The organism is Schlesneria paludicola DSM 18645, assembly GCF_000255655.1.
GTDB classification, from domain to species: domain Bacteria; phylum Planctomycetota; class Planctomycetia; order Planctomycetales; family Planctomycetaceae; genus Schlesneria; species Schlesneria paludicola.
The window spans coordinates 1,503,066-1,560,736 of record NZ_JH636434.1 but is presented as its reverse complement, the minus strand read 5'-3'; the positions used below and the strand labels follow the sequence as shown (position 1 = coordinate 1,560,736).

43 protein-coding genes and 1 tRNA gene (1 of these 44 only partly in view) are annotated in these 57,671 nt (G+C 54.8%); 24 read left to right on the top strand and 20 right to left on the bottom strand.

From position 1 onward, the window contains the following. From OSO_RS49390 to OSO_RS0107600, 8 genes are all read right to left on the bottom strand, one after another. Positions 1-1,517: the 5' portion of a methyl-accepting chemotaxis protein gene (locus OSO_RS49390; RefSeq protein WP_010582849.1), read on the bottom strand. It extends 931 nt beyond the left edge of the window; only the first 1,517 of its 2,448 coding nucleotides appear in the window; it begins with the start codon at positions 1,515-1,517; its stop codon lies off the left edge, out of view. 608 nt (positions 1,518-2,125) lie between these two features. Further along, complete coding sequence (locus OSO_RS0107650; protein WP_010582848.1) at positions 2,126-2,641, bottom strand: hypothetical protein; 516 nt, start codon at positions 2,639-2,641, stop codon at positions 2,126-2,128. A 48-nt stretch (positions 2,642-2,689) separates the two neighbouring features. Next, positions 2,690-3,052, bottom strand: coding sequence for a response regulator (locus OSO_RS0107645; protein ID WP_010582847.1), 363 nt, complete (start codon positions 3,050-3,052; stop codon positions 2,690-2,692). Positions 3,053-3,173: 121 nt separating this feature from the next. Then, entirely contained in the window at positions 3,174-3,644 is a 471-nt protein-coding gene (locus tag OSO_RS47610) for a chemotaxis protein CheX (RefSeq protein ID WP_010582846.1), read from the bottom strand. Between the two features lie 186 nt (positions 3,645-3,830). Continuing rightward, positions 3,831-4,211 (bottom strand): response regulator, encoded by a 381-nt coding sequence (locus OSO_RS0107635; protein ID WP_010582845.1) that lies wholly within the window; start codon positions 4,209-4,211, stop codon positions 3,831-3,833. A gap of 865 nt (positions 4,212-5,076) precedes the next feature. After that, positions 5,077-6,171, bottom strand: coding sequence for a protein-glutamate methylesterase/protein-glutamine glutaminase (locus tag OSO_RS0107615; protein ID WP_010582842.1), 1,095 nt, complete (start codon positions 6,169-6,171; stop codon positions 5,077-5,079). A 393-nt stretch (positions 6,172-6,564) separates the two neighbouring features. Further along, on the bottom strand, positions 6,565-7,008 hold the full coding sequence (locus tag OSO_RS0107605; RefSeq protein WP_010582840.1) for a chemotaxis protein CheW: 444 nt from the start codon (positions 7,006-7,008) through the stop codon (positions 6,565-6,567). A 34-nt stretch (positions 7,009-7,042) separates the two neighbouring features. Further along, complete coding sequence (locus OSO_RS0107600) at positions 7,043-9,565, bottom strand: chemotaxis protein CheA (protein ID WP_010582839.1); 2,523 nt, start codon at positions 9,563-9,565, stop codon at positions 7,043-7,045. A gap of 369 nt (positions 9,566-9,934) precedes the next feature. Between OSO_RS0107600 and OSO_RS0107595 the strand changes: the two genes are divergently transcribed. Then, positions 9,935-10,309 (top strand): Hpt domain-containing protein, encoded by a 375-nt coding sequence (locus tag OSO_RS0107595; protein WP_010582838.1) that lies wholly within the window; start codon positions 9,935-9,937, stop codon positions 10,307-10,309. An 88-nt stretch (positions 10,310-10,397) separates the two neighbouring features. Here OSO_RS0107595 and OSO_RS0107590 read toward each other — a convergent pair whose 3' ends face one another. From OSO_RS0107590 to OSO_RS51710, 4 genes are all read right to left on the bottom strand, one after another. After that, the gene (locus tag OSO_RS0107590) at positions 10,398-10,778 is read right to left on the bottom strand and encodes a response regulator (RefSeq protein ID WP_010582837.1); all 381 of its coding nucleotides are present in this window, start codon (positions 10,776-10,778) and stop codon (positions 10,398-10,400) included. A gap of 38 nt (positions 10,779-10,816) precedes the next feature. Beyond that, positions 10,817-13,252, bottom strand: a complete 2,436-nt coding sequence (locus tag OSO_RS47605; protein WP_029246757.1) for an ATP-binding protein — start codon at positions 13,250-13,252, stop codon at positions 10,817-10,819. 184 nt (positions 13,253-13,436) lie between these two features. Continuing rightward, complete coding sequence (locus OSO_RS50690) at positions 13,437-13,871, bottom strand: response regulator (RefSeq protein WP_010582835.1); 435 nt, start codon at positions 13,869-13,871, stop codon at positions 13,437-13,439. A 633-nt stretch (positions 13,872-14,504) separates the two neighbouring features. Continuing rightward, the gene (locus tag OSO_RS51710; RefSeq protein ID WP_010582834.1) at positions 14,505-18,287 is read right to left on the bottom strand and encodes a PAS domain S-box protein; all 3,783 of its coding nucleotides are present in this window, start codon (positions 18,285-18,287) and stop codon (positions 14,505-14,507) included. Positions 18,288-18,708: 421 nt separating this feature from the next. On the opposite strand from OSO_RS51710, the gene OSO_RS0107560 reads away from it, so the two are divergent. The 3 genes from OSO_RS0107560 to OSO_RS42580 all read left to right on the top strand — a co-directional run bounded on the left by OSO_RS0107560 (position 18,709) and on the right by OSO_RS42580 (position 24,056). Further along, the gene (locus OSO_RS0107560; RefSeq protein ID WP_010582832.1) at positions 18,709-20,121 is read left to right on the top strand and encodes a DUF1501 domain-containing protein; all 1,413 of its coding nucleotides are present in this window, start codon (positions 18,709-18,711) and stop codon (positions 20,119-20,121) included. A gap of 172 nt (positions 20,122-20,293) precedes the next feature. After that, the gene (locus OSO_RS47590) at positions 20,294-21,499 is read left to right on the top strand and encodes a TlpA family protein disulfide reductase (RefSeq protein WP_010582831.1); all 1,206 of its coding nucleotides are present in this window, start codon (positions 20,294-20,296) and stop codon (positions 21,497-21,499) included. Between the two features lie 130 nt (positions 21,500-21,629). Next, the gene (locus OSO_RS42580) at positions 21,630-24,056 is read left to right on the top strand and encodes a peroxiredoxin family protein (RefSeq protein ID WP_010582830.1); all 2,427 of its coding nucleotides are present in this window, start codon (positions 21,630-21,632) and stop codon (positions 24,054-24,056) included. Between the two features lie 192 nt (positions 24,057-24,248). Here the strand turns inward: OSO_RS42580 and OSO_RS0107545 are convergent, their stop codons facing one another. Then, a complete protein-coding gene (locus tag OSO_RS0107545) occupies positions 24,249-24,992 on the bottom strand; it encodes a sugar phosphate isomerase/epimerase family protein (protein ID WP_010582829.1) in 744 nt (247 codons plus the stop codon). A gap of 268 nt (positions 24,993-25,260) precedes the next feature. Between OSO_RS0107545 and OSO_RS0107540 the strand changes: the two genes are divergently transcribed. Beyond that, entirely contained in the window at positions 25,261-25,788 is a 528-nt protein-coding gene (locus tag OSO_RS0107540; RefSeq protein WP_010582828.1) for a hypothetical protein, read from the top strand. Between the two features lie 131 nt (positions 25,789-25,919). Here OSO_RS0107540 and OSO_RS0107535 read toward each other — a convergent pair whose 3' ends face one another. From OSO_RS0107535 to OSO_RS0107525, 3 genes are read right to left on the bottom strand one after another with little or no spacing between them, the layout of a single operon-like run. Continuing rightward, positions 25,920-27,431: a TolC family protein gene (locus OSO_RS0107535; protein WP_010582827.1), complete on the bottom strand. Its 1,512-nt coding sequence runs from the start codon at positions 27,429-27,431 to the stop codon at positions 25,920-25,922. A gap of 36 nt (positions 27,432-27,467) precedes the next feature. Next, positions 27,468-29,222, bottom strand: coding sequence for a TolC family protein (locus tag OSO_RS42575; protein ID WP_010582826.1), 1,755 nt, complete (start codon positions 29,220-29,222; stop codon positions 27,468-27,470). Further along, positions 29,223-31,004, bottom strand: a complete 1,782-nt coding sequence (locus OSO_RS0107525; protein ID WP_010582825.1) for a TolC family protein — start codon at positions 31,002-31,004, stop codon at positions 29,223-29,225. It abuts the gene before it with no gap. Between the two features lie 1,153 nt (positions 31,005-32,157). Between OSO_RS0107525 and OSO_RS42570 the strand changes: the two genes are divergently transcribed. From OSO_RS42570 to OSO_RS0107495, 3 genes are all read left to right on the top strand, one after another. Then, positions 32,158-33,555 carry an efflux RND transporter periplasmic adaptor subunit gene (locus OSO_RS42570; RefSeq protein ID WP_010582822.1) on the top strand — a complete coding sequence of 466 codons (1,398 nt, stop codon included), beginning with the start codon at positions 32,158-32,160 and terminating at the stop codon, positions 33,553-33,555. Positions 33,556-33,617: 62 nt separating this feature from the next. Next, positions 33,618-36,896, top strand: coding sequence for an efflux RND transporter permease subunit (locus OSO_RS0107500; protein WP_010582821.1), 3,279 nt, complete (start codon positions 33,618-33,620; stop codon positions 36,894-36,896). Between the two features lie 47 nt (positions 36,897-36,943). Further along, entirely contained in the window at positions 36,944-37,921 is a 978-nt protein-coding gene (locus OSO_RS0107495; protein ID WP_010582820.1) for a malate dehydrogenase, read from the top strand. Positions 37,922-38,065: 144 nt separating this feature from the next. On the opposite strand, the gene OSO_RS0107490 is transcribed toward OSO_RS0107495, so the two are convergent. Continuing rightward, on the bottom strand, positions 38,066-39,028 hold the full coding sequence (locus OSO_RS0107490; RefSeq protein ID WP_010582819.1) for a hypothetical protein: 963 nt from the start codon (positions 39,026-39,028) through the stop codon (positions 38,066-38,068). Positions 39,029-39,341: 313 nt separating this feature from the next. On the opposite strand from OSO_RS0107490, the gene glgB reads away from it, so the two are divergent. The 4 genes from glgB (at position 39,342) to OSO_RS0107470 (ending at position 43,872) form a co-directional block, all read left to right on the top strand. Next, entirely contained in the window at positions 39,342-41,192 is a 1,851-nt protein-coding gene (gene glgB, locus OSO_RS0107485; protein WP_010582818.1) for a 1,4-alpha-glucan branching protein GlgB, read from the top strand. A gap of 36 nt (positions 41,193-41,228) precedes the next feature. Then, on the top strand, positions 41,229-42,614 hold the full coding sequence (locus OSO_RS0107480) for a sensor histidine kinase (protein WP_010582817.1): 1,386 nt from the start codon (positions 41,229-41,231) through the stop codon (positions 42,612-42,614). Between the two features lie 172 nt (positions 42,615-42,786). Next, a complete protein-coding gene (locus OSO_RS0107475; RefSeq protein ID WP_010582816.1) occupies positions 42,787-43,662 on the top strand; it encodes a DUF6263 family protein in 876 nt (291 codons plus the stop codon). A gap of 137 nt (positions 43,663-43,799) precedes the next feature. Further along, a tRNA-Thr gene (locus OSO_RS0107470) sits at positions 43,800-43,872 on the top strand. Positions 43,873-44,134: 262 nt separating this feature from the next. Here the strand turns inward: OSO_RS0107470 and OSO_RS0107460 are convergent. Beyond that, the gene (locus tag OSO_RS0107460) at positions 44,135-45,286 is read right to left on the bottom strand and encodes a hypothetical protein (RefSeq protein WP_010582815.1); all 1,152 of its coding nucleotides are present in this window, start codon (positions 45,284-45,286) and stop codon (positions 44,135-44,137) included. Then, positions 45,283-45,780 (bottom strand): DUF4365 domain-containing protein, encoded by a 498-nt coding sequence (locus tag OSO_RS0107455; protein WP_010582814.1) that lies wholly within the window; start codon positions 45,778-45,780, stop codon positions 45,283-45,285. The genes OSO_RS0107460 and OSO_RS0107455 overlap by 4 nt, the downstream gene beginning before the upstream one ends. Before the next feature lie 65 nt (positions 45,781-45,845). On the opposite strand from OSO_RS0107455, the gene OSO_RS50660 reads away from it, so the two are divergent. The 12 genes from OSO_RS50660 (at position 45,846) to OSO_RS0107370 (ending at position 55,290) form a co-directional block, all read left to right on the top strand. Continuing rightward, entirely contained in the window at positions 45,846-46,076 is a 231-nt protein-coding gene (locus OSO_RS50660) for a hypothetical protein (protein WP_157605085.1), read from the top strand. A 263-nt stretch (positions 46,077-46,339) separates the two neighbouring features. Beyond that, positions 46,340-46,654, top strand: coding sequence for a hypothetical protein (locus OSO_RS0107440; protein WP_010582812.1), 315 nt, complete (start codon positions 46,340-46,342; stop codon positions 46,652-46,654). Positions 46,655-46,800: 146 nt separating this feature from the next. Then, on the top strand, positions 46,801-47,370 hold the full coding sequence (locus OSO_RS0107435; protein WP_029246751.1) for a hypothetical protein: 570 nt from the start codon (positions 46,801-46,803) through the stop codon (positions 47,368-47,370). A gap of 372 nt (positions 47,371-47,742) precedes the next feature. After that, entirely contained in the window at positions 47,743-48,000 is a 258-nt protein-coding gene (locus tag OSO_RS0107430) for a hypothetical protein (protein WP_157605084.1), read from the top strand. A gap of 314 nt (positions 48,001-48,314) precedes the next feature. Next, a complete protein-coding gene (locus OSO_RS49750) occupies positions 48,315-48,524 on the top strand; it encodes a hypothetical protein (RefSeq protein WP_010582809.1) in 210 nt (69 codons plus the stop codon). 112 nt (positions 48,525-48,636) lie between these two features. Then, positions 48,637-49,143: a hypothetical protein gene (locus OSO_RS50655; protein WP_157605083.1), complete on the top strand. Its 507-nt coding sequence runs from the start codon at positions 48,637-48,639 to the stop codon at positions 49,141-49,143. Positions 49,144-49,496: 353 nt separating this feature from the next. Continuing rightward, positions 49,497-50,240: a hypothetical protein gene (locus OSO_RS0107410; protein WP_010582806.1), complete on the top strand. Its 744-nt coding sequence runs from the start codon at positions 49,497-49,499 to the stop codon at positions 50,238-50,240. Positions 50,241-50,742: 502 nt separating this feature from the next. Continuing rightward, positions 50,743-51,192, top strand: a complete 450-nt coding sequence (locus tag OSO_RS0107400; RefSeq protein ID WP_010582804.1) for a hypothetical protein — start codon at positions 50,743-50,745, stop codon at positions 51,190-51,192. Positions 51,193-52,076: 884 nt separating this feature from the next. Then, positions 52,077-52,529 (top strand): hypothetical protein, encoded by a 453-nt coding sequence (locus OSO_RS0107390; protein ID WP_157605082.1) that lies wholly within the window; start codon positions 52,077-52,079, stop codon positions 52,527-52,529. Between the two features lie 929 nt (positions 52,530-53,458). Beyond that, on the top strand, positions 53,459-54,001 hold the full coding sequence (locus OSO_RS42565; RefSeq protein WP_010582800.1) for a hypothetical protein: 543 nt from the start codon (positions 53,459-53,461) through the stop codon (positions 53,999-54,001). A 564-nt stretch (positions 54,002-54,565) separates the two neighbouring features. Further along, complete coding sequence (locus OSO_RS0107375; protein ID WP_010582798.1) at positions 54,566-55,039, top strand: hypothetical protein; 474 nt, start codon at positions 54,566-54,568, stop codon at positions 55,037-55,039. Then, a complete protein-coding gene (locus OSO_RS0107370) occupies positions 55,036-55,290 on the top strand; it encodes a hypothetical protein (protein WP_010582797.1) in 255 nt (84 codons plus the stop codon). The genes OSO_RS0107375 and OSO_RS0107370 overlap by 4 nt, the downstream gene beginning before the upstream one ends. Before the next feature lie 670 nt (positions 55,291-55,960). On the opposite strand, the gene OSO_RS42560 is transcribed toward OSO_RS0107370, so the two are convergent. Next, complete coding sequence (locus OSO_RS42560) at positions 55,961-57,475, bottom strand: glycosyltransferase family 39 protein (protein ID WP_157605081.1); 1,515 nt, start codon at positions 57,473-57,475, stop codon at positions 55,961-55,963. Positions 57,476-57,671: the final 196 nt, after the last annotated feature.

The following is a 57,671-nucleotide window of genomic DNA, read 5'->3' as shown; positions in this document are numbered from 1 at the left end:
GCCCCCAGGTACGTGTTTTTGGAGTCGCGTACCGGGCTGATTTTCAGATCGAGAATCTCATTCCCGACGGTGATTTGGGCTTCACGGGGCAGCTTCTTGGGATCACTCAGGATGCCACGCTGATAGGCGGGATTCTTGTGGACAACGTCCACACTTTGGCCAATCAACTTGTCAGCGGGAACTGGCAGGAACTGCTGCAGCTTTCTCAATGCTTGAAGCGCCGCGTCGTTCATGTATTGGATGATCAAGTCGGTATCGGCAAACACGGCTGCCGGCATTTGATCCATCATGCCGTTGGAACGGGTCATGATGGCTTCGGAGCGAAGTTTTTCCGTGACAAGCGACCACGTCACCATGGCCCCAAGGTAGTTGCGATTCTCGTCGTGAATCGGGCTGACGAGTAGATCCAGCTTTTCCGGTCCCACATCGATGATTGCTTGACGCGGTAAGTTCCGGGCGTCCGCCAGCAAGTTCCGTTGATAGCTCGGCTTGGCATGGAAGATATCGATGTTCTGGCCGATCATCTTCTCGACCGGCATCGGTAGATGCTTCTCAAGCTTTTTCAGTGTATTTACGGAGGCGGGATTCAAATACTGAATCTTCAAGTCGCGATCCGCGAACATGATGTTGATGGGAGAGTTCTCGGCCATCCCCGCAAATCGTGTGTTGATGATCCGCTGTTGGACTGAGTCCGTAATATCCGTCGCGAATTTGACAACCTTGACAGGCTTGCCATTCAGATCACAGATGGGATTGTACGTGGCCTGAATCCAAATTTCCTTGCCGCCCTTTCCAAACCGTTTGAACTCGCCGGATTGGAACTTTCCGTCGTTCAGATCGCGCCAGAACTGTTTGTATTCCGCGCTGTTGCCGTAGGCCTGATCGAGGAAAAGACTGTGATGTTTCCCTTTGATCTCGTCGAATTGATAGCCCAACGCCTTCAGAAAGTTTTCGTTCGCCGTGAGGATCGTTCCATCGAGATTGAACTCGATCACGGCTTGAGCCTTACTGATGGCCGCGATCTGCCCTTGAAAGTTGGCATTCATCAATTTCGATGCCGTGACATCCGATGCGAATTTGACAACCTTGAACGGTTTCCCCTTGGCGTCACAGATGGGATTGTAGGTGGCCTGAATCCAGACCTCCTTGCCACCTTTGCCAAAGCGTTTGAACTCGCCATGCTGGAATTTTCCATCATTCAGTTCACGCCAGAATTGTTTGTATTCAGCACTGTTGCCATAGACCGGCTCGACAAACAGACTGTGGTGCTTGCCGATAATCTCGTCCAGTGAGTATCCCAGCGCGCTCAGGAAGTTGGCATTTGCGGTGAGGATCGTTCCATCGAGATTGAACTCGATCACGGCTTGGGATTTGTTGATTGCTGCAACTTGTCCTGAGTAGTCCTGCAATTGCTGATCACGCAGCGCGGCGCTCAACTTTGGTTCCTTGAATGCAACCTGTCCAGTCTGGCGGCCCGCGGTCGACTTTGCACGCTGCGAAGATTGTTGAGCTGACATAAGCGATCAGGCCCTTCATTGACTGGATGTAAGATTTGCAGGGGGAGAGTGTGGTGAGAGAGGTACGAAGTGTGTACGCAATGTGGATCTTGCGGCGATGCCTTCACCATCAAGCAATCGTCAATCCGGCGGATTTCACCGTTGTACATTCGTTATCGACAACTGTGCGGTTTTGAACGATGTGGCAAATCTAAGGAAATTCGGAAGTCACCCTGGGGGTGCTCGGGGGTTTCCTGGGGCATCAACCAGGAGCGCGATAAGGGCCCGTGGTTCTACGCATCTAATCTGCCTGCCATTGATGTATGCCACGCGGTGATCATGCAGCTTCAGATTACCATAGAGGATTACCAGTTATGGCAATGCGGTCGCCCGACCCATTATGAAGGCGGCCAAAGAGCGCGCACGATGAGATTGCCGTTATGTGCAATGACGGGTGACTTATGCGCAACGTCCGCAGCACGTGGAAATGCGTGTGCATTTTTCGCCAGTCGCACAACCTGGGTTGAGGTCCCTTCTCGTCGTGCGGCGAGAGAAAAGAAAAAACGCCCGCGCCGCGACGACCCATTCAGAGTCTCGTCGCTGGCGCGAGCGTATGATTCGTACGAAGATTACTTCGTTGCAGATTCGACGGAGATCAGATCCAGTCGCCCTGCTTCATATTTTGGAATGGCAACGTCGATCTTGGCGCGCTGCGTGGCGTTCAATGCGGCGAGTGTTTCCGGTGCAAGGTCGGACAATTTTGAAACCGAGGACAGTTCCAGGCGAGCACCGAAGCTCTCGTTCAATAGGTTGACGGCGATGTTCATCACCTCAATCAGGTTCTCGAACACATTCTCGGCCATGCGGCCCGCCTTCGTGGCGGCATTGGCCGTGGCGGCAGGAATGGCCGACAACGCGGCACCCGCACTATTCGCGAAGGCCAGGTCACAGGTCACCAGACGCTGCAGGTTGCCGGCATTGTCGTGGTACGAAGCGACCACGACACATTCCTCGGCGGGAATCCCGGCTTTTCTGAGCGTACAGACGGTGTCTGTGCCGAATAGCATCGTCAGCAGTCGTTTTGAATCGATCAATCCTGGAAGTCGCTTGGCTGCCACGGGAGCAATTGGCGAGGTATTCAACATAGATAAAATCTCCTTATTCGGAACTCGCGACATTCGCCTGGTATGCCGTTATGCCATCAGTGGTTTTAGTGCGAGTTCGATCGCGGCAAATGTAAAGGGCTTGACGATGACAAATGAGGCGCCCGAGTCGAGGGCTTCCTGATGGGTTTCGGGGCTGCTCTCTGACGTGATGAAGCCCAGGGGCACATTGCGACCTCGGCCTCGCAGGGTCTTCAGAAGTTCGATCCCTTTCATGTTGGGCATGTTCCAGTCGGACAGGACGATGTCGGGCGATTGCTGCTCGATGATCTCCAGTGCCTCGACTCCATTGGTGGCTTCAATCGCTTCAATGTTCGTAAAGCCCGCCTGGACAAGTGAACGACGAACAATCATTCGCATCGCCTTACTATCATCGACAATCAGAATCTTCATGGGTGGTCCTCATCTCACATGTGTCGCCGGATGACCGGGCGAATAAATTGACAAGCAGCGATCGCACTCGTGGTTGAAAACAGTGACCACTTCTTGCAATCGGCGATCCGTGATCGACTGACTAAACCGTGGCGGACTGTTCCACGTCTTGTGATGTCGTGGCGACTTCGCGAAGGACGATCGACAGGGGGTATCCGCAGCATTCAAACGTGGTACGAAGGCTTCCTTGCGGCAGCTTTTCAGGCCAGCCATCCGCCGAGCCAAAACTTGGCAGCGACAACGATGCTTCCTCGCCGATGCAGCCTTTCACGTTCCCGCCGATCATATTGGCGATCTCACAGAACGCGTCGCGGACATCGTCTTCAGAAAGACTTCCGCGTTCGGAATCGAACATGACTTCCGCGATGCGGGCCATCAAGTGGTCGTGTGCAAAGACTTCGACAATCGTGTGCTGGTCACCGAGAATCTCGACCGAAGCGACCAGTTGCCGAGCCGAATCGATGTCTGGACTAATGGGAAACAGGTCGAGTCCCAGCATTGATTGGCAAACGTCGACGGTGATCTGCTGCAGGTTCTGTTCGTCAAAAAGCATTGCGGGTTCCTTTGGAAGCCAACCGATCGCTGGTCACAAACAAGTGTCGTGACCCGTTTCTGGGATCCATCTGATCACGGCACAATTCGTCGAACTGACAAGCGAACGGTGCGCACCGAGATCGAAGCAAGAGACCGAAACGGATCGGTCTTGTGTCTCAAAAGGCGATTTGATCTGTGGAAGAACTTACGTGGAAAGCGGTGCAGAGACGCCGATCAACTGCAGTTTTTCAAGCAACATTTCGGGAGTGAATGGTTTCATCAGGAACTCGTCAACACCCGCAATCAAGGCGCGAGCCATCTTCGAGGGTTCCGTCTCGGTCGTCACCATGACCAGCTTAATTCGTTCGTAGGCCGGATTGGCGCGGACCGCTTTGACGAATTCGAATCCATTCATCTCCGGCATATTCCAGTCAACCAGAACCAGTTCGGTATCAGGTCGATCGGTCAGGCTTTTCAAGCCTTCGATGCCGTTTCCCGACTCGCTGATCTGAAAGCCGAGCGGCTCGACAATCTGACGCAGAATTCGTCGCATTGCACGCGAGTCATCCACAATCAGTGCGTTCATGGTTCACCTTTCTTTGACGATTGACCGGGGCGGCCGTCGGACAGGGGAGTTGTCTTCTCGAAGTCATCGACTGAAGCTGCTGACGATGAGAGTCGCCGTCGAGCGAAGGCTTCGATCAAATATCAGTCATGATGTGCGACTTGTCGAATTTTTTTGTTTCAATTTTGTCGGTTTATGAGAACGAGACAGTTGCGCTGAAGTGTCGCGGCACTCGTGCTTTTGCCAATGATGAAAGAGTCTGCGCGAATCGGACAGGATTTCACTTCTCGGGCTTATTTCGAGGGGGCAAAATGCATTAAATGGTTCGAGAAAAGTCGTGATGACTTTCATCCAACCGAGGGATCGGCATCGAATTGAATATCAGGAAAGCGCAATCAGGTCGCTGGTACGAAGGGGCGGTCTGGGGATGGGGTCTGGTTTCGTTGCCGTCGACCGAGTTCGACGAATGACCTGCCGACAACACGGCGAAACCTCTCATCCTTACAATCGAAGTTTCTCTGAATTTCGTGCGAAAAACGTTGAAGAAGTGATCGGTTTGTGCAAATAGAGCAAACGGCCGGAGGAGTTTTCCGACTCCTTTGATGACGTGCGACAAACATTCGCTCACGCAACGTGAAATCGCAATCCTGCTGTATCATTCACGGCCCGCCGTTGTACATCGCAATCGCCTGCATGCCTGCAGGTCAATATCTGGCGCGAATGGATTGCAGCAACGGACGATCTTGGATGTGCGTTGTCGCACGCGACGATTTATTGGTGACGTAGTCGGAGGTCGCAATTCATCAGTGAACGAGTCGGACCGATGTTTGCGTGGAAAACCACGGTGCTCGCGTGGTTGACTGACGCATCGCTTTAAGTTGGCGATTTAATTGGCGGTGAGCAATTCATTCGATGTGGCTCCCATGCGGCCTTTCATGACTCGAGATGTGATTCCAGCGGTAATCTCGCCCAGTGGCAGAATGTTGTCGGCCAGCCCGGCGCGTGCAACGAAACCAGGCATGCCCCATACGACGCTGGTCTCTTCGTCCTGGGCCAGAATCTGTCCATTTGCGGCGCGAATTGCCTCGCATCCGTGAAGTCCATCCTGACCCATGCCGGTCATTATCACGCCGAGAGTGGATGCCTTGTAAACCTCGACAACGGATCGAAATAAGACATCCACCGCGGGGCGGCAGGAATTCTCTGGGGGACCCTGGTGGAGTGCCAGAACGACGTCGGTTCCATCACGCTTGACGATCATGTGAAAGTCACCCGGGGCGAGATAGGCATGGCCAGCTTGAAGTCGAGTGCCAATCTCGGCCTCATGAACGCCGATGAGCGATTGCTTGTCCAGCCGTTCGGCAAGCAGTCGCGTAAACATGGGCGGCATGTGCTGCACAATGACGATGGGAACCGGAAAATTGGCGGGAATCTTTAGCAATACCTCACACAGGGCATTCGGACCTCCGGTGGAGACACCGATGGCGACGATTTCGACCTTGCTGAGTGGCCGCATGACCAAGGGGGCGTGGGGTTTGACAGGCAGCTTCGCGGCGAGAGGACCAGGTCTGAATCTGTTGACCAAGGCTTTAATCTTCGGGACCAGTTGATCCCGCAATGACTGTTGCGCAGCGGCCACACTGCCGACATTTGCCGGTTTGGTCACATAGTCGTTTGCGCCAAGTGTCAGAGCCTCCAGGGTCGTCGCAGCTCCGCGCTGCGTCAGCGTACTGAACATGATGACCGGGAGGCGTCGGTTGATTTTGCGAAGTGCGGCGAGTGTTTCCAGCCCGTCCATTTCGGGCATTTCAATATCCATTGTGACGAGATCGGGCTTTAGCAACTCGATTTTCGCGAGACCGAGTTTGCCATTGGCTGCGGTCCCGACAACTTCAATTTCAGGATCGGCAGACAAAACGTCCGAGACAATCCGGCGGACGACAACGGCGTCGTCGACGATCAGGACACGAATCTTACTCATGGTATTCCAATCTTCCCTGCATATGGCGTTGATTCAGTGCAACTGGTCGAACGCACAGGGACGTCTGTTTCGGTCCATTTCTCGTTCAGTGTGAAACGAGAGAACTCTGATGTGATATCCTGCCCATATGCGGGACAGTGCGGTCGTGCGACCGGATATGCTGATTGCGAATCGATCATTGATCCGATGTCGGCTAGGCTCCTCTGGCGATTCCTGGCCGAATCGGGGCGAAAACTCGATGATTCTCAGACGCTGGGGAAGTCAAAAGCCGATCGGCCCGACATCAAGGCACGTTTTCGTCGTCCCTTAATGGCAGGCCGGGTTTTCGAGACGACGACTGCACCATTATCGGATCGCAGACTCGTTCGGCTGCGATGCGTTTTGAGGAAATCGTCAGTTGTTCTCGTTAGCAGTCAGATTGACCGCGCGGTCACAGTCGAGATTCAACAGCAAACGCCCTTTCAACTTGTAGGTGCCGCGGATTAATTCCCGAACGACACCGCGCAAATTCTCGGGGGGTTGTTCAAATTCGTCGCTATTCACTTCCAGAACGTCACCGATCTCGTCAACCAACAGGCTCAGCGGCCCACTGTCAGTGCGGATGACGACATTCATCGGCAACCGATCTGCGGGCAGAAGTGGCAGATCCAACCGTCGACGCATATCAATCGCTGTGACGATTTGTCCCCGCAGATTGATCAAACCGCGAACGACGGGAGGGGCCAGTGGAACACGCGTCATTTCCTGATAGCGAATGACTTCCTGAACCTTTTGGACGTCGACGCCAAAATACAGGTCGTCTAAATAGAATGTACAAAGCTGACAGTCTGTGGACATATTACCGTTCCTGCCGAGTGTGTTCTGTATCAAGTTAAATGGCCAACGTCGTCGGAGGCGGTGTGAAGAAGTCTTGATCGGATGCGAGGATGAGATTGTGAATATCTAACACATCTGTCACTCGGTTCTGGATGACGGATGACCCCAGAACTCCCGGTCGCTTTCCTGTTTGTTGGATTGTGAGCGTTGTTTCGACGATATCGAGAATCCGGTCGACAACAAGACCGACGCTTCGGCCATTTTCGGAATAGACCACGACCTGCAGGTTCTCGAGCGTCGGATCGCTCGTGTGGCCGATCATGAGCGATTCGCCCAGATGGATCAGCGGCATGATCTGACCGCTGTACTGTACCACCTGCTTTCCGTCGGCCCATTCGATCGAACGAGTCGGAAGTTCTTCCAGACGCGACACCAGCGACAAGGGAATCGCCATGCGTTGTGTCTCTCCGAGTCCCAGCAACAGCAACGTGTGTTTCAGGCTGTCTGCTGTCGGTTCTTTTGCAGTTGCCTGGCTCTTATGGCGATCACGTGACGCGGTGACGATATTGGCGCGTTTGGCAATCCCCAGGACATCCAGAATCAACGAGACTGTTCCATCTCCCATGATCGTGACGCCAGCATAAGACGTGATCTCTTTCAAGTGGGGGCCAAGTGGTTTGACGACGATTTCCTCGGTGTCATTGATCTCGTCGACAACCAGGCCGAACTGACGATCTTCTGCATTCAGCACGACGATGTTGACCACCGATTCCTGGCTCAATTCAACACCGGATCGCGCTGGCCGCAATTGCAGTTGTTCGTCTAAATACAGCAGTGGAAGAAGATTGCCGCGTAACCGATAAACCGGTGCGTCGTGGATATGTTCGATATCTTTGCGGGCACGATCGCCCTCAAGGCGAACTAGCTCCACCAGACTGTTTTGCGGAATTGCGTAACGCTCTTTGTCGGCTGTGACCATCAGTGCCGGGACGATCGCCAGTGTCAGTGGAATCTTGATTCGCAGCGTTGTTCCCTCGCCGAAGTCGCTGTGGATGTCCAACGTACCACCGATTTTTTCGACGTTGGTTTTGACGACGTCCATTCCAACCCCGCGGCCTGACACGTTCGTGACCGCGGCGGCCGTCGAAAAGCCCGGTAGCAGAATCAGATTCATCAATTCTCGATCGGACATCGCCGCCGCCTGTTCGGCGGTAATCAGGCCTTGGCCGATTCCCTTCTCTTTCACGCGAGCGAGATTGATCCCGCCGCCGTCGTCACTGATTTCGATGTTCACCTGGCCGCCTTCATGGAACGCCCGTAACAACAGAGTTCCTTCTGCCGGTTTCCCTTTCGCTTCGCGAACTTCAGGTGACTCGATTCCATGATCGACAGAATTGCGAACGATGTGGGTCAGTGGATCGCGGATCGCCTCCAAAATCGTCTTATCGAGTTCGGTGTCCGCACCTTCCATCTTGACCTGGACTTTTTTCTTGCAGGTCATCGAGAGATCGCGGACAACGCGCGGCAGCTTGGCCCACACGTTCTGGATCGGTTGCATCCGCGTCTTCATAACGCCTTCTTGTAGCTCTGTCGTGATCAGGTTCAACCGCTGAGAAGCGGCAATCAGCGATGCATCCTCCGTCGATCGGCTGTATTGCAGGATCTGATTGCGTGCCAGGACCAGTTCACCGACCAGATTCATCAGGCGATCCAGCAACGTCACGTCGATGCGAATTGTGGAGTCACTCACCGACGACGGTTGGCCTTTTTCAAGTCCATCTCCCTCATTTGAAGGGATGCTTCTCGCGACAGTGTCGTGGTTTAAATCGTGATGAACTCCCTCGTTCGTCACATGGACATCGGCCTCGGAAAGGATCGAGGGACGTTGTGTCGTTGCACTGGAGCCATGGGTTTCGTGCAGTGCCGGAATTGCTTCGAAGGCGCGGGCGGAAGTTGCGGGCATTTCCATGACAGCTGTATTGGTCGCAACGTCATCCTGTTTGGCGGATTTCTTCCGGCGGCGCGTTGTGGCTCGAGCTTTCTTTGCGGGGGTCGCGTCCTGCTTCGACGCCGCGGGGGCCAACTCCGCGTCTGACATTGTCTCGACTTGCTGCGCGATCATCTCCAGGACCTGCGTGGCACGCTGGATTTCCATTGGCGTCTCCGCTTCGGCGGGGGGGGCCTCAAGGCCACCCGTCACCTGCAGATGCTCAAGAGTTGCGACCAACTCCGTATAGTCTGTGTCACCCTCACCCTGACCCGACTCGATGCTCGCCATGATCTTTCGCACTGCGTCGACCATCGCCAGCAGACCATTGGCAATCACATTATTCAGCCGTATTTTCCCGTCGCGCAGCATCACGAGCAGGCTTTCACCCACATGCGTGACATGCTCAAGCTTGTTAAATGCCAGGAATCCGGACGTCCCTTTAATCGTGTGGATCGCCCGAAAAACACTGCTCAAGCGGTTGCGATCGTCGGGCACTTCTTCCAATGCCATGAGATCTTGATCGAGACGATCGAGGTTCTCGTAGCTCTCGATGAGAAACTCTTTGACAATGTCATCAAGCAGATCCATTGGAGGAATCCTCGGGTGGTTCACATCAAGTTGTGATAGTGGAATCGGGTGCGCGATCGACGCAGGGGGGAAGACAGAGATGTCTCGTTCTATTGAGGATCGACACCTGAAGACTTTCCCCAGCTGGAAAAGTCTCCCCAGTCATTACGTTTTTACATCGAAGAGTCGCGTCTATCGGATGTTCTGGTCGTAAGGACCCAGGTTTCGATCTGCGCAGATGAATGCGGATTGACACCGAGGAAGGGGCTTTTTGGGGATGGCCCGTTGTACGAAATCCCTTCGGACGTGGTCCTCCACATCGTGGCGTGCGATACTCGATTTGTGAGCTACCTTGTTCATGAACACATCACTTCAAATTGAGTACTCGCCATGCCGCTGCAAGTCATCGACAACAATGTCTGGAACGTTGGCGTCGCACTCGCTGGGGTCGATGGTGAAGTCGCCGACTTGCGCGATCTCGCCGAGATTTGGCTGCGTCAAGCTCCGCGGCTTGTTGCGGACATCAAGGAAGGGCTGAAGCGACGCGACCTGCAGGGGGTTCACATCTCGGCACATACTTTGAAAGGATCGTTGCAGATCCTTTGTGCTGAAGAACTCGGTGCGGCAGCACGCGAGCTTGAATTGGCCGCGTTTGGTGGCAACGTTCCTGACGAAGACGAGCTGCTCATCCGTTTGGAATCGCAGCTTGCGGCTCTCTCATGCCAGGTCTCGAGATTTCTGAGCGATTCAACGGTTTCTCGTTGAAGGGCGATCTGCATCGTGCCGCGGCGTGGGATCGCGTGACGCTTGTGACAAAGTGCGAGGTGCCTGTCCCCGTTCGTTCCACAGGATGCTAGGCCGACTGTGGAATCAGACCGAGCAACGCGTTCATTTTGGTGAGCAAGCGATCGAGGTCGACCGGCTTGGTTTCGTAGTCATCGCAACCGGCCGCCAGAGCCTTGTCACGCTGTCCATCGAACGCATGAGCCGTTAGCGCGATCACCGGGATCTGGCGTGTGGCACGATCGGATTTCAAATGACGTGTGGCGTCCCAGCCATCGAGAATGGGAAGGCTCATGTCCATCAGGATCAGGTCAGGCAGTTGCGATCGGGCGGTTACGACACCCGCTTCTCCGTCATACGCGAACAGGACTTCAAAACCGCGACGCTGAAGGCGGCGGGACAGCATGTCGCGATTCATCTCATTGTCCTCAACGATCAAGATTCGGCTCATGTCAATTGTTCCTGCTTGATGGAGCGTTCGTGATACGGTCAGCAAACGGATGCGAGCGTTTTCCGTGCGAGCGGCGGCTCGATTGGTCGATGGTCGTCAGTCAGGAATTCATCTGCCGTGTCTGAATCGACATTTGAGTTGATTCCAGAACCGAACGAATGCGATTCCCCCTTCGTGCTGACGAAGTGGGCAGGAATGCAAACTGTGAAGGTGCTGCCGCGGCCGGGCACACTTCGAATGGATAACTCGCCGCCCAGCATGTTGCAGAAGCGTTTTGTGATCGCGAGTCCGAGGCCCGTTCCACCGAAGCGCCGGGTCGTAGTCGATTCTGCTTGCATGAATGGTTCGCAAATCCGCGAAAGCTGTTCCTCAGTCATTCCTATTCCAGAATCACCCACTTCCAGCACAAGATGTCGCCGATCGTCCGACTCGGTGAAGTTCGTGTTCAGTGTCACGATTCCCTCTTTCGTGAACTTGGCGGCGTTGCTGAGCAGGTTGAACAGGATTTGACGAATTTTGGTCGAGTCGGAAACGATCGTCGCGCCGCAGCAATTCGATTCCAGTATGAATCGGTTTCCGTTCTGTTCGATGGTCGGTCGAAGCGTTTCCGAGACTTCGTGAAGGAATGGTACGACTTCGAACGCCTCTGCAGTGACGTCCATCTTCCCCGATTCGATCTTCGACATGTCAAGTATGTCGTTGATCAACTGCAGTAGATGAGTCCCTGCAGAGCGAATCTTCATGATATCGGGCAGGAATTCGGTCTGACCCAAGTCTTGATACTCTTCGACCAACATCTCGCTATAGCCAATGATGGCATTCATGGGTGTTCGTAGTTCGTGGCTCATGTTGGCCAGGAACTGGCTCTTCGCGTCACTCGCCTGGGCTGCGGCGGTCATGGCTTGCTTGAGCCTGATCTCGCCGTTCGCTCGTTGAATCGCGAGCGCGATGCAGTTCGCGACCTGTCCGAGTTTTCGGAAGGCCCCGCTTGTCAGCGGACTTCTTGAGTAAATGGCGATGACGCCGACAACGCGATTTTCCACGACCAGCGGATAGCCCGCGAATTCGGTGATTCGTTCACGTTTGATCCAAGCGGCATTCTCAATACGTGGATCGGCGGTCACATCGTCGGAGTGATAGTTCGCTCGCTGTCGGGCGACGGCTTCGATTTCGACGCGGATCGTGTCGGTCCGGTGATGATCGGGGGCTGATGTCGTGAACTTGTCCGTTTGGGCCGCGAGCTCCAGTGACTGCGCTGTGTCGCTCATCGTCCAGATCTCGGCCAAGGCGATTTCGAGATGGCTGACGATCGCATCGGTGCAACTCCGCAGGATCGTCGTCAAACCTCCGGCGCTGACGAGGACTTGTCCGATTTTCGCCGCGAATTCGGCGAGTCTGGCCTGTTCTGCAAGATTTGTTTCAGCCAGCTTATGAAGGGTGATATCGCGAATCATCCCTGTGAATCGCGTTACGCCGTCGGCATGGACTTCGCTGATCGTCACATCGATCGGGAACGTCGTTCCGCCGCGTCGACAACCGACGACTTGCCGATCAAAACTCGCAAAGTGTGGTATGCCATGACTTGGACCGGGGCCGTCACAACTCTCCGAGTCTTTGACGCTCGAGTGTTCGACAATCAAGCTGACGTGTTGACCAATCAATTCGTCTTTGTGGTATCCAAACAACCTCTCGACCGCGTTGTTGACCGATTCAATTCGTCCCGTGCCGTTCATCGTCAGGATGCCGTCAGGGGCCGTATCCAGGATGGCACGAATCGCATTTTGACTGCGAGTCAATTCACGCTCGCTGGCGGCAAGCTCTTCCGTCCGGCTCTGGACTTCCGCTTCGATGACGTCGTTAGTCGATTCGAGCAGCGCCTGCTGCTGCGCCATGTTTTTCCATTCTTGTCTTGCCTGGTGACAAGACCAGATCAGAAACAAATCGGCGAAGATCACCCAACTGATTTGTTCGGTGAGTAGCCAGTCGTTGTTCGAATCGATCATCAGAAGTGACGTGGGGGCGTAGATCGCGGCCGCAATCGCCGTCGCCGTGACCAGGATATGCCAGTCACGATAAAAGGTGAGCAGCGTGAGTGACACTAAGATTTGAAGCGGAATTCCAATTTGTCCGGTCGAAGCGTGGAATAAGAACGCAGCGAAAAGCATTTGCGTGATCGCAATGGTATGCCGCGTCAAAGGGCGCGCCGGCCAGTACCATGCTGAGTAGAGCGGGGGACTGAGGAAGAACGCACCGATGATCGTTGCGGCAAAGCATCGGCCATGGAACTCGACTGATTCGCTCCAGCACGCCTTTCCAATCATGGCGGTGATGCCAAGCAGATATTCCAGAATCAGCAGCGCGGTGAAGAAACGATCCGCGCGTGTACGGATCGCGTCCTGGTATTGTTGGAGAATTTCGTCGCATCGGTCTTGTCGATTGCGCGTGGGATGGACCGAGAATCCGGAAGTCTTCATAAACGGCAACCGTTCACGGTTTGGGACTGACGCAATTTCATCGCAGAACGCGCGCGACGCCGCGTGGGACCTTTGCAACCAAGCCACCCTTCGCTGGCGAATCTGGGGTTGTTTCCCTCGTCGACAGGTGAAGGGTGACTCATCAATGTGTTCCGCCGACGAACCATTCACTGTGATCCAATGATTAACCAACGCCCCAGGTGGGCTCGGCGATCGCACGTTGCGAACGGGATGTTCCCTCAACGGGAATCGACCAGTTCATTTTCTCGATCATGACGGGAAGTTCGCGGTCCAGTTTCCGTTTCATGACATAGTTCGCGGCACCACCCCGAAGCGAATCGAGAACCAGCTCTTCACTTCCATTGGCCGTCATGATGATCACCGGCGTATCAATGCCCAGTTGCTGCACTTGTTGAAGTAATTCCAGGCCGTTCATGTTCGGCATGTAATAGTCGGTCAGTACCAGATCGAAACGTCGCTCTTGCAGCCGGATCAAGGCCTGTTCTCCGCTGGAGACATACTCGGCGTTCCATTCGCGAATCCGCTGAAGTCCTCGAAACATGCGTTTGACGTAGGCGTGATCCAGCTCGGAATCATCGACGACTAGGATTTCGGTCATGACGGATAGATCCTCTCTAAATGACTGGCGGTGAGCGCACCCCAATCGGTTGGCCCAAGAGCGACGAACGAACACTGCAAGTGCAGATACGTGACGAGAATTGACTTGGATATGAACGGGGCTGACGTTTCGACCACCGTTGCTGAACGCGAGGTGAGACTGAAGGACCGGAAATGACCGGTTCGAGATGCAGAACGATAGGACGTTGATTTGAAGGTGCTGCGTCGGGATTCGACGTTCCCTCGGCAATGCGCGGGAATGGGTTCCGCTCAAAGTCGAAAATGCCAAGGCTTTGAAAATGCCATGGTGCGTACTCTTCCTGTGAACAGGCAATTCGGATCGTTTCGAGACGGATGACGTTTGAACGGCTGCGAACGGTGAAGAATTCACCCTAGGTGCGGGTGGCGACTTCCAGAACGTCGAAAGAAATGGACTCGAAGGTGCGTTCCAACTTTTGAGCTGACGAGGACAACGGGGCGAACGACTCAACTCTAGGTCACATAAAGCTCAATGTGTTGTGAGTCTACGTCACTCAGGAAATTCCTGATGGCACATTTGCGCATTCGCCAACTGCCAATCGAAGTCGAGCTGTCAGTTCAATTCAGCAAGTTTTTGGCGATCTTCTGCCAATGCTTACGCGGGACTAGGCTGGATGCGCTTGAATTCGTCCAACATTTGAGTCAGATCGGCAATATTGACGGGCTTTACGAAATGGGCGTTGCATCCAGCGTCACGGGATCGATCTCGATCACCTTCCTGACCCCATCCCGTCAGAGCGATGACAACCATCTGCCGACCCCATTCTGCGGCACGGATCAGTCGTGTTGCGTCGAGACCGTTAAGTTGTGGCATTCCAACATCAATCAAAACGATCTCCGGCCGCCAGGTTTCGGCGAGTTGCACCGCTTCAAGTCCGTCGTAGCCAGTCCTGACGTCGTTTCCCATCAATCGAAGTACCATCGCCAAACTGTCGGCGCCGTCACGATTGTCGTCGACGACGAGAATGCGTCGAATGGACACAGAAGAAGTTGGATTGCTGTCTGCCTCAGGCGAGACATCCACGTTTTCATCGGCGAGTGCCGTCAGCGTGACCGAGAATGTGCTTCCGAGTCCTGGGCCTCCACTCATCGCGGTGACTTGACCACCATGCATTTCGACGAGCCCTTTGACGAGAGCCAATCCGATTCCCAAGCCTCCTGTGGAACGTTCGATGCTGCGGTCGACTTGTGAGAACATGTCGAAAATGTTGACGAGCGATCCGCTAGGAATTCCAATGCCCGTATCGCGCACCGAGATTTTCACGCGCGAATCATTCCGTTCCACAGTGATCCAGATTTTTCCTTTCGTCGCCGTATACTTGGCACTGTTCGTCAGTAAATTCCCGAAGACTTGTGCCAGTCGCGTCATATCAGCGTCCAGGAATACAGGCCGCTGTGGCACCGAAACCGTCAATTCGTGCTGTCCGGCATCAATGAGCGGACGGGCTGTCTCGATTGCCGCATCGACGACGTCAGCCAAATTGATCCTCTCACGTCGCAAATCCATCTTGTTACGGCTGATTCGTGAGACATCCAGCAGATCGTCGATCAGCCTGACCATGTGCGACAGCTGTCGATCCATCATCTCTCGCGCTTTCGCGACGGCCTTCGCGTCCGCAAATTTCATGACTTGAAGGCCATTTCGAATCGGGGCAAGTGGATTTCGCAATTCGTGAGCGAGCAGTGCGATAAAGTCGTCCTTCTTTCGATCGGCTTCGCGCAACTCCTTGATCAAGCGCATCCGCTCGTAGGCCACCGTGACGTAACGGCAGATCGTTCGCAGGAATTCCAGTTCATCCGTTTCAAACTCGTCGCGCGTCCGGCTGGCAAATGACAGCGTTCCGAGTAGTTGGTCCCCGGCGATCAATGGGTTGCAGGTATAGACGCGAACACCAAAGCCCTTGACGAGCTGAACTCGCGGGTCATCTGAGTCTTGAATGAGGGTCGCCGTAATTGGTTGGCGTTGCGCGGCCACATTTCCGCAGATCGCCTGACCAAATTCGAGACGCTGGATCGCTCGGGCCGACTCTTCAGAAATTCCGACACACGATTCAAGCCGCAGGGCATCCCCTGTCTCGTTGACCATGAAATTGAAATAGGTGTCGAGCCCGAAATGCGGACGCAACTTGTCGAACAGCCCATGCAGCATGACATCGGGATCTTCCGTGGTGAGCAGAAGCGACGCGGCTTCCCAGAGCAGCCATAAACGTTGTGTTTGTTTTCGCAAATCGTCTTCGATTTTCGTGCGTTCCGTGATATCACGAGTTGTGCCGGCCACCGCTTCTACATCTCCATTCGCACCCAGAACCGGCACAAATATATAGTCGTATGTTCTTCGACCTTCCGTGCCGTTGAATGGCACTTCACCGCGAATGGCCTTCTGAGAGGCAACGACCTGTTCGATTTCCCGATCGTGCATTTCCGCATGCCAATCGGGATAGCCCAGCTCAAGGCAGTTCTTGCCAATCGCTTCGTCCCATGTTCGCCCCCACATTCGCAGTAACGAATCGTTTGCATAGACAAAGCGATGCTGCAGATCGAATACGTAGGCCAGGTCGGGCGTGGTCGACAGAACAGCATCGTAAAATCGTCGTTTGCGATCAAACTCTTCTGTCGCCAGTAGCAAATCCTCTTCAGCGCGCTTTCGCGCCGTAATATCGATCACCACTCCCGGAAATCGTCGGGGGGCCAGATCCTTGTCACATTCCACTTGCCCCCGCGCTGTGACCCACTTCCAAGTTCCATCGGGTTGAGAGACACGGTAGTCGGCTTCGTAGCTGGTGCCCGTTTCGACTGCACGATTCACAAGATTGCTCACCCGTGCCCGATCATCGGGATGAATGGAAAGTACGATGTTTGAAAGCGGTCCACCGTTCACCTCGTCCGCCGATACCGAAAAGATCGATGCCAAACTGGCGTCAGCATAAAATTGATCCGTGGGGATGTTCCAGGTGAACGTCCCGATGGCGCTCGCCTTAAGAGCCGCTTCCATGCGTGAACGAACGTCGCGCAGGTCATCTTCGATCGATTTGCGTTCCGTAATATCGGTGCCCGTCGCAGCGAGAAACAGGATCTGCCCACAATCGTCAGTGATGGGGGAAATTCTTAGGTCCAAATTGCGCGACGTACCGTTCGTCACGCAATACGTCGTTTCAGATCGAAACACCTTGCCATTCGCGGCCTGTTCGCATCCCGTTCGAATCTGTCTCACGAGTGAATCCGAACTGTTCCACCAGCCGCACTCCCAAAACGGACGATCAACGGTTTCCTGCCGGGTCAATCCGCAGGCATCCAGACATTCACGGTTCGCGTCGATCGTGGTGCCATCGAGTGCCAGAACCCATGCGAAATTGGTTCCTTGTTCGAAGAACGCGCGAAATTTGGCGTTGGCCGCGGCCGCTTGTTCCGAAGTGGTCGCATGCTGCAGGAGTGCCGCCTCTGTCAGTTTGTGTTCGGTAATATCCCGCGCCGATCCCGCTATGGCTTCGAGATTCCCCACGTTTCCCATGACGGGGACGAAAATATACTCATACGATCGCGAGGTAGTGTGATCGACTGTCTCTCCACGCACGCTGCGACGCGTCTCAATCACTTCGCGAATCTCGTCCTGAAGTCGCGTCGCTGTTTCATTCGCATCGTTAAGCTCAACAAACGTCTTGCCCAACGCTTCGGCGTTTGTCTTCTGCCACAACGCCAAGAGCGATGCGTTGACGAACCTGAAACGCCCTTCGAGATCGAGAACGAAATTGAAATCGGGAGTATTGGAGAGCACCGTTTCATAGGTGCGGCGCTGCCGGTCCGTTGCCTCATAGACTGACTGCATTTCGAATGCAGTGGCGCAGAACTGTGTCAGACTGGTCAGGATGCGCGCGTCTTCGGAATCGAACGAGCGTCGGGACTCGTGAATCGCAGCCCAGACTGTGCCAATTAACTGCCCGCGTCGTGAAAAAGGCACCAATAACAGCTCACGAATCGGAGATCCCATTTCAGAAATGTAGGGAAAGTAACGTGCGGGGTCCCTCATCAATTGAGGATCACCACGCTCAAGCACGATACCGCAGGGACTGAAGTGTCTGGGCATCGTGCCATTGACGAATTGGGCGAATGCGCCGGCTGTAGCATGCCAGCGAAAAACCTCTTCGGCGCCATCGGTATCGAGCAAACTCACTCCGGCCGATTCGGCATGGCACAGATCCAGCGCTGTTTCTGTGAGTAGATTCAGCAGCGAATTCGGGGCTGCAATCATCGCCTCGCTGAAACGAAGCAGTGCCCGATTCTCAGCGGCAAAATCCGGAGGCCGTGATGGGCGCGATGCGAACTCGTGAGTTATCAAAATATCATCAATGCTGCCTACGGGCGGCACGGGAGTTTTGATCATTCGCCAAAGCCTTAGACGATCTCAGAGTGTAATTTCCGATTTTGCGAATTATAGAAATCCTCTGAAAATCCAAAAGGATGATCAAGTATTCAGATTGCCTAAGCTCAAGGCGTCATGCCTTTAGTCGGTCCGTGTTTGCGATTCCTCATTTTTTTGAACAATGCGAATCACACGCCGGAAGCTGTCATTCGAAGCTGGCGAAGATGCTTTTCGACGATGGAAACGTGTCGTGATGAGGCGAGCTCTGCATTGACCTTCGGGACGATTGCCCCAAGGTGTCTACTGATGAAGCCTGACGTGATCGAGACGATCCGTTCGGGAGTTCGCCTTGACGTCACCTCGATCAGTGACCATCGTAAACTGGATTCTGTGCCACGTTCTGCGTTCGGCAAAATCCTTTTGATTTTCAAGGTCGTGCCCCGTGACGAATCTGATCAATCCGTGGGGAATGGTATCTCGTCGTCGCGCTCTGCAAATCGGTACCTCCGGAATTCTTGGCCTGTCATTGCCCACCTGGAATGCCCTTCAGGCACAGGCCGCCCGTGTTGCCCAACGAGGTGCCGCGAAAAATGTCCTCGTCGTGCTTGAGCAAGGTGGGCTCTCACACATGGATACGTGGGATCCCAAGCCCGAGGCACCCGTCGACCATCGCAGTCCGTATCGACCAATTTCGACTAGTGTCAGCGGAATTCAGTTCACCGAACTTTTGTCGCAGACATCTCGTGTGGCGGACAAACTGGCGATCATTCGTTCGATGCGACACCCCAAAGCCGGGGCGAACGAACACCCTGGGGGAACGCAGTACATGCTATCGGGAACTCATCCGAGCAATCCACTTGAGATGCCTGATATCGGATGCGTTGTTTCCAAGATTGCGGGATCAGAGTGCCGCAACTTGCCTGCTTATATCATGGTGCCTGGAAACGACGAACAGAATGCCGCGGCGCGAAACGGGTTCCTGCCTGCCGCGTCGCGCGTGTTCAAGACCGGCGGAAGCGACCTTTCGCATCCACAGTGGAAAGTCGCCGATTTGTTGCCCTGTGGCGAGAATTCGGGGCGACGATTCAATCATCGTCGGGAAATTCTTTCGTCGCTTGATCGAGACTTTGCGAAACAGCGTGATTTCGAAGGAATGGACCGCTTCTATTCTCAGGCCTTTGAAACCCTGACAAGCGACGGTGTCGAAAACGCATTCAAGTTGTCGAACGAATCACCGCAAACGCGCGAACGGTATGGCCGAGGACACCGTGGTGCCTGCTATCTGGTTGGTCGCAAGCTGATCGAAGCCGGAGTTCGTTTCGTCACGGTCGATGTTCGCTGGCCACTGACCGAAGAAACCCCCGGCGGATTCAATCTGAACTGGGATCATCATGACGCCATCTACGCCAGCGGTTCGTGCGGGACGATTCGTGACAAAGCGGGGGGAGAAGGTCGGTACGGGATCGGACACTGGGTCATGATGGGCAGTACCGATCAAGCTTTCGCCGCGCTGATTGAAGATCTTGATCAGCGCGGGTTGCTTGCCGAGACGCTCGTTTGCTTCATTACGGAATTTGGACGGACGCCCCGAGTCAATTCGTTCGGCGGTCGCGATCATTGGACAGAAGCCTATTCGATCGTGATGGCCGGTGCCGGTGTGCCTGGGGGGCGAATCATCGGGCGAACCGACAGTGACGGTGGCTACGTTCTGGATGACCCGCATACACCCGAGGACTATGCGTCCACAATTTACGAAAAACTGGGAATCAATCGATCCATGCCGCTCTACACCTCCGCCAATCGACCGGTGTTTTTTGGTCATGCGGGCGAACCGATCGCAGGTGTGATGACGTAACGCTCCAACCGATGGACGTCCTACGCTCGTCAGCGCCGTCTGTGATCACAATTGCGCTGTTTGTCGGGCTCAATTGAGGCGTTTCGGCGTTTCACTTTCGGTGCGGTGCTGGCGAAGTGGATGATACGCCAGCTATCCTGTCACCAGATCATTTTTTCTCTGGAGTCAGGTAATGACATTTCGGCCCTCGTGGTTTCCCGGTCTCTCGTGTTCGTTTCTTCTGTTGGCCAGCGCGGCAATGCTTCTGCCTGGGTGCGGCAAGGGAGCCGCTACGAAACCAGGAGGCACCACGAACGCGACGACCGATGTGACGTCAGACGACGGAAGTTTTTCCATTCCGGATGGAACCCCGCGTGAGATCCTGGAATTCGCTAGCGAGCTTCAGCAAAAACGACCTCAGTTCAAGCAGCAAAGCGAAATGCTTGAATACGTGGTGAAGACACAGCGGACACTGATGAAGGCCTCGGACAAGGTGTTGAAGATCTCGAAGGATGATGGAGAACTCGCCGACGCTGTTCGTTTGAAATTCTTCACCTTGATCGGTGTCGCTGCAGGGCAAGATCCTGCCGCGCCTGCGACCAAAACGGTGGCCAAACAAGCTTTAGAATCCGTCAATCAGTTCCGCGAAGATCCGCGAAAAGCGGTCGCCGACGCGGCGAACGAGTTTTGGATTGCCGCGCGTGCGCTCAACCTCGTGTCGATGACGCCGGACGAGCGGACTATGCTTATCGATGACGCGGTCAAACTGGTGACAGACTCAAATTTCTCGATGGCCGCCGTGCGCGATGCCAGTTTTCTGACGGATCAGTTGTCGGCCAGTAGTGACGTCGAAGCCTCGGCCGCACTTTGCGAGCGATTGGGGAATCTGCTGGTCGACGCATCCGAACCGAGAATGAAAAGTCTTGCCTCAATTTTCCGCGGAAAGGCCGCGCGCCTGCGACTGCCCGGCGGAACGCTGGAACTGTCGGGCAAGTTGATCGATGGTGGTGATCTCGATTGGGCCTCGTATCGTGGGAAAGTCGTTCTGATCGATTTCTGGGCCACTTGGTGCCGACCGTGCCTGGCGGAATTGCCCAATGTCGAAGCCAGCTTCGCGATGCATCACAAACGCGGATTCGAAATCATCGGGATCAGTCTCGACTCCGACCGCAAAGCATTGCAGAAATTCCTGGACAAGAAGCCGCTGCCTTGGGTGCAGATGTTCGAAGAGCCCCCTGCGGGAGCGGATGGTTGGCAGCATCCGATGGCGGAAAAATATGGGATCTCGCAGATTCCGGCCACGATTCTGGTTGATCAACAAGGTAAAGTGGCTGCATTGGATTTGCGTGGCGAAGCACTCGACAAGCAGATTGCGCGGTTATTGGATGCCGCCAAATGAATTCGTAAGTGAGTGCGGGCGCGCCTCGCAGCTCTGATGCGAAAGAGGCGCCGCCGCCCGTATTGAATGTCCCACGGCAACGACAGTCAGGATGACGCGCTTTGACCGTTCGACTTGAGGAACGAGATCGATGTTACGTTCAGTTTTCCTGATGTCATGTGTGTTGCCGCTCGTTTCGCTTGCTGCCGATTCGGACCAGGTTCCCAGCGCCCTGCAGCCCGAGAATCTGTTGCAGCCAGGGCATTCGCTGCATGGTGAGGCCTTCGATGAAGGACCACGACGTGCTGCAACGCTACTTGGAAACACCGGCCGCGTCGTGTTCCCCATTACAACGACCAATCCTCTGGTTCAGCAATACTTCAATCAGGGGATTGGCCAACTGCATGGATTCTGGTATTTCGAAGCCGAACGATCGTTTCGTCAGGCGGCGAAACTCGAGCCGGCCTGCGCCATGAACTATTTCGGAATGGCGCTGGCGAACACGAACAATGACAAACGTGCCAAGGGGTTCATCGCCGAAGCCGTCAAACGAAAAAGTTCGGCATCGGAACGCGAAAAGAAGTACATCGAAGCCCTCGACGCCTGGTACGGTGCCGATGCGGGCGACGAAAAAAAGAAAAAGAAGCGAGCTAAAGATTTCGTCCATGCGATAGAGGAAATTCTCTATCAGTATCCTGATGATCTCGAAGCCAAGGCGATGCTCTGCTTGACGCTCTGGCAAAAGCGGTCCGATCTGGATGCCGGAAGCGACTTCGCGCTCGATGCCTTGATGAATGCCGTGCTCGCCGTCAATCCCTATCATCCGGTGCATCATTTTCGCGTGCACCTCTGGGATAACGACAAAGCGAAGCTCGCCGTGAACTCCGCCGAACGTTGCGGACTGTCGGCTCCGGGCATCGCCCACATGTGGCATATGTCGGGCCACACCTATTCGGAACTGCATCAGTATTTTGATGCGGCCTGGCATCAGGAAGCGTCAGCCAGAACCGACCATGCCTATATGATGCGAGACGGAATCTTTCCCGATTGGATTCACAATTTTGCGCACAACAACGAGTGGCTGGTCAGGAATCTTCAATATCTGGGACGCATCCACGATGCCATTCAACTGGCGAGGAACACCACCGAATTGCCTCGACATCCGACGCTGAATGCGTTTCCGGGGTCGAAAAGTGCCCACTTCGGTCGATTGCGACTCTTCCAGATCTACACGCAATTTGAACTGTGGGATCAACTGATTGCCGATGCACAAACCAGTGTGCTGGAACCGACCGCTGATGAGACTGAGCAGATCAAACATTTCCGCCATCTTGGTCGCGCCTATTTTCGTCGCCACAACCTCGAGCAGGGACGAGTTCAACTGACTCTGCTCGAGAACAGGTTGCAGCGCATTCAACAGGATACAGATGCCGCGATCGATACGGCCGAAGCGAAATCCCGGTTTGAGGGAGGCGATGCCAAAGCGGTTGAGAACAGTCGAAATCAGGCAAAACGAGCCACCGCCGAAAAACTGAAGAACCTTGAACGGGCCACAGACGAACTACGTGGCTATCTGCTACTCGAAGACGGCAAGATCGCCGAGGCCCTGACACGATTCGAGAAGGCGAGCGATGTCGACGAGGCGTACCTGGCGGATGTTGAATTCCGCGCGGGGAAAACCGAGGAATCTCTGAAGCGATTGCGGGAATGGGTGGACCGATCCAAAAATCAGGTGCGCCCGTTGGCCGCTTTGGTCGAAATGCAGTGGCGCCAGGGAAAGAAAGAGGAGGCGAAGAAATCACTGCAGACATTGCGCGAGATTTCGGGGGTGATCGACCTCGATATTCCGCCGTTTGCGCGACTGACGCCGATTGCCAGTGAATTGGGATTCGCCACAGATTGGCGATTGCCCAAGCCGGTGGCGCGCAACGCCGCCGAACTGCCAGACCTTTCGACCTTGGGACCGATCCTGTGGCAGCCGTCCGCAGCCCCAGATTGGTCTCTAGACGATGGCACGGGACAATTGCATGCGATGTCCGGGTATCGCGGCAGGCCGATCGTCGTGATCTTCTATCTCGGATCGGGCTGCCTGCACTGCGCCGAGCAACTTCAGGCGTTTGCCCCGAAACACAAGTTGTTCACAGATCAAGGGATCTCGCTGGTCGCGATCAGTACCGATGACGTTAAGAATCTCAAAAAATCGCGAGATCGTTACGACTCGAACGAGAAATTCCCGTTCCAACTGCTTTCGGATGCCTCGTTGGAAACGTTCAAACGGTACCAGGCCTACGATGATTTTGAAAACGTTCCACTACATGCCACTTATTTAATCGACGGAGAAGGTCGCATCCGCTGGCACGACATCGGTGCAGAACCATTCATGAATGTCGAGTTTCTGCTGGGAGAATCGAAGCGCCTCTTGAATCCGAATCACGTCGAACGTCCTGTCGAACCGACATTGCGCGACGTCAACGGACCTGCCGACGCAGCGAGCCCACGAAATCTGTTCCCGCCGGCCAGCACACCGCCTCAGAAGCCACCCGCACCCGCACGAGCCGAAGTCGCCGTCGGGGCATGACGCTCTCTTCGTCAAACCGCCGCCTCGCTCAACCCCTCGTGGCTCAATCCCTCGTCGTTTCACTGCGACGCGAAGAGGAGGGCATACTTCCACACACACGCCACCCGAACCCACCACAAAAAACAAACGCGTCGCAACCAAGGTCACGACGCGTTCGAAATCGATTTCAAATTCAGGCTGCGAAGACGACGGTCAGAGCAGCGTTTCCAGCAGCATGCGAATTTTTCGGAGCTCCAACGCACGTTCCTGGCCTTGCAGCCATTCGGGCAGGATCTCGACCGACAAGGCGCGATTGTAGTTGAACCGTCGCAACTGGCTGACAATCCGGCTGTAGTCTACGTCACCCAGACCCACGGGGACCTGTACCTGACTTGGCGTCGTATCACGCAGGTGGACGTGATAGACGTATGGGAACACTTGATCGTAGCTCTGGCCAGCGAAGCGGCCGCAGATGTAGTAGCTGACGTCCAGTGTCAAACCGAGACCGGGGACTGCCTGACAAAGTTCCACGGCGGTTTGTGGATCTTCTGTCAAATGGCCGGTCTTGGTCTTGAGTGACAAACGAATGCCCGCCGAATTCGACGCGGCCAGTCGGCTGCGCAGGCGGTCGATCTCTTCGTTGAACGGAGTTCCCAGCGTTGCCGCTGGAATCGTGATCTGCGTGATCTTGAGCATCTTCGAAACCTTGCACAGGTTCTCGAAGACATCCAGTTGCACATCTTCTTGCAGATTAATCGCAATCGGTGTCAGGCGTGTCGTTTCACGATACACCTGAAAGAATTTGGTTGGCGACGCCGCAATCTGGGATGGTTTGAGATGATCACTCGACTCGTTGAGCCAAAGTTCGATCTTGTCATACCCCAGATCCGCAGCCTGCTGGCAGGCTGCAGGGAAGCTGCTGTCTGAAAAACATTGTGATGATACTGCAACGAACACTCACCTACACTCCTTTGAACAGGGCGATCGCAAATCACCGCGACCCGAGCCGGCTGCAATCCACACGGCAATAACCCTTGAGACCTCTGTCAAAATACTCCGATTAGGGGATTTCTGCAAGAACGGCTGGTCGTTCATGTCGTCCGGTTTGAATGTTCTTTGAGGAATGTTCGTACTTTGACGACGAAAATGCCGATAGAAGCGTTAAGGAATATGCTTCGCTCGTGGGCGAAGTAGCGTCAACAGCCATCACGGTTGGAGAGACAACATGCGATTTCGGGCGAGTTTGTGCTTGTCGGCGCTCTTTGCCGTCAGCCTGTCGGTTGGCTGTTCAATGACAAATCCAACGATTCGAGGCCAGGGCCCGGAATCGAACGGCCCAATCATCGGGACGGCACCGGGATACGGAGATCATAAACGAGCGCCGTATAACGGTCGTCACGGGCATGATTTCAATGTGCTCACGGGAGCCCGGGACAACAACTTCGGTTACGAAGGCGGTTTCTACGCCGGACCAAACGGGACATACACCGATCGGAATCTTCCGTATTCCGTCAACGGTCCCAATGGGGCGACGGCGTGTCCCGATTGCAACAATGGCCAGGCTTGTCCGCAGAATGGATGCCGCAAATGTGGACGCGGCTGTGGCTATCACCACGGCATGCCACATCACTATCAAACCTACCAATACGACTGGCCACAGAACATGGTCTACCCACAACAGGGTGTGCCATCCGGCATGGTCCAGTATCCGTACTACACGCTTCGTGGCCCCACGGACTTCTTTATGAAGTAAGTAGGTCGGGTTTCGCCTTCATGGCGGATCAAGCAATCAGCGGAATCGGAACCCAGCTCGTGCATCGGTGCGAGCTGGGTTTGATTCGTTCTTAGCGGTCGCTATCGATCCGTGATCTGATTGATTCAAGTCTATTGGTTGACGGACATCGCGACGTCTTGAGGATTCGTTCCCAAGGCGACAAGCAGCCTCAATTCGGCACGGTTGTAGTCAATGACCGACGCGAGAAGTCGCTGGCGTGCGTCGCTCAGACGCGTAATGTTATTCAGCGCTTCGATGGGTAGTGCTTCACCCGCTCGCGTTCGTCGAAGTTCCTGCTGCGCCCCTTTTTCCGCCGCAGTCAGTTGTGTCCACGCCACGTCAACGGCCCGACGGCGAGCCCGTGCCTGAGCCTGTTGCTCGGTCACTTCCCGGCGAATTTGGGCGAGTGCCAACGCGCGAGAGAAGATCAGTTGATCGCGCTCGGACCGGCGAATGTTCTGCCAGGCATGGTTGCCGGCTCCCAAATTCTGCACGGTCCAGAATGCCCAAACGTCGAAGTCGGTGCGCCCGGCGGTGGTCTGGTAGATGCTGGACACACCCAGATCCTGCCGATTGCTGCCGCCTCCGAATGCCCCACCGCTGAACCCGGCGGAAATTTGAGGTAGCCAAGGCCGCATTTGTTCGTTCCGAAGTCGAGAGTCCGCAGCACCAATTTCGGCATTTCTTGCCGCAACTTCGGGACGAAGGTGCTGTGCCTGGCCGACCAGATCATCAATGTGAGCATGCTTGTCGACAAGATCCAGCAGCTCGATCGGCCCGGATGACGTTACCAATCGGCACGATGGATCAAGATGCAGCACGCGACTTAGTTCGGCGGCGGCGACGGCAATATCTTCTTGGGCCTGCTGTTCCGCCACCTCCAGCAGAAGCCGTTCGGTTTTCGCGCGGTGGTAATCGGCTTCGCGCTCTTGCCCCACTCGTGCGAAGACGGCCTGCGCACGCTCCACAATCGAAACTTCCTGCAACGTGGCAATCAGCGCCTCGCGACGTGCTTCGGACGCGACCAGGGTCAAGTACCGATCACAGACTTCCAAAAGCGTCACATTGTCGGTCGTGCGGGATTCGAACGAACGAACTGTGACCATCTGACGCGCCGCCAGCGGCAGATAGTAAGCGTCGCCAACATGGGCAAAGATTCGTACGGCCGGTACGGCGACCGTCTGCGTTCCGACTGTATTGCTTCCACCGCCAACGTATAACGATTGTGAATTCAGGCGTCGAATCTCACCAAACGAGGTCTGAACCACGCCACCATGCAGGTGATAGTTGCCGCCGGCATTCAAGGTTGGCAGCCAGAGTGCTCGCGCTTCGCGATGTTGTGCGACCGATTCCGTCACCATTTCCCGGGCAAGAGCTATTCGTGGATTCTGTGATTCGGCCAGATGTAGGGCCGTACCCAGATCGATCATCAATTGATCGTCGGTATGCGGAATGATTTCCGCCGGCGGCTTGAATCCGGTCATCGTCTCGACGGGTGTGTCGAAGACCTCCTGTGCCCGCAGGCCAGTCAGGTTCGACAGGCACACCCCGATGAACATGATGACGATCGTCAGGCACGTGCGTGACGGATGGCGAGATTTCGTTACAACAACACATTCCATGCGTTTCTCCAATTGTTGCAGATCCCTCCGCATGACTCACTGACCTTTCTGTTCGGGCGTGACGGCTTCCACCTCGGGAAGCAGATCCGCCGATCGGATCAGCATTTCGGCCTGTGGTTGTCCCAGGGCCTGATACAGCTCGAACTGCGCGATGTTGTATTGAATGATCGAGTTCAGCAGCGCCAGCCGCGATCGAAGCAGCAATCGCTGGCTATCCAGCACTTCAATGGGCAGACCTTCGTTTGCCCACATCCGTTGCCGATCCTGTCGCCAGCCACGGTCCGACTCGTGCACCGCTTCCTCGGCAGTCTTCAATTGCTGGAATCGAACGCGAACTCGGACCGAGGCCGATGCCACTTCGGCGCGAACGCGATCAAAAATCATCAATTGCTGAAGTTCCGCCTGACGAACTCGGCTGGCCGATGCGTCAATCTGAGCGCGATTGCCGACACCCAGATTCCTGAGCGTCCAGAACATCACGACATCGAAGTCTGATCGCGAGGCAAAGTTTCCGTATCGGTCTTGTCCGGTCGCGTATTGACTGCTGCCGACCGGCTGCGACGACAGATCGCTACCGCCGCCCATGACCCCGGAACTAATTCCCACCAGGACTGTTGGCGAAAAGGGCAGGATCTGTGCCGAATCGAGAGCGAGCAGTGTGCGGCAGATTTCCGCACGCTGCTCGGCCAGTTCTGGGCGTTGCAAGGCTGCGATCGTCAAGAGTTCGGGAAGGGGAATCGGTTCGGGCACAATCGTATGGGGAACGGCCCAGCGATCGGTCGGTGTCAGGCGAATCGCCGAATCCAATCCAATTAAAGCGGCCAGCCGAGCGGACGCGCGCACCATCTGGCTTTCGGCCTCAATCACATCGGCATCACGCTGGCTAAGTTCGCTTGCGGCGCGATTCGCGTCAGAAAGGCGCCCCTGACCGACTCGTGCAAAGGCGGCGGTGCTCCGGGCGACTTCCGCGACGTTTTCTCGTGCTTGCCATTGAATGCTGTGAAGTTCAGCGGCACGAACCAGATTCAAATAGGCTGTCGCGACCTGAAGCTGGACGTCGTTGCTGACCGTGGTGACGTTCGCCGCACGTCGTTCCTGAACCTGTCGACTGATCAGATAATTGTAAATCGAATCCGAGACATTCAGGTTCCACACGACACCCGGGACATTGACCGTTCCTGCCCCGACCGCATTTGCACCCGCACCAATGTACAGCGAATCCTTGCGGACATTCAGGATGTTTCCGTCCGACTGCTGCACAGGTCCCTGATGGGAATCGATATTCATCCCCAGGTTGATCGTCGGAAGAAGTTGCACGGCAGCGAGCTGTCGGGCGGCGTCAGCTTCAAGGACACGCTGCTGTGCGGCAAGAAACTGGGGGTTCTGAATGCCAATCAGGGCAAAGGCACCGGCGAGATCGATCTGGCTAGTTTCCAGCGATTTCAACACAGCCAGTTCGGGGCGAGCTCGAAATTCGGTGGCAATGGACTCTTGGGTCTGCCCCCTCGGCGCACTTTCAGCCCTTTCGCCAACAGCACCATCCGATGCGCGGGGCGGCATCGCAGTTGGCGCAGGTGGCACCGACTGTTCGTCCCGTTGCTTGTCCTGGCGGGCAGAAACCGTCACGACCTTTCGTTGACCGGGCCGTGAGGTGATTGGTTCGCCCGCCGTTGCCGCGTCATGCACCATGGCGGAAAGAGTCAAGGCACACGCGACCAAACGAAGTCGCCGCTGGCCCTTTGGGGCATTCAAACGAGTTTTGGCAGGCTCGGTGATTGCAGCACGCGTCATCTATTCAGGCTCCGGAAGATTCTCTGATGATTCATTCTCGATTGCAGGGCGTGCCAGCAGGTCTGCTGGCGGCTGGCCAATGGCGACATACAAGGCGTAGTGTGCCTGGTTATAGCCAGTGATGGTGTCGAGATAGTCACGCTGCGACATCGCGAGCAGCCTGAGGCTGTCGAGGACTTCGATCGGACGACCTTCTCCCGCCCGTGCCCGTTCGAGGTCCGCGCGATAGCCTTGTTGGCTGGAGAGCACCGCCTGTTGGCGAATGTCGAGTTGGGCCGCCGATGCCTGTGTCCGGGCGAAGGCATCCGCCACTTCGGCGCGAATATCGTTCAATTGCTGCGTCTGTTCCCAGCTTGTCGCGGCCAGTCGTGCGGTTGCGGCTTTCACCAGTGCTCGATTCGCGCAACCCATGTTGCGAACCGACCAGTACATGATCAGGTCTGCGTCGACGCGATTCGCGAAATTGCCGAATTGTGACTTGCCCGTTAAGGCCGCGTTCACGTCGCTTCCTCCACCGAACGCGCCGTCGCTTAGGCCCGCAATGACCTGTGGTGAAAACAACAGCATCTTGGCACTCTGCAACTGCAGCATGGCGGCATGAACTTGGGCGCGTCGGTCGGACAGTTCCGGACGTTGATAGAGTGAAATGGCGATCAGTTCGGGCAGCGGAATCAGGTCCGGCACAATCGCGCGAGGCACGGCCCAGTTTTCGTTGGATTGAAGTTGAACCGACGATTCCAGGTTCAAAAGCTGGCCAATCCGCGCCGACGCTTCGACGACCGCGACTTGTGTTGCCAGAATATCGGCCTCGCGCCGTGCCAGTTCCGCCGCGGCACGTTCGGCATCGGCGGGACGGCCCTGACCAACTTTCGCAAAGCTTGCCGTGATCCTCGCGATCTCCGCCGCGTCGTCACGGATTTGGATCGCGATGGCCCGAGCCCCTTGTGCCTGGACGAGCTGACAATAGGCCGTCGCCAGTTGCAGGAGGGTATTATTCTGTGTCGCTTGAGTTCCAAACTGTGAACTGGCCGCGAGCTGGCGGCTCACAAGGTAGCCGAAATACGCCTCGCCGACGTTCAAGTTGTATTGAAGTCCGGGAATGTTGACGGTCCCCGCGCCGATGGCATTCGTCCCGCCACCGATGTACAAGCTGCTACGCTGAACATCCAGAATGGACCCGCTGCCTCGCTGAAGAGCCCCCGTGTGCTCGTTGTAGTTCATACCAATGTTTAGGTTGGGAAGGATCTGAGCGGCGGCCAATTGCTGCCGCGCGGCGGCCGCCAGCATCCGCTGCTGTGCGACCAGAACTTGAGGAGAATTGTATCCCGCCAATCGCAGCGCTGCCGGTAGATCGATGGGTGTGACGTCTTCTTCCAGATTGATCGGACGGTCCGTGGCTGATTCACTGGATGCTGCGATTTGCTGCTGAGGAAATCGCTTGAGCGTCGACGAAGGAACCAGCCCCGTCTGATCTTTGTCCGCGATCCCTTTCGCGGGAGACGGCGGCAATGCACTGGTGGAATCGATGGCCGCGGTCGGAAGAACCTCAGAACGGGTCGACTCTGTGCGTGAAGGATTCGAGGTGCGGTCGGCAGGGCGTGTCGCAGAGTTCTGCCGACGGAACAGACTGAACCGATCTGCGGCGTCGCTCTGGTTTTCTGCAATCCCGCCGACGCACAACATCAGCGGTGCGGCACGCAGCAGAACGCGATGTCGACAAACGAAACTGCGAAACCAGCTTGGACCGCTCGTATGGTCGATTCGAGGGAGCCGCCCATCCATGGGTTTGCATCCTTGTGAAGTCGGAGTCCATCCTGGACCCATCAATCGGCATTGTCGGAAAACTCTGCATGATCGGACTGAACGATTCGATCCCCAAATCCATTCAATCCGTCCGAATCCCTTCGTCATGTCTGAGACCTGGTCGCGTTGCCGCGTCCTGCTCGAACATGTCCTGTGGAGGCCGTACTTGCCAATCGACCCGACGACACAAAGCCCACAAATAAAAACGACGGCTCGACCGAGTATTGCGGGGACGTCGTTGCCGAAGCCCTATGAATGCGAACTAACCAGCACAGCTTCACAAGACGTCTTCGGAACTCGAGCAGGCACGGTGGGTAATAACTTTCCAAACACGGAGCTGATGGCAAATCTCTTGCATGTTGATCGGTGTCTGGCAACTCACTTGCCTTGGCCCGGTCACTCGTCGCCAACGCTGGATTGAGAATGACGCCGACGCCCTTTTTTCGCCGTTGCTCACCTCAAGTTCGCGATATTCTTGTGATCAGCATGTCTACCTAACGCCTTCAAGACGAACGGCGCACGCACGATCCGTTGCACGCTTGGTTGAACGCATCCATGCAACGAGTCTGTCTGCATCCTTCTTTAAGGTTGTCAGCGCGCTTCTCAGGTGGCTTCGGTGCGGCAATCGATCACGATCGTGTGGCATCGCAGCGCGGAGAGATCGTGTTCGACGATTGCACGAAACTGTTTCCCGACCCTGCTGCAGGCATGATCTCTCGTAAAGCGTTTGATCATGTTGGAAACAAAGTTTCCATGATGGTGGGAGTAATGTTTCCATTCGGCGTTGTGGATGTTCTGAAGAGTCGAGGAATGCGATTTCACACGTGGATAAACCGTAATCTGACTCGCTTCTCGCGCCATTGGCATTTAGGCTGCTGTAAGGCATTGGGCGGCGAAATGACATTAAGGGAACGTAATTTTAGGCATGTTTGACCTACGCAAAGAATGCGCCGAGGTTCGAGCATTCTGTTGGTTCTCGACGATGAACGACACATACTGAATTGATGGGGCGGACACGTTTGGCCTTGGCGTCGTTTGTCACGATGACGTCCTGGCCTGCGATGGTCATGACGGCCCGCCCGATTGATCTTGAACGCGCTTTGGATGCGATGCCACTTCGACAGGTAGACACATGACAAGACTTCGGGCTCGACGTTTTACGATACTGGGATTCGCTGTTGCCGTGATCGCTGTCACCTGGTCAGGCTGGTACTTTCGGACACACGAAAATCGGGCGATTGATGTCGTCGAGGCCGCGAATCATGCCTCAAGTTCAGCATCCGCGAAATCGTCCGGCGTCAAAGTGGATGTCGTCAAACCACATCAAGGCGGACTTGAACGGACCAGCATCCAGCCCGGTTCGATTCACGCTTACGAGGCGGCTGAACTCTATGCCAAAGTGTCTGGCTACCTGGCCAAACTTCACGTCGATATCGGTGACCGGGTGAAAGCGGGCCAGATCCTGGTCGAACTCGATTCGCCTGAGCTTCATCGAGATGTCGACCGGGGTAAAGCGGCTGTCGATCGTGCACTTGCACAAGTCGGTCAGATGAAAGCACGCGTCACCGCGGCCGAGGCCGACAGGTATGCGACCGAGGCCGGTATCGCCCGGGCCGAAGCGGGAGTAAAACGCGACGTTGCGGCATTCGAATTCCGCGACAAGCAGTTCCACCGTTTTAAAGAACTTGTGTCATCGAAATCGATCGATGAACGACTGGTCGACGAAAAAGAGGATCAGCGATTGGGGGCTCAGGCCGCGGTGGATGCGTCACGGGCCGTGCTCGTCGAAGTGAAGGCCATGGTCGCGTCCGCGATTGCCAAGGTCGAACAGGCGAAAGCCGACCAGCGTGATGCCGAAGCAGAAGTCGAAGTCGCCAATGCGTCGCTAGCTCGCGCCAGCGTCTTGGCGGAATACACACGCGTCGTGGCCCCGTATGACGGCGTTGTCACATTTCGTGGATCGCATCGCGGAGACTTCATTCGAAGCGCCGACCAGGGGCCGGTGCATCCGTTGCTCGTGGTCGAACGAACCGACGTTGTCCGATTGGTCATCGCCGTTCCCGACAGCGAAGTTCCCTTCACCGATCCCGGTGACGAAACCGAAACCGAGATTGAAGCCCTGGCAGGGCATAAGTTCTTTGGCAAGATCACACGCGTCGCATTTTCGGAAGACCCCAAGACCCGCACCATGCGGACGGAAGTTGACCTTCCGAATGAAAATGGACTGTTGCGCAACGGAATGTATGGACGAACCAAGCTGCGCCTGCAGGCTGGAAATCCGGCCGCCGTGCGGGTTCCTTCCAGTGCACTCGTCGGTGGAACAAAGGACGGAAAAGGGACGGTCTTTGTCGTCCGTGATGGTGTTGCTCGCAAGGTGCCGGTGGTCATCAGTGGCGACAATGCGGTGAATGCCGAAATCACAAGCGGGATTACGGCAAGCGACCAGGTCATCGTTGGGAACAATAACTCCATCATTGATGGAACCCAGGTCGAAGTGCATGAATTGTCGAACGAGCTTCTCAAGAAGTAACGTCATTTGTTCGAATCCCACCTCAGCGACTCCCTCCCTTTTTGTAGACGGCGCCTGACACCATGAATGGGTTAATTCGAGCCTCACTTCGCAATCCCTACGCTGTGACGGTCGGTTGTTTGACAGTGCTCGTGATTGGCGTTTTGACGCTCAATCGAATTCCCATCGACATTTTGCCGGTCTTTCGATCGCCGGCCGTTCAAACGCTGACCTTCTACGGCGGGATGCCCGCGGAAGGGATTGAAAAAGACATCACGAATCGTATGGAACGCTGGACGGGCCAAGCCAGCGGTGTGGCGCGGCAGGAATCGCGATCGATGACCGGCGCGAGTATCGTCCGCAACTTCTTCCAGGGCGATGCCGATCCCAACGGCGCGTTGACCCAGGTGAATTCGCTGGCACTGGCTGCGGTTCCCACCATGCCGCCGGGAACGCTGCCTCCCGTCGTGCTGCCCTACGATCCGACCAGCACCACCCCCGTATCGATCGTGGCCTTGAACAGTAAGACCGAAAGCGAAGCCACGCTGTATGACGTCGGGCGATACGAAGTCCGCAGTATGATCATGAGTAACCCCGGGGCCATTTCCCCTGTGGTCTACGGCGGACGTGTCCGCGCGGTCATGCTGTACCTCGACCGTATTCGGATGGCGGCACGCGGGTTGGCCCCGGTCGACGTCATGAACGCGACGGACAAGTTCAACATCTTCCTGCCGACCGGTACCGTGAAGATGGGCGATTCCGACTATGCCGTCGATTCGAACTCGATGATCGACTTCGTCGAACGCATGGGCCAGATGCCGCTGAAGGCCGAATCCGGCAATGTCAGCTATATCCGAGACGTCGCCACCCCGACTGATTCGTCGTTCGTACAGACGAACATCGTGCGTGTTGATGGCCGCCGACAGGTCTACATTCCCGTATTTCGGCAGACGGGGGCCAGTACCCTGACGATCGTGGATACGCTCAAGAAGTCCCTGGATTCGATGCAGTCCCGATTGACCCGTTCGGGGATTGAACTGGCGCTGGTGATGGATCAGTCGGTGTATGTCCGCAGCTCGATTAGCGCCCTTGTTCAGGAAGGCCTGTTGGGAGCCGTCCTTTGCTCGCTGGTCATTCTGCTCTTCCTGGGCCAGTGGCGGATGACGCTGATTGCGATCCTGACACTGCCGCTGTCCGTTCTGGGCGCGGTCATTTGCCTCTACGCGACTGGAAATACGATCAACGTGATGACCCTCGCTGGCCTCGCGCTCGCGATCGGCCCGATGGTCGATAGCGCCATCATCTGTCTGGAAAATACGCACCGACATCTGGGACAGGGGGTGAATTCCGAAGAGGCCGCGTTCCTGGGCGCCAGCGAAGTGGCGCTGCCGGAACTGGTCTCGACGCTTTGCACATTCCTCGTATTGGCACCGCTGGCACTTATGCCCGGCATGGGACAGTTTCTCTTCCGGCCGATGGCCATGGCGGTCGCATTCGCCATGATCAGTGCCTACATTCTCTCGCGAACACTCGTGCCGGCGTTTAGCTCATTGCTGCTCAAGCCACATGCCCACCATGACGAGACGCACCAGCCCAAAGGGTGGTTGAATCGAGCGTTTCATCGCTGGGAACAGATGATCGACGGAGCGATCGCGTTTTACGTTCGCTGCCTGGATGTCGTGCTGCGACATCGGTTGCTGACCGTCGGAACGGCCGTTGCACTCCTCGTGGGGGTGCTCCTGTGCTACGGAAGCATCCTGCGACGGGAGTTCTTTCCCGAAGTCGATTCGGGCGCTTTCGAAATGATCATGCGCGGCCCCAGCGGACTGCGAATCGAACGAACCGAAGAAGCCGTGGCCAAGGCCGAAGCACTCTTGCGAGAATCGATTGATGAACATGATCTGCAGTTGATCATTTCCGAAATTGGCGTGGTTGCAGACTGGTCTGCGGCTTACACCCCCAATGCGGGACCGATGGACGCAGTGCTCAAAGTGCAACTCAGTCCACACCGGCATCGCACGGCGCAGCACTATGTCTCGTTGATTCGCGATCGCGTCAGCAAGGAAGAGCAGTTCTCGCAATTTGAGTTCGGGTTCGATTCCGGGGGGATGATCCGCAGCGCGCTTAACGAAGGGAAATCGAATCCGATCCGGATTCGAATCACCGGCAAGCAGCAGAAAGTGGCTCACCAGATTGCGTCAGCGATCAAAGAGGAAGTCTCGAAGATTGACGGTGTCGTCGATGCGCGCATTCTGCAGCGGCTCAATTATCCGCAGTTCACGATTAACGTCGATCGCGTCAAGACGGCCGACCTGGGGCTCAGCCAGGAAGACGTGATGCGGAACGTGGTGGCGGCGGCCAACAGCAGTATTTCATTCAATAAGAAGAATTTCTGGATCGATCCCGTCAGCTACAACCAGTATTTCGTGGGCGTGATCTATCCCGAGCAGGAATTCAAAACGATTGAAGATCTCTTGGATATTCCCATCACGGGCGTGGGACAAAAGACACCCGTTTCGCTCCGGTCTCTCGCGACGATCTCGCGGACAAGCGTGCCGACAGAAATCTCGCACACGAATTTGCAGGCCTCGATCGATCTCGTGATGTCGGTCTCGGGTCGTGACCTGGGACACGTCTCGCAAGATGTCTACGCACAGATCCAGAAATTCGGTGTGCCGGACGGCAACGGCGCGTGGAATCCGTACGACCCTCGCGCGGAAGACAAGTCGTTGCTCAAGGGATCAAAGATCGTTCTCAGCGGTGAATATTCTCGGATGCAAGACACCTTCTCGAATCTGGGTGTCGGGCTGATCCTGGCCTCACTGCTGATGTATTTCTTGATGGTGGCACTGGTCAAATCCTGGGTGGTGCCGCTGACTGTCATGCTGGTTGTGCCGCTATCGCTCGTCGGGATTCTTCCCTTCTTGTATCACACGGGAACGGCACTGAGTGTGCAAAGTCTGCTGGGAATCATCTTCATCGTGGGGATCAAGGTCGCAAACACCGTGTTGCTGACCGACTATGCCCAAGAACTTCGTCGGCATGAAGGACTCAGTCCCACGGCAGCCATTCGAAAATCGGCATCGGTGCGGGTGCGACCGGTGACAATGACGGCCCTCGCGGCCTTCTTCGCCATGATCCCTGCAGCACTCGCGATCGAACATGGCAGTGAAGCCAACGCGCCGCTTGCGCGGGCCATCCTGGGGGGACTGCTGGCCGGTGAGCCCTCTGACTTGTTTGTTCTTCCCGCCTTGTATTCATTGCTTGTCCGCGATCGACGAACTCCATCTGATCCGCGAGAAATGCCTCCAGCCGAAACGGCTCCCGAGCCGACACCCTCTGCAGGACAGGCACATGCTTGAACTGACTGATTGACCTCGCCGATCAAACCGCTTCAAGAGTTCAGACAATGAAACAAGCACTGAAGATTGCGATTTCTGGCGCGGCCGGACGAGTCGGATATGGGCTGGCATTTCGGATCGCGGCGGGGGCGATGTTTGGTGATCAGCAACCAGTCATCCTGTCGCTCTTAGAGACACCGGTGCGGTTGCGGACGCTGCAGGGGATTCAGCTTGAGTTGACCGACTGTGCGTTCCCATTACTCAAAGACTCGCTGATTTCGGACTCGGAGGATGAGGCGTTTGCGGACGCCGATTGGATCATCATGCTGGCCGCGACAGAGAAGACTCTCAGCGATTATTCTCGCCTTGATCTTCTGCGAGCGAATGGACCGATCTATGAAAGCCATGGCCAGGCGATCGAGCGTGTGGCGCCCCGAGCCCGTGTGCTCGTCGTCACCGAGCCGTGCAACACGCTCTGTTTGGTTGTTCAACATTTTGCGCGGTCGGTTCCGGCCGAGCACTTCTTCAGCTTGAATCGCATCGACCGCATGCGGGCCACGGCGATCATCGCGGCCACGGCGGGTGTCCCGGTCAGTCGCGTCAATCGCGTCAATGTGTGGGGCAATCGCAGTGACAAACTGTTTGTCGATTTTCACAACTCGTACATTGATGACCAACCCGCAGAACAAATCATTACCGAACCCAACTGGCATCGCGACATTCTCGAGCCATTGATTGCGCGTCGGACGCAAGAGGTGATGTCGTTGCTGGACGCACCACCTGCCGCCACGGCAACACAAGCGATTGTTGCCACCGTGAACTCCATTTCGACACCTACGCCATTCCAGCGGCGTTTTGGAGCCGGTGTGGTTTCGGACGGAAGCTACGGCGTCCCGTCGAACATGGTCTTCGGGTTTCCGCTCAGAACCGAAGATGGCGTCAATTGGTCCATCGTTCAAGGACTCTATCTCGACGAGTACGCGCTCGCGCGAGTGCAGGAAAACATCGCCGAACTGCATCACGAAGCCACGGTCGCAGGGCTGTAGCAGCCTGTTGAAGTAACGGGACTGGCTCCGGCCAGTTCAAGAAACGCCATGACATTGTGAACGCGAAGGTGCCAGTCCCTCCGACTTCAACAGGCGATCACCAAGATCCGACGACTTAGACTCTGATCGTGCCCGTTCGGCCGGCTACTGAGCGGCGGGGCCCGACGGACTTCCAGTGTGATCGCGCTGCAGCAACCAGGCATGGAAGGCATCGTCCAGCGCTCTGGGGTCGGCGGTCGCCGTGACCTGACACAGCGACCGAAGGCCGGTGGGATCGCCCACGGCATTCTCGCGGCAGGTGCGATAGAACGGCTCCAGCCAGCCATGTTCCTGCAGGAACAGGCAAAGTGCGCGGACCTGAGCATAGTCCAGGTTCGCGCGTCCCGCGGACCCGAACCGCTTTGAAGCGACGTCTTCGAGAAGCCGCAGTTCGCCTTGATTCAACGCGTTCAGCGCCACCGCGTCACGCCAATTGGGCATTCCCTTCAGTCGCAACCCGTCGGAAGATGGCTCGCACTCTTCATGGAGCGCCGCCAATCCCTCATCAAACCATTCGGGCATCCGAGGAAAGTCCGCATGAGCCAACGCGTGTGTCAGTTCATGAGCGAGCGTTCCGTCGCCCGAGGCGATATTGACGACGACCCGCCGCTGGCGGCGAACATAAAGTCCCGAATACTGACTGCGATCAGGTTCGCCGAGCCGACTGTGGCATTCTCGAAACTTCGCCTCTGTTGAACACAGCATGATGACAATCGGATGCCGTGGAGTCTGATGAAAATAACTGGCGGCCAGGGCGCGCACTGTGGGGACGATCGACCGTTCGTAGCACTTCTCGAGTTCGACCCGGCTGAGGTCACCGCCCAGGATGAACGGTTCACGAACCAGCACGCGCCAATCGGAAAAGAGCTTGGCTCGAAGCTCTTCAGCAATCGCCTCACATCGCAGACCTAATGGTGCGTCATTCACCGTGTTGTCGTCTGGCTCGATCCCAGCGGCAGAGGCGACCTGGTCGGTGACACGATCGTTCGAAGGCGCTGTCAGCAGGTAGCAGACGGCCACCAGGACAATCGGTCCAATCGTTAGAATGTGCTTATGTGTTAAAATCACGCCATTTATCCAGTCAGACCGCCATCGACGCCATCGCCCTATTCTGCGTGGAGTCCCGAAGAATAGTGCACTCCCCGCGCGTCATTCCTTTACCAGACTGTACTATGCGTAAGCTGGGTGGGCGCCATTCTGTTTCATGTCCAAGGTGTAGATTCAATTGATTGTCTGCGTTGCTACCAGTTGATACGATCCGTCCGACTTCACCGACAACGTCGGGATAACGCAGATTCGCCGACAATGTCGGCAAAATGGATCTGTGCGCTCGCGGTGTACCCCACCTGACGAATCAACATCTCAAACAGGTTCTCAACGGATGGATTCCACTCTCTACCAGCATCTGGGCGCACATCTCGAGACACAAAACGGGGTGGAAGGGGTCCGCTTCGCCGTCTGGGCTCCCAATGCCACCGAAGTCTCGGTTCTGTGCGATCTGAATATGTGGATGCACGGTCAGAACTGGCTGAACTCCAGCAGTAACGGAGTCTGGTGGGGATTCGTCCCGGGAATGAAAAGCGGCGATCCGTACAAATTTGGCATCCGCAGCAGTCACGGAGCACTTCTGCAGAAGTCGGACCCGTACGCCTTCTATGCCGAATTGCCGCCCAAGAGCGCATCGGTTGTCTACGATCTGACAGGTCATACCTGGCGCGATCAAGAATGGCTGTCGCGCCGCGAATACTCGAACTGGTATGAAAAGCCTGTTTCGGTCTACGAAGTTCATCTGGGGTCTTGGAGACGCCCGACCGACGGTCGACAGTATTTCACCTATCGTGAACTCGGCAAGATGCTTGTCGACTACGTCAAAGACCTGGGCTATACGCACATTGAATTGATGCCCATCAACGAATTCCCCTTTGATGGCTCGTGGGGTTACCAGGCGACCGGATATTTCGCCCCGACCAGCCGCTTTGGGACGCCGCATGACTTCATGGAATTCGTCGAGATGTTCCATGAAGCCGAAATCGGCGTCATCATCGACTGGGTGCCCGCCCACTTCCCCACCGATGGACATTCGCTGGGTTCATTTGACGGCACCGCCTGCTTCGAGCACGAAGACCCCAAGAAAGGATTTCATCCAGATTGGGGAACGTTGATCTTCAACTACGGACGAAACGAAGTCCGTGATTTCCTGCTGTCGAGCGCCCGGTTCTGGCTCGAGACGTTCCATGTCGACGGCTTGCGTGTCGATGCGGTGGCCTCGATGCTGTACCTCGACTATTCGCGCCGGCCCGGTGAATGGGTGCCGAATATGTTCGGCGGGCGCGAAAACCTCGAGGCGATCGATTTCCTCAAGGAAATGAACACGCTGCTGTATCGCGAATTTCCGGGCATTCTCACGATCGCCGAAGAATCGACCGCCTGGGGTGGTGTCTCACGTCCTGTCTATACCGGCGGACTTGGTTTCGGCATGAAGTGGGACATGGGTTGGATGAACGATACGCTGCGCTACATGCGGCGCGAGCCCGTTTATCGGAAGCACCATCAGAATGAACTGTCGTTCCGGATGGTGTACGCCTTCACCGAAAACTTCATGCTGCCGCTGTCGCATGATGAGGTCGTTCACGGCAAGTGCTCGCTACTTTCGCAAATGCCCGGCGATCACTGGCAGAAGTTCGCGAACTTGCGATTGCTGTACGGGTATCAATTCACACAGCCCGGCAAAAAGTTGCTATTCATGGGCGGCGAGATCGGGCAGTGGCTCGAATGGAACCACAATACCCAGCTCGACTGGCCGCTCGTCGGGCAGCCGATGCACGACGGCGTCACAAAATTGGTCCGCGATCTGAATACGCTGTATCGGGGCGAACCCGCCTTGCACCAGCTCGACATGTCGGGTGAAGGCTTCCGCTGGATTTCGTGCGATGACTGGCAGAACAGCGTCTACGCCTATTCGCGTCAGGGTAAATCGGAACAAGATCGCCTGATCGTGGTGATTAACTTCACCCCTGTCCCACGGCATCAGTATCGCGTGGGGGTTCCGGCTCCGGGTTACTATATCGAACGGCTCAATACCGATTCGACGTTGTACGGTGGCTCGAACGTGGGTAACGTCGGCGGTGTTTACTCGCAGCCGGGGACCTGTCACGGAGAAAGCCAGTTCATTTCTCTGACGCTGCCCCCACTGGGAATGCTGGTGCTGAAACCGGTGACGTCGGGAAAATGAATCGGCACAGCATGATTGTTGCCTGCGGGACATGGCATGTCGGACGCCGTACGACCTTCTGATGATTTCGACTGGGGACTGGCCACCCAGGCCATCACCGTACGGATTCGCTGGTTCGGAATCTGCGTCGGGTATGTGCTGGTCAATCTGATTGGTGACGGTCAGAACCGCAGCATCCTGAACGCGATTCTGGTCCTGGGGGCGTTTTACGCTCTGTTCGATACGGTCTGGTCGGTCCGCGGACGCGTCTTCCTTAGCGAATGGCCCATGTTCATTTCGTTCATGGAATCGCTGTTCATCGGACTGCTGTGCCATTTCGACGACGGATTGCTCAGTGCGTTCCGGTTCTACTACTTCCTGTCTTTGCTGGTCTGCGCCATCCGCTATACGCCGCTGGTGACGTGGATGACGTTCCTGTTTCACACACTGAGCTACGTGACGTTGGCGCTCACCAGACACGCCGAAAGCCGCGATGAACTCTCGGCTTTGATCCTGATGCCGATCTTTCTGGGATGGGTGACCTGGGCCTGTGTTTCGCTCTCGGAACTTCTCAAGTGGGCCAGTTTTCGCCTGCGGGAACTCAATATCAAGCTTCAGCAGAACCAGTCACTGCTCGAACATCGAATTGCCGACAGAACACGACAACTGCAAGAATCGCAGGCGATGCTGGTCCAGCAGGAAAAACAGGCCGCGTTTGGATTGCTGGCGGCCGGGATTGCGCATGAAGTCGGCAATCCCCTTGCAGCCATCAGTTCGCTCGTCCAACTGTTGAACCGACGCAACATCGAAGGGGAAACCCGCGAAAAGCTGTCGCTCGTAGATGATCAGCTGCGGCGGATCCAGCGGACGCTGCGAGAACTTGTCGATTTCAGCCGTCCGGCCGTTCATGTGAAGACGCGTTGCGACATCCATTCGATTATCGATGCGGCACTGAATATTGCGAAGTATTACAAGCGGAAAAAAGGAAAACAGATCCGCACCCGTTATCTCGAAAACGTGCCGCGGATGATGCTCGTGCATGACCAGCTGGTCCAGGTCTTCCTGAACCTGATCCTGAACGCCATGGATGCGACGGAAGAGGGCGGTACGATCGAGATTCAGACGACCCGCGAGGATCACTGGTTGCGGATCGATGTCCATGATGATGGGGCAGGAATTCCCGATGAACTGCGGATGCGAATGTTCCAGCCATACGTGACGACGAAGGAAACTGGGACGGGACTGGGACTCTTCGTCAGCCGCAATATCGTCGAGCAAAACGGTGGGCACATCGACCTGACCTCGACTTCAATGCAGGGAACCACGTTCACCGTACGGCTCGAATACCCGGACGACGAACGATCGGACAGTGGCCTCAGCAACAGTGCGATTGTGCCAGTGATCGCGAAGACGCCGGACGCCACTGAACCGCCAACGGAATGAAACTGCGGTGACTGGGTGATTTGCGGAAAATCGTGTTCCCAAATTGATCTCCGCGCGGTTTCGCCCCTTTGTTACCATCCGCGCAACTTAACGTCCTGAAGCGACTTTGGGTCAATCGTCTCGGATGCCACTCGTCGTTTCATCACGCGGATTCAGCCAGGAGGGCTTTTCGATGTGGGTCAAGAATTCATGGTGGAAACTCGGTCTGATTGTCATCACCCTGGGATTCGGCCAGTGGACGCATGCCGACCCACCAACGTATCAACTGGTCTACCGCTTCCAGCCCGGCCAGTTCACGCACTATGAGATCGATGACCGTGCCGAGATGATCGTCCAGCACGGGAACAACTTCTCAAAAATCATCCAGCAAACACAGTGGCTGAAGTCGTATCGCGTCGTCACCGTCGACGAAAACGGCGGTGCAACGCTCGAACCGATCACGGAAGCGGTTCGCATGTCGTCTCAGGCGGGCGAAAAGCCGGTGCTGAGCTATGACAGTGAAAAAGATTCCTCCCCTCCCAAAGAATTCGAGAACGTGGCAGGCACGATCGGCCGTCCGCTGGCCCGATTCCAGGTCGCTCCGAGCGGTCGCTTGCTGAAGGTCTCGATGATCGCGACGGATGTTCCGAAAAGCTTTTCCGACGCTGCCGAGAAGGCCGATCCCGCGATCAATTTTCTGATCGTGCTGCCTGAGAAGCCGGTCAAAATCGGTGAGCAGTGGACGGAAAAATATGAAACGCCGGTTCCCGTCGGCAACGGTTTGACCCGAGCCGTCACGATGATTCGGACCTACGAACTGACAAAGGTCAACGAAAACATCGCGACGATCAGCATGCGTACGTCCCTTCTGACGCCGCTGACCGAGCCTGAAATTCTCCGCAATCTGGTGCAGCAAACCCCGTCAGGAACGATTGAATTTGACCTCGCAAAAGGCCGAATTTCCAACCGTTCGCTCCAGATCAACGAGAAAGTAGTCGGGGCCTACGGCAGCCAGACACTGCTGGAAGCACGCGGCGAATCTGTGGAAAAAATGGTCCAACACCGCTGAGTCGAGCCCGCTGCCTGTCCGATTCTGGTCCGCCGGCGGGCCGTTTTGGTCCGCCCCCGGAATTTCGCGTTAAAATGGAGGTGGCGTTTGTCTTGCCGCGGAATCGTATTCTGATATTATCTCGCCCTCCACGATCGGCCGCCGTAGCTCAGCTGGCAGAGCGATGCTTTCGTAAAGCATAGGTCAACAGTTCGAATCTGTTCGGCGGCTCTCTGTAACGTCTTTATAGAGCACAATTTACAGCTCATCGGAATTGCTCCGGTGGGCTGTTTTCGTTGGTATGACAGGCGAATTACAGCCCATCACGGTGTTTTCGCTTTTAGTGCCGCTTCCATGTCGTCCGCTGCCATGTCCTGCATCCCCGCCATCAAGTGGGGATAGGTGTTCATCGTGAGTTCGATCTTCGAGTGACCAAATCAGAAAAACCAGACCTCGACAATGTTATGGAATTCCATTGCATGACGATCATATTTCAGGAAGTGAAATCAGCGGTGAGAGGAGAGCACTTCGCGTCCTTGAGAACGTAGCTTCGCCCCTCTCTTACAAGTGTTCCAACGGCCCGCACAATCACTCCGTTGCGATGGTATTCGATTGCGAGTTCGTATTCTGACTCGATTAGCTCCATTGTTACGCTCTTCGGGGTTCCATCTATTTGACCGAACACCGTGATTCTGCCGTCGTTTTCTCCTGCTTTTCGGTTGAGTTTGATTACAGGGCCAATAATCTCAAAGTCCGTGATTGGCGCACGTTCTCGCATCAATCGTCCCGCTTCACGAATGATTGGAATGCGATCAGCAGCAAACTTCACCCACGATGGCGTTGCACCCTCAACTGGCCTGACTGGTGACCAGGAAAATGTGAATTCGAGGTTTCTTTGTGAATTGTCCGTGCCCCACAGACCTGCAACGGCATCACATAGATTCGCACTGACGCCCATTTCTACGGCGCTCTCAAATTCGCTGAACTGTCCTGTTGACGCCGCTCTAGCAGCGGCCTTATCCAAATATACGAGTGATGACGCGAGCGTTTGAATCACGCGGCGCTCGAATGGGATTTCCCTCTCAAAGAGCTCGCCATTTGATGGGGCATCAAGTGCTGGCGGGACACGTGAAATTATTGTGATGATGTAGCTTCCCCGTTCTGTCTGGCCAGATCGAAGGTTCTGAATATACTCTGTGGCAGGCGCAGGCTTTCTGGAGTGCCACACTGATTTCTTTTCCGTTGCGGCGCATGCGGCAGCCATCACCAAGTCTTTCGCTTTTTGTGCAACTTGGGCGTGCGCTTCGATGGGAAGAGTGCCATCTGACATGTCAGGATCATCAATTCGAATTCGAATAACATCTGCGAATGTCGTGAGTAAATCTGCGAATATTTGCGACTGCGATCGCTTTTCAAATGAAGACAACGCCTGCAGGACCTCGCTCATCCTGAGCGCATAATCTCCGATCGCGTTATCTGTTGGCACAACCGCTTCGTAAACATCTCCATTCAAATCAGCGGTCCATACTGATATTGCGTCGCTCTTTGTCCGTTGCGAAGTCCATCCCCGAGCCCGGAGATACGCGACTACTTCCAGAGGGCGAAGCGTTCGAATCGATTCTGAATCACGAATATCCGTCTTCATGGTAATTCTCCTGCGCCAATCCGATTCATAATTGCTCTTAGACCTTCGGGATGGAATGGCTGGGAGCGAGGAATGTGCACTGTAACTGAATCGGCATTTGGCGAGTCTGGAAAACCTCGAATACTTACCCAATAGCCTGATCTTCGAATCGAAAGTTGCGATTCCTCATGTTCAAGCCATTCCTGTTCGAGGCTTGGCACAAGAACCACGACAAGAATTCTAGGAACTTGAAACGAATTTGGGCGCAAATCGTCGTAATTCTTTTTCTTTAATGGAAATGAGAAATGATCATCAACAGGTGATTCTGCTGCATGGCACTTCAATTGAAGGTCCAATTTCGGGGAACGAACGGTTCCGCCGCCACCTTTTTGAGCCAAAGTTAAGTCAACACTGTCGTCATCGACTTCTGGTTTCGAATAACAGTAGCCAGCAACCGCCGCGACTGCTTGAACGTAGGCCTGACTGAATTGTTCTTTCCTCGCATTGATATCCATTGCGACGTAGCCCTTCTTCGGAACCCCTTTCGCTTGCTGTATTATCGGCATGTTGCGACGCGATCGTGACGCCTGTCAACTCTGCCGCAGGTCCGGATAGCCTTTGCTCGATCATTCTCGATTCGCTCTTTCTGGATCGCATCCAACTTCTGCTTGGTCTCAACGTCGATTTGTCGCAACTTCTCATCGTGGAGGCGTCCGGCGAACTCTTTGTCCATTGCTGCCATCTCAGCCCTAATGACCGGATTCGACACTTCGCCGAATGCGGTCATGGCAGTCTTGCCAAGGTCGGCTAGATTCGTGTCGGCCTCGTTTACCACAATCGTCTGTTCGGTGAACGACTGGTTCAGCACGCCTACAGACTAAGCTGGCTGCTTACTTTCAACTGTCATCTGTTCAAGATGCTGATCAGTGGCGTCCAATCCATCCGCAACATGATCATCACAATTTAAAAAAAGCGTTGGCATGGCGAGAATTGAGAAGACGGATTGACTCATTCCGAGAAACCGGCGAAACATCCACCGCTTGGGTTTCAGATTCCGCCGACGAGGGAGTGGTCATGTACAAGACGTTGGCAGTTTGGACTGCAGCAGCTGTGGCGGGATTGATAGTTAACCCGCAGTTGATGGCTGGCGACTGGTCATCTGATCGAGACTTGGTGATTGGCGGAGCAATCATCATGCATCCGAATCTGATGCGTCCTGACGGCATTCGGCGGGGGACGTCATCTTTCGCAGCGTCTACCCCAAAAAGCGAAGGAGTATTCGCAGATGTGGGGCTGGAAATGTGGAACATGGAAAACCGCCTTTTCGCCGCACTTCGAGGAGTTGAGCATGTCGCTCAATCGATCGTGAAGCCAATTTCGGTTGAGTGATCGCCGTTCGGTTCCTCCTGAAGAGTGGATTCGCGCCTACTTACGTGGTGGGTGCGCGATCCAGTACGCTTGCTTGGCTTTTTTGACGTCGACCTTCACTGCCTGAAGTGGCGCGAAAAAAAGCGTGATTCATGGCGCAGCCCATCATGACCGCTCGATGTGGGCGGCTTCTTACGTTTCGTGGCCCCCACTTGCTCGCCACCGTTCGTGATGCCAAACTACAGACAAAACGTCACGTATTGTCCGCGAGCCAGATCATGCGAGAGTTCTTCAGGGGTTGGAAACGAAAACTGGGTGTCGTCACGCTGGTGATGGCGTGCATGCTCGCGATCCTGTGGGTTAGAAGCCTCTGCGTGTGGGATGGATTGCAGTTTTGTAGCGGCAAGGACTCGATGGAGAATTTCGTTTCGGTGGATCAATCACTGATTTGGGGACGATTGCACATCGAGAATCACGAATTGGCATCGATGACGATGTTTCATGTGATGAAATCGGACTACATGCCACTTGATGCATGCCTAAAGCGGATGGCACTCAACTGTACTTGGTACGGTCCCGGATTTGGCGTCGGCGCACCGCCTTTGGAGTTGCGGTTAGATTGGGGATTTCGATCCACGTATTGGATCATCCCCTATTGGTCGCTCGTCATTCCTCTGACCCTTCTCTCCGCCTGTCTGCTGTTCAGCAAGCCACGGGCGACAGTTCAACCTGATTGAACTTCTGTACGGATCGCGGTGCGTGACCAGGCCCTTCGGTCACTTTTTTGACAAGCCGGACAGGCGGAGTCGCCTTTCGCGCAGGTGCGCCAAGATTCGATGCGCGAGACCAGAATGCCACATGCGTTGATCCATGCCTCGGCACATAAAATAGGATCAGTCCGCCATCTTGGATTCGATCGAGCAGGCGAGCTACGATGTGAAACTGGAGAGTCGGGTCTAGATCGTCGGCGTCCAGTCGCAGGACAGCAATCTCCGCCTACCTGCTGCTCAGCAGACCACGTCGATTGACGCAAAATCAATTTGACGAACTCGTTTCCCCCAAAGCCGCTTGAATCGAAGATGCATTCTTTGTTTGACAGAAAGTATGAAATGAATCAACGAGAAGCGATCGTAATGCCCGCTCTCTTTAGTGTGGGGCCACTGGGGTTGGTTGCAGGGATATACTCGCTGACAATTATGTCTGGAAGTAACCGAAGCAACCAGTTTTACGATGTCGGATGGATCGTTGTATGGGGGCTCTTAATTGGTAGCGCAATGATGTTGCGAACGGCCCTTGGAATCATCTTCAAAGAACTGGTCAGCCTTCGTCAAATGCTCGAAGCGAAAACCAATGGGCATCAAGAGTGAATTGGCAGTCAACCTCTGCGCTGTGAATCTGAATAAGCGCAGGTTCATGCCCCACGGGCCGCAAACCAGTCGGTACGCGACGTTCATGGCTTTTCAGCCTGTTGAAGTAAAGGGGACTGGCTCCGGCTAGCTTCAAAACCATCATGACATCGTGGACGCCAAGGTGACTGTCCCCCTTACATCGACAGGTTGCTAGACTTGGCGACCGGAAGGGTGGCGAATCGGGGCTCGACACCCGCCACAGATTGCAAATATCAGTTCCAGAAAACCGGTTCGCCCGATGAAAACCACGAAAAAATGAAAAGGGGAGCAGGATGTCAGACGTCGGCCCAGGTTCTAGCGGAAACGTCCTTGCCGCGTTGTGTAGTTTCTTGATTCCAGGCTTGGGGCAACTGCTCCAGGGGCGGGTGATCATGGCCGCAGTGCAATTCGCCCTTGCGGGTGTCCTTTGGTTTTTCTTGTTAGGTTGGCTGATTCACTTCTGGTCGGTAATTGATGCCGCCAGATGGACGCCCGCGTCGTAGCCGAGGAGGCTGCGAACAAGAAGGCGGTGTCACCGCCCGCAATCCTTTGCCTCAGGTCACGACACTTGCCAAACTAGAGACACAGAGTCTATTTTTGGCTCACGGGCAGGGGATGGCCGTGCGAGAGTTCTTTAAAGGTTGGAAACGCAATGTTGGCGTCGTCACGCTACTGATGGCGTGTCTGTTCATGTCGGGATGGGTGAGGAGCGGTCGATTATCCGACTTTGTGCAACTCCCTGGAACCCGCAAATGCCACTGCACTTTGGCTTCTTTTGGCGGATGTTTCCGAGTTTTGTGGACTTCCCCCTCCCACAATCTCGGATGGCATTGGACGTCCGACGATCTCAGTCATCTGCGTGGATTCAAAATTGGTCCGAATGGCAAACAAGAATTTCATGATACTTGGGAGGGCTACAATATAGAAAGAAGGATGGATTGGGGTGACTTTAAGTTCGGTGTTGCAGTACTGCCCGGCGATGGAGCAAGAAAAACAGTTCGTATCGAAGCCTATCAAATCCCCTACTGGTCGATTGTTGTCCCCATGACCCTATTCTCGGCCTACCTGCTACTCAGCAAACCAATTGTGATCAAGCCAATTCCAGAAAACCGGCCCGCCTGAACCCAGGTAGGCTGGTTCGCAGTCCGCCAGATGTGACTTGCCAGTGATGCCGAATTGGTTTTGCGCGTTCTGAGCGGATTTCGTTGGCGCTGCCCTATGTCTTTTTTGAACCGCCATGATTTGCTCCACAACCTGCTGGACGGTCCCCAATGCCTGCTGTTGTTGCTCAAACGTCTTGAACGTCTCAATTATGGATGCGATCATCGACTGATTGACGCCACATTGCTGGACAGACGGCTGAAGGGTTTGCTGACACGACCTTCGCTTGTGTCTGTTCAATCTCACGCTTGCTCCTCACCCTGTGCGCTGCGAGACTACAGACACACCGTCATAAGTCGTCCGCGAGCCAGATCATGCGCGAGTACTTCAAGCCCCTGCGCCGTAAACTTGGCGTTGTCACGCTCCTGATGGCGTGCTTGTTTGCCGTTGGATGGGTCAGGAGCGAGATCATTTCCGAGATCGTGATCCTTCCCGTGAATGCTCGAACAGCCATAGGCATCGTTTCATCTCATGGACGATTTTCGGTTGAGACAGAAGCAATCCAAACCCCGGCGCAGCCCCTGTACACAACTTCCCCAGTTTCGAAGATCCGGCGTGCATTCGCCGGGAAAGAGACCCAATGGGCTTCATTAATGGAGTTTGACAAACTTTACGGAGCGTTCGTGCCGTATTGGTTGATCGTCATTCCGTTGATCGCAATCTCATTTTCGCTCTTACTTTTCACACCTGGTAAATCGAGTCAAAAAGTGGCGAATCTCTGGGGCGTCGACCTAAAGTCGGTGAGAAGGAAGTTGGGTGGAGCGACACTGATGATCGCTTGCGTGTTCATCGGGATTTGGGTCAGAAGTCAATTTCACGAAGACAAATTATCGACACCTGTTGATAACGGTATGATTTACAGTTTCGGCATCGTGTTGCTTCGCGATGGCATCGGGTTAAGTCGATTCAAGTTGGCAACGATTAGAGGATCCCAGTCGGTCGTTGAAGATACCGTACTTTGGGTAGTCCCTCATTGGTCCATTGTATTGCCTTTGATCGCTCTATCCGCCTGCCTGCTGCTCAGCAAGCCGCGCCAAACGGACAAGGTGGCAGCATGAGCGACCTCAAGTTGTGGCGAAGGAAGCTTGGCGTTGTGACCCTGCTAATGGCATGTTTATGCACGGCAGCGTGGGTGCGCGGTCTTCATACGGCTGATCTCGTGCAGTTCCGAAAACCACCCCGTAAGACGAGCGGGGTCGTTTTCGCTTCGGGAAACATCGGTTGTTTTTGGTGGGATCGAGAATGTTGGAAATATTTCCAACAATCGCCTGAGTCACTTGCAAGCACGAATCATTGGCAATCAGTTCCTATCGAACGCCTCTATTTGTACAGGTCTCAAGACCCATTCCAACGATACAGAGTACTTCCTTACCGTGTAACAATTGATCGCGATTTGGGGCCAGATCAATCACGATTGGAGAGTGAAGGGATCTGGGGACCAAATATCATCGCAACCGGGAATGTGGTTTACATTCCCTATTCAAACATCGTCCTCCCCCTGACTCTACTGTCCGCCTGGTTGCTGTTCAGCAAGCCACGTCCCGAAGTGAAGATGACGGTATGAACGACCTTACATCGCGGCGCGGGCAGTTTGGCCTACTCACCCTGATGGCGGCCTGCATGTTGGCCGTTGGGTGGGTGAGGAGCTTCGGCTTCGTTGACATCGTCTGTGTCCCATTCGCGAGGACAAATACGATTCTCGTCTCAGGGGAGCAAAAGTGGGCGTTGATTCAGACGGGTTCACTCGATTTGGAAGCGCCTTGGAGAAGCAATCATCAGTGGATCGATGGCGTCAAACTCGTTCAAAGTCCAAACAAATGGTCGGGGTATCATTGGATTGTTGAGAAGTCGGGAAAAGTCAGCATCTTTCGAAACGACGACGACAATGCTCCGCTTGCAATGACTCCGTACTGGTCGATCGTCATACCACTTACACTGCTCTCCGCCGTCCTGTTGTTCAGCAAGCCGCGTCAGAAGCCGATTTCACCACCACCGGACCGCCACTCATGAGCGGGTACTTCAATTCTGCACGCCGAAGGATCGCAGTGCTGAGGTTTCTTATCGTGATCGTCCTCTTTGCGGTGAAGATTTGGCTTGTGGAGGATGTCCCCACAATGCGTTCATCATTCCCAATGGATTTCGCGGACAAATTTGTTTTATACGCAATGGTACAGGCATCGTTCCCTCCGTTTCCGGCAATACGACACCAATACAATCCCGAATTCTGGAGAACTTACGCTTGCGGAAGCACTGCCCTATGAGCAAGGAAGTCGGACCGAGGCATTGTGGAGTGACAGCACGGAATTGAGACATGAAATTGAGCATGGTCCACGTGACGAAGGCGAGACGTACTTCTGGACATGCTGTTCTGATCCGTATACGGTCTGGCCCTTCGTTGGAACTCGCAATGAGTATCGCGGGTGGGCTAGCAGCCTACTAAAGTGATCCAGGCAACGTCGTGGCCCGTTTTCTGCGGCATCGCAATCAACTTGAATCGCCATAGAGGACCGGCACGGCAATTGGATGTCGCAAAGGGGGCGCGTCATCTGACACGGGCTGTGACAGCTGGTCGGTTACCTCGATCAGCGGAGAATCCGATCTACAAAGCCTTAACACCCTGTTGAAGTAACGGAGACTGGTTCCGGCGAGATTAATAAACGCCATGAAATCCTGAAAGCCACGGTACCTGTCCCCCGTTACTTCAACGGGCTCTTAAATCGACTCCTCTCGCGGTTGAGTTTGATCGATGGATTGAATCGGTCGGTATGCGTCATCAACGAATTCGAGGCACTCGCTTGATCCGAAGCTCAGAATTATTCGTTCAAAGATTTACCAGAACAAAAAGCGGGCTACGCCTCGGTTTCACGGAACTCGAAGTTGAACGAAAGGTGCGAATGAAGGTTCACGTCCAGACGGCTTACGATCCTTCACGGTGGATTATGAGAAAGGCAACTGGCTACAAAGTGATCGTCAACGACGAAATCATCTACACATCCGGAACAGGGTTCAACCCTGGGAGTTCGCAACTTGATTTGTACGGCGACAGCACGCTCATTTTGAAACGAACGAAAAAGGACGACTCCAAAAACTGGCTAATGTTTCGCAACGGGATTGAAATTGCACGAATCGCTCACCGTTACGGAATAACCTTATCAAATTTCTATGATGTGATGGCACGTGGCGTCACGTACAAGTCCTTCGGTGGACTTTCGTCTCTGAGCAAGGACAAATCCTTCTACAAAGGAATCGGACGATGGGGGAATAAGTTCTGGTTCATTGACGAGATCGGTTTCGAAGTTGCGGCGATGATAGCGCTCTATGAAACCTGTGTGATCTGGGAATCTTAATTTCCACGTTCGGGTGAAAATGGCTCCCACTAAGAAATCCGTCATCCCTTGCTCCTCACCCTGTGCCTCGCCAGGATATAGACGAAATGTCACGAGTCGCTTGCGAGCCAGATCATGCGAGAGTTCTTCCGGGGATGGAAACGCGTGCTGGGCGTAGTCACGCTCGTGATGGCGTGCGTCTTCATGTCGGGATGGGTGAGGAGCGATCGATTATCCGACTTTGTGCAACTCCCCGGACCCCGCAAATGCCACTGCACTTTGGCTTCTTTTGGCGGATGTTTCCGAGTTTTGTGGACTTCACCCTCCCACAATCCCGGATGAAGATACCGTACTTTTGGTAGTCCCTCATTGGTCCATTGTATTGCCTTTGATCGCTCTATCCGCCTGCCTGCTGCTCAGCAAGCCACGTCAAACGGTCAAGGTGGCTGCATGAGCGGGCGCAGGAAGATTGGCGTTGTGACCTTGCTAATGGCATGTGTATGCACGGGAGCGTGGGTGCGCGGTCTTCATACGGCTGATCTCGTGCAGTTCCGAAAACCACCCCATAAGACGCGCGGTGTCGTTTTCGCTTCGGGAAACATCGGTTGTTTTTGGTGGGATCGAGAATGTTGGACATATTTCCAACAATCGCCTGTTTCACTTGCGGGAAGCACGAATCATTGGCAATCAGGTCCTATTGAACTCCTCTATTTGTACAGGTCTCAAGGCCCATTCCAACGATACCGAGTACTTCCTTACCGAGTACCAATTGGTCGCGATTTGGGGCCAGATCGATCACGATTGGAGAGTGAAGGAATCTGGGGGCCAAGTATCATCGCAACCGGGAATGTGGTCTACATTCCCTATTCGAACATCGTCCTCCCATTGACTCTACTGTCTGCCTGGTTTCTGTTCAGCAAGCCACGTATACGAGACGCGAAGTTGACGATATGAGTTACTTTAATTCTTGGAAACGCAAGCTTGGTGCCATCACATTGCTAATGGCGTGCGTGTTTGCGGCCGGGTGGGTGAGGAGCAATGTGGTTGTGGACATCCTTCATTTCCCCGTTCGAGTGAAAAAAACGAATTCGATGGTCTGCGTCACTTGGAGTGACCTAAGTTCAATGGACAGCACAATCGTATGGACGTGGTTACACGAAGAAGCACAAGATCTGGATGCGAAGGAAAAACGAGTCGACATTGCTCGTGCCTCGGTAAGATGGTTGTCACGGAATCGGAATCCTGCATTCGACGGAGCACTTTCAGCCCATCGGATGCAATTGAAACAATTGGGTTGGGGGTGTTGCGGATTTGGTTTCGCCTACGCCGGTGTCGAGGACGACAAAAACGAAGAGGATTGGGATAAGATTGAGATGCGCTTATTGCTGGTTCCTTACTGGCTGATCGTCCTCCCGCTCACCCTGCTCTCGGCCTACCTGCTTATTAGCAAGCCACGGGTGAGAGCGCCGGTATCAGGAGACCGGCACGCCTGAGTTTGTTAACAATTGATAACAAACTCGCGTCCGCGGAATCGCGAGCCAGAGCCCTTGCTCAGGGGGCTGACCACGACGACGTCCTTGCTCAAGCGTGATCCGCAGTTGTCGTCGAAACCAGATCACGGTCACCCTTGCTTTCCGCCCAGCGAGCCGCCAGACTACAGACAAAGCGTCATTCGTTTGGGGGAATCGTCACATCGAGGGTGATTTCGTTTTGATGACGCGAACGAAGGAAAAACAATGAGAGAAAAGCTCGCTCCTTGGATGCCTGCCCTGTTTTGCGCAGTTCTATCCACCATAGTCATTCTTGAACAATTGTTCGTCGCCTTCAGAAACGGAACCACGCAGAGCATTCCGACAACATTTTTGTGTTTCTTGCCAATGAGCTTTTTTTTCGTCGGGAACTTTCTGGCTCATTTGCAGAAAGAAAATGACGAGATCAAGAAGCGATTTGATGAACTCTCATCGCAGATACGATGCGGAAACCAAACCAGAGATCAACTTGAAGTCTAGCAAGCGCGATTCGAATCGAACCGTCACGAGTCACTCGTGGGCCAGAACATGCGAGAGCTCTTCAGGGGCTGGAAACGAAAGCTTGGCGTCATCGCGTTGGTGTTGGCGTGCGTGTTTACAGGCGCGTGGGTGCGGAACTATTCCGTTCGAGACTCGATTAATCTTCCGACTGGGAATTCGTCGTCCATTCAATTCCTCTCTGGCTATCAGTGCCTGAATGTGATTGCGATGTGGACATCGATTCCTGACAAGGAAATGGCCTCATTTCGGTTGTACCGTCACGAAGAAGGCGATGGAGTTGGGATTCATGCGGGCGAAATCATGTTCGCTGGTGATGCGTCTCCATTTCGTCCGAAGTGGTTCCGCTTTGGTATCGGAGAACGGAAAACCACTCTGATGACTTTCAGTCTTCCTTACTGGTCGATCGTCCTCCCGCTGACTGCGCTCTCTGCCTACCTGCTCATCAGTAAGCCACGTGCGTCAGCGAAACTGTTGCCATCCACTGGAACAGAATCCGAATGAGCGACTTCAAGTCCTGGCGACGCAAGCTTGGTGTCGTCACGTTGCTGATGGCGTGCCTGTTCGAGGTGGGGTGGGTGAGAAGTCGATACACCCATGACACGATCAAAATTCAGACAGCCCAGTCTCTGTATATCATCGACAGCCATCAGGGAACGCTTGTTGTATGTCGCGTTTCGATTGCCAACATGCCCGCGTACTTGGGGTCTCCGTCTGACGTCATTGCGACAAACATGCAGATCCGGCAATCGTAACCCTTCACAGACCGGGGACTGGCTCATTTTCCCGCCGTAGACGGAACGCTTACCCTCGACGATGTACTGTGGATTCCAATTGAACCGGGAAAATGTGCCTGTTCCCCTCTCTTCGGGCTCTGAACGGTCACCCGGCAATCCAACGTTCTCGACACCACGTATCGGATCGGTTACGGCATTCGACAAGGTTTTCGTTGGACGACAACATCAACAGAATCGATAGGCCTCGAAGACGCGATATTCGAAGATCCAGAATTGGCTCGCGTCGGACTGCCTGGGCTGGTGTGCGCCCGCAAAAGCATCGTTAAGAAACGTCCTGATGCCTCGCAGGCCCAAGAGGAACATTTTGTGTTCGTTTCGACAGCATACTGGCCCATCGTGATCTCGCTCGGATTGCTCTCCATCTACCTGTTGCTCAGCAATCCACGACAACGGATCACAAAAGCGTAGCGTCAAAACCTCGGGCTTGGGGCAGCCCCTCATGATTTTGATTCCAAGGGATTCATTTAGATGTGCACAGCAATTTGTTCATAAATCGCAGTTGGGAAAATCGATTTAAAGAGTTGAAAGATGCCGATTGCCTTCGATTTGTGCTCGGCCCGATAGAAATGGCCGATTATCACTTATTCGGAAGTCAGTCGAGCAAATCCGAAACTTGGGGAAAGCTGCATCAAAAGTCACCTGAAGTCAACTTGAATATTCGAATCGAGTGACCAATCCTATGAAAAGGTCGCCTCAACTGCAGCGATTTACGCAACTCATGCGAGACGACTCCCATTTGCCCATCCACGCACACACAATTCTGTGTTCCATTTCCGAAGAGAATATTTTCACTGATTGCCAAATAGTCGCATTGATCCGAAGCTGCAGAAATAGCCAATGCAGCAGGTCGACGTAAGCCGTAAGCTCTGGTATCTCCCATTCCATATACGCATACGATCATCCTTTCGCTAGGACTCCTACTTGCGGCCCATACACCGAGACTTGCGATGTCCTGACCCCAATCGGTGTTGTCACCCAATATCGCGGGGCGATCACGACACCATACGTTGGCGAGTTCGTTTTCCCACCCCAGGAAATCTGGTGATTCAAAGAATGCACCGATACCAAGCCAAGTCACGAAGCCAAATACCAAGATTTTGGAGACTTGGGTACGAGGTCGTAAGGCCAAACCAATCCATGGACACCAAAGTGCTAGAGCGGGCAGCAGATATCGAACGGATGCATTTGTACCAGTTCCCGTAAAAAGTACGATCGATATCGTGACCTCTAAGGCAGGGACGATCGTACATATCGCGGCCCATCTCGAGAATCCATTCCCGCTCAGAGCAGACGGAATATTGACAACTGCAAGCCATGTAAGCGCCTGGATCGGAATTGGCACCTTCACCATCGCGGCAATCAAGTACCAAAATGACCAGCCACCAACACGTTGCTCGCCGAGTAAATACACCGCTTGTGATCGCTCGACGTCCGCAAGTTGAAAATCGAGACCTCGTATAAACTCAATTGGAAGAGGGAGAGGAATCCAGAGCATCCACGAAAACAACGGCCAAGACGCAAATGATCTTAAGGTAGCAGACGAGGCGGAGTTGCCAGTTGCCAGTATCTCAAGTTTGAAGCCGACACCTTGAAACAGATAAAATGCATCGATTGTCACAATGCTTGCCGAGAACATCAAACACCCGAGAACCGCAAACTGGCGGAACTGATGTCCCCTGCTGTATCTGTAGAACAGAACGCAGAACCAACACGGACAAAGAATAAGCAACGTATACTTAGTTGCAATGGCGACGCCCAGAAGTGCACCGCTCAGCATGGCAGTTGGTGGCCGCGGATTAAGCAAAAAAGACCAAAAGCAGCGAGCAGCTCCCAGCGCAGCTACGACCGCTGGCACATCAGACGTTACAAGTGATCCATGCGCTAGGATTAAAGGCATCCAGCACCAAGCAATCAGGGAAACAATGCCCGGCCACGGACCGAAAAGTTGAGTGGACCATTCACAAATGACACATGTCAGTGGGCGCTGAAACAGTACCAGTGAAGGGCGCTTGAAACGGTACCAGTTGAGACAAAGGGGCTTTTGTTTTGCAGTAGTGGTTTCTTTTCGTAGAAACCCACCACTGGAAAGACGATGGCTTATCAACTGAGTATGGACAAGTCCTTTTCGATTAAGGCTTTGCACGACAACGGACTCTCCGAGCGTGCAATCTGTGAGTCGCTGGGTGTATCTCGAGGCGCAGTTCGGCGTCATTTGGCCGAAAATTCGTCAAACGATACCAAAGCGCCCACCGGCAAAGCGCCCACCGGGTCGGAGGCTCCAAACAGTACCAAAGCGCCCACCGGGTCGGCTGAGCCTGAGAACAGTGCGGTGGTTCGAG

Excerpts from the sequence above, each read along its gene's own strand:
- OSO_RS0107475 (WP_010582816.1), top strand. The coding sequence starts at position 42,787 with ATGTGGGTCAAGAATTCATGGTGGAAACTCGGTCTGATTGTCATCACC.
- OSO_RS0107430 (WP_157605084.1), top strand. The coding sequence starts at position 47,743 with ATGAATCAACGAGAAGCGATCGTAATGCCCGCTCTCTTTAGTGTGGGG.
- OSO_RS42570 (WP_010582822.1), top strand. The coding sequence starts at position 32,158 with ATGACAAGACTTCGGGCTCGACGTTTTACGATACTGGGATTCGCTGTT.
- OSO_RS42580 (WP_010582830.1), top strand. The coding sequence starts at position 21,630 with ATGTTACGTTCAGTTTTCCTGATGTCATGTGTGTTGCCGCTCGTTTCG.
- OSO_RS50690 (WP_010582835.1), bottom strand. The coding sequence starts at position 13,871 with ATGACCGAAATCCTAGTCGTCGATGATTCCGAGCTGGATCACGCCTAC.
- OSO_RS0107435 (WP_029246751.1), top strand. The coding sequence starts at position 46,801 with ATGACCGCTCGATGTGGGCGGCTTCTTACGTTTCGTGGCCCCCACTTG.
- OSO_RS0107480 (WP_010582817.1), top strand. The coding sequence starts at position 41,229 with ATGTCGGACGCCGTACGACCTTCTGATGATTTCGACTGGGGACTGGCC.
- OSO_RS0107595 (WP_010582838.1), top strand. The coding sequence starts at position 9,935 with ATGCCGCTGCAAGTCATCGACAACAATGTCTGGAACGTTGGCGTCGCA.
- OSO_RS0107525 (WP_010582825.1), bottom strand. The coding sequence starts at position 31,004 with ATGGATGGGCGGCTCCCTCGAATCGACCATACGAGCGGTCCAAGCTGG.
- OSO_RS0107455 (WP_010582814.1), bottom strand. The coding sequence starts at position 45,780 with ATGGATATCAATGCGAGGAAAGAACAATTCAGTCAGGCCTACGTTCAA.
- OSO_RS0107440 (WP_010582812.1), top strand. The coding sequence starts at position 46,340 with ATGTACAAGACGTTGGCAGTTTGGACTGCAGCAGCTGTGGCGGGATTG.
- OSO_RS0107390 (WP_157605082.1), top strand. The coding sequence starts at position 52,077 with ATGAAGGTTCACGTCCAGACGGCTTACGATCCTTCACGGTGGATTATG.
- glgB (WP_010582818.1), top strand. The coding sequence starts at position 39,342 with ATGGATTCCACTCTCTACCAGCATCTGGGCGCACATCTCGAGACACAA.
- OSO_RS42565 (WP_010582800.1), top strand. The coding sequence starts at position 53,459 with ATGAGTTACTTTAATTCTTGGAAACGCAAGCTTGGTGCCATCACATTG.
- OSO_RS47605 (WP_029246757.1), bottom strand. The coding sequence starts at position 13,252 with ATGAAGACTTCCGGATTCTCGGTCCATCCCACGCGCAATCGACAAGAC.
- OSO_RS51710 (WP_010582834.1), bottom strand. The coding sequence starts at position 18,287 with ATGATCAAAACTCCCGTGCCGCCCGTAGGCAGCATTGATGATATTTTG.
- OSO_RS49750 (WP_010582809.1), top strand. The coding sequence starts at position 48,315 with ATGTCAGACGTCGGCCCAGGTTCTAGCGGAAACGTCCTTGCCGCGTTG.
- OSO_RS0107540 (WP_010582828.1), top strand. The coding sequence starts at position 25,261 with ATGCGATTTCGGGCGAGTTTGTGCTTGTCGGCGCTCTTTGCCGTCAGC.
- OSO_RS0107645 (WP_010582847.1), bottom strand. The coding sequence starts at position 3,052 with ATGAAGATTCTGATTGTCGATGATAGTAAGGCGATGCGAATGATTGTT.
- OSO_RS0107410 (WP_010582806.1), top strand. The coding sequence starts at position 49,497 with ATGCGCGAGTACTTCAAGCCCCTGCGCCGTAAACTTGGCGTTGTCACG.
- OSO_RS50655 (WP_157605083.1), top strand. The coding sequence starts at position 48,637 with ATGGCCGTGCGAGAGTTCTTTAAAGGTTGGAAACGCAATGTTGGCGTC.
- OSO_RS0107495 (WP_010582820.1), top strand. The coding sequence starts at position 36,944 with ATGAAACAAGCACTGAAGATTGCGATTTCTGGCGCGGCCGGACGAGTC.
- OSO_RS0107615 (WP_010582842.1), bottom strand. The coding sequence starts at position 6,171 with ATGAGTAAGATTCGTGTCCTGATCGTCGACGACGCCGTTGTCGTCCGC.
- OSO_RS0107605 (WP_010582840.1), bottom strand. The coding sequence starts at position 7,008 with ATGTCCACAGACTGTCAGCTTTGTACATTCTATTTAGACGACCTGTAT.
- OSO_RS0107460 (WP_010582815.1), bottom strand. The coding sequence starts at position 45,286 with ATGAAGACGGATATTCGTGATTCAGAATCGATTCGAACGCTTCGCCCT.
- OSO_RS47590 (WP_010582831.1), top strand. The coding sequence starts at position 20,294 with ATGACATTTCGGCCCTCGTGGTTTCCCGGTCTCTCGTGTTCGTTTCTT.
- OSO_RS0107635 (WP_010582845.1), bottom strand. The coding sequence starts at position 4,211 with ATGAACGCACTGATTGTGGATGACTCGCGTGCAATGCGACGAATTCTG.
- OSO_RS0107600 (WP_010582839.1), bottom strand. The coding sequence starts at position 9,565 with ATGGATCTGCTTGATGACATTGTCAAAGAGTTTCTCATCGAGAGCTAC.
- OSO_RS0107590 (WP_010582837.1), bottom strand. The coding sequence starts at position 10,778 with ATGAGCCGAATCTTGATCGTTGAGGACAATGAGATGAATCGCGACATG.
- OSO_RS0107500 (WP_010582821.1), top strand. The coding sequence starts at position 33,618 with ATGAATGGGTTAATTCGAGCCTCACTTCGCAATCCCTACGCTGTGACG.
- OSO_RS0107400 (WP_010582804.1), top strand. The coding sequence starts at position 50,743 with ATGAACGACCTTACATCGCGGCGCGGGCAGTTTGGCCTACTCACCCTG.
- OSO_RS47610 (WP_010582846.1), bottom strand. The coding sequence starts at position 3,644 with ATGCTTTTTGACGAACAGAACCTGCAGCAGATCACCGTCGACGTTTGC.
- OSO_RS0107370 (WP_010582797.1), top strand. The coding sequence starts at position 55,036 with ATGAGCGACTTCAAGTCCTGGCGACGCAAGCTTGGTGTCGTCACGTTG.
- OSO_RS42575 (WP_010582826.1), bottom strand. The coding sequence starts at position 29,222 with ATGACGCGTGCTGCAATCACCGAGCCTGCCAAAACTCGTTTGAATGCC.
- OSO_RS0107650 (WP_010582848.1), bottom strand. The coding sequence starts at position 2,641 with ATGTTGAATACCTCGCCAATTGCTCCCGTGGCAGCCAAGCGACTTCCA.
- OSO_RS0107375 (WP_010582798.1), top strand. The coding sequence starts at position 54,566 with ATGCGAGAGCTCTTCAGGGGCTGGAAACGAAAGCTTGGCGTCATCGCG.
- OSO_RS0107535 (WP_010582827.1), bottom strand. The coding sequence starts at position 27,431 with ATGGAATGTGTTGTTGTAACGAAATCTCGCCATCCGTCACGCACGTGC.